General features: G+C 70.2%; 38 protein-coding genes and 2 pseudogenes. 20 read left to right on the forward strand and 20 right to left on the reverse strand.

All coding sequences use genetic code 11. From position 1 onward, the window contains the following. Positions 1-373 (reverse strand): maltotransferase domain-containing protein (locus tag ACGF5O_RS32680; RefSeq protein WP_393813504.1); only part of this gene is annotated, 373 nt, incomplete at its 3' end. A gap of 254 nt (positions 374-627) precedes the next feature. Beyond that, positions 628-1,914, reverse strand: coding sequence for a S8 family peptidase (locus ACGF5O_RS32685; protein WP_393813505.1), 1,287 nt, complete (start codon positions 1,912-1,914; stop codon positions 628-630). Between the two features lie 208 nt (positions 1,915-2,122). Here ACGF5O_RS32685 and glgP point away from each other — a divergent pair, with 208 nt between their 5' ends. After that, positions 2,123-4,747: an alpha-glucan family phosphorylase gene (glgP, locus tag ACGF5O_RS32690; RefSeq protein ID WP_393813806.1), complete on the forward strand. Its 2,625-nt coding sequence runs from the start codon at positions 2,123-2,125 to the stop codon at positions 4,745-4,747. 90 nt (positions 4,748-4,837) lie between these two features. On the opposite strand, the gene ACGF5O_RS32695 is transcribed toward glgP, so the two are convergent. From ACGF5O_RS32695 to ACGF5O_RS32725, 7 genes are all read right to left on the reverse strand, one after another. Further along, positions 4,838-5,353: a DUF1990 family protein gene (locus ACGF5O_RS32695; protein WP_393813506.1), complete on the reverse strand. Its 516-nt coding sequence runs from the start codon at positions 5,351-5,353 to the stop codon at positions 4,838-4,840. Between the two features lie 71 nt (positions 5,354-5,424). Then, complete coding sequence (locus ACGF5O_RS32700; protein WP_393813507.1) at positions 5,425-7,071, reverse strand: M4 family metallopeptidase; 1,647 nt, start codon at positions 7,069-7,071, stop codon at positions 5,425-5,427. A gap of 250 nt (positions 7,072-7,321) precedes the next feature. After that, the gene (locus ACGF5O_RS32705; RefSeq protein WP_393813508.1) at positions 7,322-9,367 is read right to left on the reverse strand and encodes a M4 family metallopeptidase; all 2,046 of its coding nucleotides are present in this window, start codon (positions 9,365-9,367) and stop codon (positions 7,322-7,324) included. A gap of 333 nt (positions 9,368-9,700) precedes the next feature. Next, positions 9,701-11,443 carry an ABC transporter ATP-binding protein gene (locus tag ACGF5O_RS32710; RefSeq protein WP_393813509.1) on the reverse strand — a complete coding sequence of 581 codons (1,743 nt, stop codon included), beginning with the start codon at positions 11,441-11,443 and terminating at the stop codon, positions 9,701-9,703. Further along, positions 11,440-13,296 carry an ABC transporter transmembrane domain-containing protein gene (locus ACGF5O_RS32715; protein ID WP_393813510.1) on the reverse strand — a complete coding sequence of 619 codons (1,857 nt, stop codon included), beginning with the start codon at positions 13,294-13,296 and terminating at the stop codon, positions 11,440-11,442. Before ACGF5O_RS32715 ends, ACGF5O_RS32710 begins: the two co-directional genes overlap by 4 nt. A 23-nt stretch (positions 13,297-13,319) precedes the next feature. Next, positions 13,320-15,188: an ABC transporter ATP-binding protein gene (locus ACGF5O_RS32720; protein WP_393813511.1), complete on the reverse strand. Its 1,869-nt coding sequence runs from the start codon at positions 15,186-15,188 to the stop codon at positions 13,320-13,322. Then, positions 15,185-17,077 (reverse strand): ABC transporter ATP-binding protein, encoded by a 1,893-nt coding sequence (locus ACGF5O_RS32725; RefSeq protein ID WP_393813512.1) that lies wholly within the window; start codon positions 17,075-17,077, stop codon positions 15,185-15,187. Before ACGF5O_RS32725 ends, ACGF5O_RS32720 begins: the two co-directional genes overlap by 4 nt. Before the next feature lie 192 nt (positions 17,078-17,269). Between ACGF5O_RS32725 and ACGF5O_RS32730 the strand changes: the two are divergent. Further along, positions 17,270-17,821, forward strand: a pseudogene (locus ACGF5O_RS32730) (ABC transporter ATP-binding protein); the annotation flags it as partial. Positions 17,822-17,880: 59 nt separating this feature from the next. Here the strand turns inward: ACGF5O_RS32730 and ACGF5O_RS32735 are convergent. The 3 genes from ACGF5O_RS32735 to ACGF5O_RS32745 form a co-directional block, all read right to left on the reverse strand. Beyond that, complete coding sequence (locus ACGF5O_RS32735; RefSeq protein WP_393813513.1) at positions 17,881-19,095, reverse strand: RNA-guided endonuclease InsQ/TnpB family protein; 1,215 nt, start codon at positions 19,093-19,095, stop codon at positions 17,881-17,883. A 134-nt stretch (positions 19,096-19,229) separates the two neighbouring features. Further along, entirely contained in the window at positions 19,230-19,883 is a 654-nt protein-coding gene (locus ACGF5O_RS32740) for a hypothetical protein (RefSeq protein WP_393813514.1), read from the reverse strand. A gap of 66 nt (positions 19,884-19,949) precedes the next feature. Next, positions 19,950-20,801: a methyltransferase domain-containing protein gene (locus ACGF5O_RS32745; RefSeq protein ID WP_393813515.1), complete on the reverse strand. Its 852-nt coding sequence runs from the start codon at positions 20,799-20,801 to the stop codon at positions 19,950-19,952. A 637-nt stretch (positions 20,802-21,438) separates the two neighbouring features. Here ACGF5O_RS32745 and ACGF5O_RS32750 point away from each other — a divergent pair. Together ACGF5O_RS32750 and ACGF5O_RS32755 are read left to right on the forward strand one after the other, a co-directional pair. Next, positions 21,439-22,298, forward strand: a pseudogene (locus ACGF5O_RS32750) (IS5 family transposase); the annotation flags it as partial. 279 nt (positions 22,299-22,577) lie between these two features. Further along, a complete protein-coding gene (locus tag ACGF5O_RS32755) occupies positions 22,578-23,831 on the forward strand; it encodes a helix-turn-helix domain-containing protein (protein WP_393813516.1) in 1,254 nt (417 codons plus the stop codon). A gap of 950 nt (positions 23,832-24,781) precedes the next feature. Here ACGF5O_RS32755 and ACGF5O_RS32760 read toward each other — a convergent pair. Both ACGF5O_RS32760 and fxsT read right to left on the reverse strand, forming a co-directional pair. After that, positions 24,782-25,219, reverse strand: coding sequence for a cytidine deaminase (locus ACGF5O_RS32760; protein WP_393813517.1), 438 nt, complete (start codon positions 25,217-25,219; stop codon positions 24,782-24,784). A gap of 79 nt (positions 25,220-25,298) precedes the next feature. Beyond that, on the reverse strand, positions 25,299-27,332 hold the full coding sequence (fxsT, locus tag ACGF5O_RS32765; protein WP_393813518.1) for an FxSxx-COOH system tetratricopeptide repeat protein: 2,034 nt from the start codon (positions 27,330-27,332) through the stop codon (positions 25,299-25,301). Between the two features lie 498 nt (positions 27,333-27,830). Here fxsT and ACGF5O_RS32770 point away from each other — a divergent pair, with 498 nt between their 5' ends. The 3 genes from ACGF5O_RS32770 to ACGF5O_RS32780 are packed head-to-tail and all read left to right on the forward strand — an operon-like array spanning position 27,831 to position 28,889. Further along, positions 27,831-28,223, forward strand: coding sequence for a hypothetical protein (locus ACGF5O_RS32770; RefSeq protein ID WP_393813519.1), 393 nt, complete (start codon positions 27,831-27,833; stop codon positions 28,221-28,223). 28 nt (positions 28,224-28,251) lie between these two features. After that, the gene (locus ACGF5O_RS32775) at positions 28,252-28,602 is read left to right on the forward strand and encodes a DUF6247 family protein (protein WP_393813520.1); all 351 of its coding nucleotides are present in this window, start codon (positions 28,252-28,254) and stop codon (positions 28,600-28,602) included. After that, on the forward strand, positions 28,599-28,889 hold the full coding sequence (locus tag ACGF5O_RS32780; RefSeq protein ID WP_393813521.1) for a hypothetical protein: 291 nt from the start codon (positions 28,599-28,601) through the stop codon (positions 28,887-28,889). The genes ACGF5O_RS32775 and ACGF5O_RS32780 overlap by 4 nt, the downstream gene beginning before the upstream one ends. 29 nt (positions 28,890-28,918) lie before the next feature. On the opposite strand, the gene glgX is transcribed toward ACGF5O_RS32780, so the two are convergent. Beyond that, positions 28,919-31,213 carry a glycogen debranching protein GlgX gene (glgX, locus tag ACGF5O_RS32785; RefSeq protein ID WP_393813522.1) on the reverse strand — a complete coding sequence of 765 codons (2,295 nt, stop codon included), beginning with the start codon at positions 31,211-31,213 and terminating at the stop codon, positions 28,919-28,921. A 244-nt stretch (positions 31,214-31,457) separates the two neighbouring features. Here glgX and ACGF5O_RS32790 point away from each other — a divergent pair, with 244 nt between their 5' ends. From ACGF5O_RS32790 to ACGF5O_RS32815, 6 genes are all read left to right on the forward strand, one after another. Further along, on the forward strand, positions 31,458-32,693 hold the full coding sequence (locus ACGF5O_RS32790) for an Ig-like domain-containing protein (protein WP_393813523.1): 1,236 nt from the start codon (positions 31,458-31,460) through the stop codon (positions 32,691-32,693). 212 nt (positions 32,694-32,905) lie between these two features. Then, positions 32,906-34,084 (forward strand): Ig-like domain-containing protein, encoded by a 1,179-nt coding sequence (locus ACGF5O_RS32795; RefSeq protein ID WP_393813524.1) that lies wholly within the window; start codon positions 32,906-32,908, stop codon positions 34,082-34,084. 89 nt (positions 34,085-34,173) lie between these two features. Beyond that, a complete protein-coding gene (locus ACGF5O_RS32800) occupies positions 34,174-34,941 on the forward strand; it encodes an enoyl-CoA hydratase/isomerase family protein (RefSeq protein WP_393813525.1) in 768 nt (255 codons plus the stop codon). 184 nt (positions 34,942-35,125) lie between these two features. Then, positions 35,126-35,734 carry an ATP-binding protein gene (locus ACGF5O_RS32805; protein WP_393813526.1) on the forward strand — a complete coding sequence of 203 codons (609 nt, stop codon included), beginning with the start codon at positions 35,126-35,128 and terminating at the stop codon, positions 35,732-35,734. A 149-nt stretch (positions 35,735-35,883) separates the two neighbouring features. Then, positions 35,884-36,642 carry a polysaccharide deacetylase family protein gene (locus tag ACGF5O_RS32810; RefSeq protein ID WP_393813527.1) on the forward strand — a complete coding sequence of 253 codons (759 nt, stop codon included), beginning with the start codon at positions 35,884-35,886 and terminating at the stop codon, positions 36,640-36,642. After that, on the forward strand, positions 36,642-37,835 hold the full coding sequence (locus ACGF5O_RS32815; RefSeq protein ID WP_393813528.1) for a beta-propeller fold lactonase family protein: 1,194 nt from the start codon (positions 36,642-36,644) through the stop codon (positions 37,833-37,835). Before ACGF5O_RS32810 ends, ACGF5O_RS32815 begins: the two co-directional genes overlap by 1 nt. A gap of 25 nt (positions 37,836-37,860) precedes the next feature. Here ACGF5O_RS32815 and ACGF5O_RS32820 read toward each other — a convergent pair whose 3' ends face one another. Then, positions 37,861-38,493 carry a GNAT family N-acetyltransferase gene (locus ACGF5O_RS32820; protein WP_393813529.1) on the reverse strand — a complete coding sequence of 211 codons (633 nt, stop codon included), beginning with the start codon at positions 38,491-38,493 and terminating at the stop codon, positions 37,861-37,863. 57 nt (positions 38,494-38,550) lie between these two features. Here ACGF5O_RS32820 and ACGF5O_RS32825 point away from each other — a divergent pair, with 57 nt between their 5' ends. The 3 genes from ACGF5O_RS32825 (at position 38,551) to ACGF5O_RS32835 (ending at position 40,554) form a co-directional block, all read left to right on the forward strand. After that, positions 38,551-39,465, forward strand: coding sequence for a MerR family transcriptional regulator (locus ACGF5O_RS32825; RefSeq protein ID WP_393813530.1), 915 nt, complete (start codon positions 38,551-38,553; stop codon positions 39,463-39,465). 47 nt (positions 39,466-39,512) lie between these two features. Next, positions 39,513-39,725, forward strand: coding sequence for an EF-hand domain-containing protein (locus tag ACGF5O_RS32830; RefSeq protein ID WP_393813531.1), 213 nt, complete (start codon positions 39,513-39,515; stop codon positions 39,723-39,725). 130 nt (positions 39,726-39,855) lie between these two features. Then, entirely contained in the window at positions 39,856-40,554 is a 699-nt protein-coding gene (locus tag ACGF5O_RS32835) for an NADPH-dependent F420 reductase (RefSeq protein WP_393813532.1), read from the forward strand. 140 nt (positions 40,555-40,694) lie between these two features. Here ACGF5O_RS32835 and ACGF5O_RS32840 read toward each other — a convergent pair whose 3' ends face one another. Both ACGF5O_RS32840 and ACGF5O_RS32845 read right to left on the reverse strand, forming a co-directional pair. Then, positions 40,695-41,255, reverse strand: a complete 561-nt coding sequence (locus ACGF5O_RS32840) for a glycoside hydrolase family 25 protein (RefSeq protein ID WP_393813533.1) — start codon at positions 41,253-41,255, stop codon at positions 40,695-40,697. Between the two features lie 99 nt (positions 41,256-41,354). Next, entirely contained in the window at positions 41,355-42,404 is a 1,050-nt protein-coding gene (locus ACGF5O_RS32845) for a phosphatidylinositol-specific phospholipase C domain-containing protein (RefSeq protein WP_393813534.1), read from the reverse strand. 172 nt (positions 42,405-42,576) lie between these two features. Here ACGF5O_RS32845 and ACGF5O_RS32850 point away from each other — a divergent pair, with 172 nt between their 5' ends. After that, a complete protein-coding gene (locus tag ACGF5O_RS32850; protein ID WP_393813807.1) occupies positions 42,577-43,482 on the forward strand; it encodes a PfkB family carbohydrate kinase in 906 nt (301 codons plus the stop codon). Between the two features lie 402 nt (positions 43,483-43,884). Next, positions 43,885-44,745, forward strand: coding sequence for a phosphotransferase (locus ACGF5O_RS32855; RefSeq protein ID WP_393813535.1), 861 nt, complete (start codon positions 43,885-43,887; stop codon positions 44,743-44,745). A gap of 61 nt (positions 44,746-44,806) precedes the next feature. Here ACGF5O_RS32855 and ACGF5O_RS32860 read toward each other — a convergent pair whose 3' ends face one another. Further along, on the reverse strand, positions 44,807-46,243 hold the full coding sequence (locus tag ACGF5O_RS32860; RefSeq protein ID WP_393813536.1) for a tyrosine-type recombinase/integrase: 1,437 nt from the start codon (positions 46,241-46,243) through the stop codon (positions 44,807-44,809). A gap of 112 nt (positions 46,244-46,355) precedes the next feature. Continuing rightward, the gene (locus tag ACGF5O_RS32865) at positions 46,356-46,622 is read right to left on the reverse strand and encodes a helix-turn-helix transcriptional regulator (protein WP_393813537.1); all 267 of its coding nucleotides are present in this window, start codon (positions 46,620-46,622) and stop codon (positions 46,356-46,358) included. A gap of 792 nt (positions 46,623-47,414) precedes the next feature. Between ACGF5O_RS32865 and ACGF5O_RS32870 the strand changes: the two genes are divergently transcribed. After that, complete coding sequence (locus ACGF5O_RS32870) at positions 47,415-50,903, forward strand: LamG domain-containing protein (protein WP_393813538.1); 3,489 nt, start codon at positions 47,415-47,417, stop codon at positions 50,901-50,903. Positions 50,904-52,008: 1,105 nt separating this feature from the next. Then, a complete protein-coding gene (locus ACGF5O_RS32875; protein WP_393813808.1) occupies positions 52,009-57,633 on the forward strand; it encodes an RHS repeat-associated core domain-containing protein in 5,625 nt (1,874 codons plus the stop codon). Positions 57,634-57,671 lie beyond the last annotated feature (38 nt).

Raw genomic sequence — 57,671 nt, forward strand, 5'->3', positions numbered from 1 at the left:
TGGCGACCGGATCTCCCCATGCCTCGACCTGGTAGGTCCAGCGGCCCGGTTTCCCGTCGACGGTGACGGTGGCGCCCCAGCGGTCGGTGCCGGGGGCCAGCTCCCGCATCGGGGTCCAGGGGCCCGGGCGGCCCTTGGGGTCCGTCAGGACGACGTTGGCGGCGACGGCGTCATGGCCCTCGCGGAAGACGGTGGCGGTGACCTCGAACGACTCCCCGGTGACCGCCTTGGCGGGCCGGCGCCCCTGCTGGATCAGCGGGCGGACGTCGAGGACGGGTATGCGGCCGACGGCGGTGGCCTCGTCCGCGGGGGGTGGCGCGGCGGATGACGTGCGCCGGGTCGGAGGTGCTGACGGCTGGTGCGTGGCGGGCATGACCGCTCCTGTCCGCGGCAACGAGGGTGTGGGCGGATGGATGGTGGGGAGGTGGGTCCTGCGGGGTGTACCTGGTGTTGTACCGCTGCCTGGTGTCAGTGCTGTGTCTGTGGGGTGTACCGGAGGAGCCTTCCCACCCTATTCGGGTGGGCAATCCGGCACTTTGTTAACTACTCAGCCGTATGTCTACGCACAAGACAGGCCCCGTTCACGGCGAACGGGGCCGGTGGCGTGATCGCATACCAGAAACCGCTTTACGACTCCGGCACCCGCAGGAGCCTGTTCGGCGACCCGCGCCCCGCATTCGACACCTTCCCGCTCGCCGCCCCCGCAATCAGGGCGCCGGCGACCCGGGCGGGGGTCGCCCCGGGGTGCCCGGCGAGGTAGAGGGCGGCGGCGCCCGCGACGTGCGGTGCCGCCATCGACGTACCCGAGTAGGTCGCCCTCGCGGTGTCGCTCGCGTTCGAGTCCGAGGTGATCGCCACGCCCGGGGCGAACAGGTCGACGGCGGAACCGTAGTCGGAGAAGCCCGGGCGGGTGTCGGTGCGGTCGGTGGCGCCGACGGTGAGGGCCTGCGACACGTCGGCCGGTGAGTAACGGGCCGCCGGGAGGCCGTCGTTGCCGGCGGCGACCGTGTAGGTCACGCCCGCCTTGATCGAGTTCCGTACGGCGGTGTCCAGTTGGGCGCTGTGGTAGCCGCCCAGGCTGAGGTTGGCGACCGTCGGCCTGCGGGCGTGCGCGGTGACCCAGTCGACACCGGCGATGACCTGGGCGGTGGTGCCCGACCCGGTGTCGTCCAGAACCCGCACGGAGACGATCCGGGCCTTCTTGGCGACGCCGTACCTGGTGCCGGCGATGATGCCGGCGACATGGGTGCCGTGCCCGTTGCCGTCGCCGGCGGACCTGTCGTTCCCCACGAAGTCCCAGCCGTAGCTCGCGCGTCCGCCGAAGTCTGCGTGGGTGATGCGGACACCGGTGTCGATCACGTACACCGTGACGCCCGCGCCCGCCGACCCCGGCGAGGTGTACGACCCGTTCAGCGGGAGCCCTGCCTGGTCGACGCGGTCCAGGCCCCAGGACGGCGGGTGCTTCTGGGTGCTGTTCCGGGTGTCGGCCCGGGTAATCGCCTGTGTGTTCGCCCGCGTGCTCGTCTGTGCGCTCGCCTGCGTACTCGTCTGTGTGCGGGCCAGCCGCACCCGGCTGTCCTGGACGACCGAGGCGACCCGTGAGTCCGCGGCGAGCCGTCCGGCCTGTGCAGCGCTTGCTTCGACGGCGTAGCCGTTCAGCACGGTGCCGTAAGTATGGCTGATTTTTGCCCCATACCGGGCGGCGACGTCCCTCCCGGCCGCCGACGCCCCCTCGATCCCCTCCTTGAGCGTCACCAGATAACTCCCGCCGACCGCACCGGCCCGGCCGGCGCCGACGACGGTTCCCTCCGGTACGGCGTGCGCGGGCAGGGTGGCCGTCGACAGCACCGCGGCCGTGACGACCGTGATCAAGCCCCCCACCGGACGCGGACGCCGGCTGTACCTCCGTGACATGGCTGCGAGTCCCCCTCCTCGGCTCAGGGAGGCAGGGTCTCGTACGGGGCGAAAACCGACAAGAAGGCACCCGAGGACGAGGCCGTTCGGGCCGGAGCGGAGGTCCGGGGGCGGCAGCCCCCGGCGGCACCCCGACACCGGTACTGTCTGAGGGACGCCGAGCCGCACACCGCCGTACGGCTCCCACCGCGAACGCGTGGAGTGGAATGTGAAGGCGATCCGCCGGTTCACCGTCCGTCCCGTCCTCCCCGAGCCCCTCCGCCCCCTCAGCGACCTGGCCCGCAACCTGCGCTGGTGCTGGCACGCCGAGACCCGTGACCTCTTCCAGGCCGTCGACCCCGAGCGCTGGGCCGCCTCCGAGGGCGACCCGGTGCGGCTGCTCGGCAGTGTGCCGCCGGCCCGCCTCGCCGAACTGGCCGGGGACCGCCGCTTCCTGCACCGGCTGACCGCGGTCGCCGACGACCTGGGCGACTACGTGACCGGCGACCGCTGGTACCAGACCCGGCCTCAGTCGGCCGATCTCCCGGCCGCCGTCGCCTACTTCTCACCTGAGTTCGGCATCACGGCCGCCCTGCCCCAGTACTCCGGCGGCCTCGGCATCCTGGCCGGCGACCACCTCAAGTCGGCCAGCGACCTCGGCGTGCCGCTGATCGGTGTCGGCCTGCTCTACCGGCACGGCTACTTCCGGCAGACCCTGTCCCGGGACGGCTGGCAGCAGGAGCACTATCCCGTCCTCGACCCCAACGAACTCCCCGTGGCCCTGCTGAAGGAGGCCGACGGCACCCCCGCGCACGTCTCCCTCGCGCTGCCGGGCGGCAGACTGCTGCGGGCCCGCATCTGGCTGGCCCAGGTCGGCCGGGTGCCGCTGCTGATGCTGGACTCGGACGTCGAGGAGAACGACGTCGGCGAACGCGGCGTCACCGACCGGCTCTACGGCGGCGGCAGCGAGCACCGGCTGCTCCAGGAGATGCTGCTCGGCATAGGGGGTGTCCGGGCCGTACGGACGTACTGCCGGCTCACCGGCCACCCCGAGCCCGAGGTGTTCCACACCAACGAGGGGCACGCCGGCTTCCTCGGCCTGGAGCGGATCGCCGAACTGGTCGCCGCCGGGCTGGACTTCGACGCGGCGCTGGAAGCGGTCCGGGCCGGAACCGTCTTCACCACCCACACGCCCGTGCCGGCCGGCATCGACCGCTTCGACCGCGAGCTGGTCGCCCACCACTTCGGTGCCGACGCCGAGCTCCCCGGGATCGGGGTCGAGCACATCCTGCGGCTCGGCATGGAGACCTACCCCGGCGGCGAGCCCAACCTGTTCAACATGGCCGTGATGGGGCTGCGGCTCGCCCAGCGCGCCAACGGGGTCTCGCTGCTGCACGGCAACGTCAGCCGGGAGATGTTCTCCGGGCTGTGGCCGGGGTTCGACCCCGACGAGGTGCCGATCACCTCGGTGACGAACGGGGTGCACGCCCCGACCTGGGTGGCCCCGGAGGTGGTCCGGCTGGGGGCCCGGCGGCTGGGCGACCGCCGTACCGAGGAGGCGCTGACCGTCGGCGGTCCGGAGCGCTGGGACGCGGTCGCCGACGTCGCCGACCAGGAGATCTGGGAGCTGCGCCGCAGCCTGCGCGAGCAGTTGGTGCTGGAGGTGCGGGAGCGGCTGCGGGCGTCCTGGCGGCAGCGCGGCGCGGGCACGGCGGAGCTGGGCTGGATCGACAACGCCCTCGACCCGGACGTCCTGACCATCGGGTTCGCCCGGCGCGTCCCGTCGTACAAACGTCTCACGCTCATGCTGCGCGACCGCGACCGGCTGCTGGACCTCCTGACCCACCCGGACCACCCGATCCAGATCGTGGTGGCCGGCAAGGCGCACCCGGCCGACGACGGGGGCAAGCGGCTGGTCCAGGAACTGGTCCGGTTCACCGACGACCCGCGGGTCCGGCACCGGATCGTCTTCCTGCCCGACTACGGCATGGCGATGGCGCAGAAGCTCCTGCCCGGCTGCGACATCTGGCTGAACAACCCCCTCCGTCCCCTGGAGGCGTGCGGGACGAGCGGGATGAAGGCGGCGCTCAACGGCGGCCTCAACCTCTCCGTCCTGGACGGCTGGTGGGACGAATGGTTCCAGCCGGACTTCGGCTGGGCGATCCCGACGGCGGACGGCGCCGGCACCGATCCCGACCGCCGGGACGACATCGAGGCCGCCGCGCTGTACGACCTCCTCGAACAGCGGGTCACCCCGCGGTTCTACGAGCGCGGCCGCAGCGGTCTGCCGGACCGCTGGATCGAGATGGTCCGCCAGACCCTCACCCTCCTCGGTCCCAAGGTGCTGGCCGGCCGCATGGTCCGGGAGTACGTGGAGCGCCTCTACACCCCGGCGGCCCACGCCCACCGGTCCATGACCCCGGACACGGCCCGTGAACTGTCCGCCTGGAAGAGCAGGGTGCGGGCGGCCTGGCACGGCGTCTCGGTGGACCACGTCGAGACGGCCACCGCCACGGCCACCGCCGAACTCGGCACCACCCTCGCCCTGCGCGTCCGCGTCCGCCTCGGCGACCTCGCCCCCGACGACGTGGAGGTCCAGGCCGTCTCCGGCCGCGTCGACCCGGAGGACCGCATCACGGACGCGACCACGGTGCCGCTGAAGCCGATCTCCGGCCCCGACCTGGAGGGCCACTGGACCTACGAGGGCCCCCTCTCCCTCGACCGCACGGGCCCCTACGGCTACACGGTCCGCATCCTCCCCACCCACCGCCTGCTGGCCTCCGGTGCCGAACTGGGCCTGGTGGTGGTGCCCGCGGAGGGGGCGGTGCCGGGGGCCGGGGTGCTGCTGCGCTGAGGTCCCGGGAGGCTTCGAGGGCGGGTGGTGGTCTCCGCTCGCCCTCACCTCCGGCCGTCGGCCGGTCGGGGTTCGCCCGGCGCGGACCCGTCAGAACTCCGGCGCCACGTCCGCGCACAGCCTCCGCAGCACCGCCCCGCACCTACGGGCATACGCCTGCTGCAAGCCCCGGGTCGCGGCGCCGCCCGCGCGGGCGTACCACTTGGTGGGTCTGCTGAAGGCGGCGACCGTGAGCCAGACCGTGCCGTCGCCGGTGCGGTCGACGACGAAGGCCTCCTCGCCGCTTTCGGGGTGGCCGGCGAGGGTGCCGTAGGCCCAGCCGGCGCGGCGGGACTCCTCGGCCGTCCAGACCACGCGGCAGGGGGCCTTGATGAGGCCGGCCAGGGTGACGGTGACGTCGACGCCGGGGGCCGCGCGGTCGGCCGAGGCGTCGATGCCCACGCCGAGGGCGCGGTGGAGTTCCCAGGTGAGGACCGCTTCGGCGGCCCGGTGGAAGACCTCCTGGCCCTCGCCTATGCGCGTGCGCACGTGCAGCGGGTGGAAGCCCGGGGGGCAGGCGGCGAGGTTCTCGCGGGTGGCGCCGACCGCCTCGTACGTGAAGGACATGGGAGAGAGCGTAGGACGGGCCCCCGGGACGGCTTCGTCCCGGGGGCCCGCCTGGGCGTTCCGCTAGCGCGTCACGCGGTCACGTTGACGGCGGTCCAGGCCGCCGCCACCGCGTTGTACTCGGTGGAGCCGGAGCCGTACAGCGCGGCCGCCGCGGAGAGCGTGCCGGTGCGGGCCGACTTGTAGTTGGTGGTCGACGTGAAGTACGTGGTCAGGGCCTTGTACCAGATCTGGAGGGCCTTGTCCCGGCCGATGCCGGTGAGGGTGGAGCTGTTGTACGTCGGCGAGTTGTAGCTGACGCCGTTGATGGTCTTCGAACCGCTGCCCTCCGAGAGGAGGTAGAAGAAGTGGTTCGCGACGCCGGACGAGTAGTGCACGTCCAGGTTCTTCACCGACGAGGACCAGTAGTTGGCGGAGGCGCCGTCCTTGCTGGGCTGGTCCATGTAGCGCAGCGGGGTGCCGTCGCCGTTGATGTTGATCTTCTCGCCGATGAGGTAGTCGCCGACGTCGGAGGAGTTGCCGGCGTAGAACTCCACGCCGGTGCCCATGATGTCGGAGGTGGCCTCGTTCAGGCCGCCGGACTCGCCGCTGTAGTTGAGGCCCGCGGTGTTGGAGGTGACACCGTGGCTCATCTCGTGGCCGGCCACGTCCAGCGAGGTCAGCGGGTGGGTGTTGCTGGAGCCGTCGCCGTAGGTCATGCAGAAGCAGCTGTCGTCCCAGAAGGCGTTGACGTAGCCGCTGCTGTAGTGGACGCGGGAGTAGGCGGCGACGCCGTTGTTCTTGATGCCGCTGCGGCCGAACGTGTTCTTGTAGAAGTCCCAGGTCTCCTGGGCGCCGTAGGCGGCGTCCACGGCGGCGGTCTGGTCGGTGGAGGAGCTGGAGGCCGCGCCGGTGCCCCAGGTGTTGTCGGCGTCGGTGAACAGCGTGCCGGTGCCGGAGGTGCCACGGGCCAGGTTGTACGTCTTGTGGCCGCCGCGGGAGGTGTCGTACAGCTGGTACGTCGAGCCCGACAGGTTGGTGGTGAGGCTGACGGTGCCGGAGTAGAGGCTCTTGCCGGTGCCCGTGGCGTTCTCGATGCCCTGGTACTCGAAGAGCTTCTTGCCGGTGGCGGCGTCGGTGACGACGTGCAGCTGGTTCGGGGTGCCGTCGTCCTGGAAGCCGCCGACGATGGTCTCGTAGGCGAGGACGGGGGTGCCTGAGCCGGCCCAGATCACCTTGCGGGCACCGTCCGCTGCCTGCTTGGTGGAGCCGAGGGTCTTGGCCGCGGTGAGCGCGGACTTCTCGGCCTTGGCGGCGGTGATCTGCGGCTTGAGCGAGGCGACCTTGATGGTGGCCTTGTTCGCCTTGGTCACACCCTCCGTCTTGCCGGCCTTGGAGGTGTGCACGACGAGGTCGCCGCCGAGGACGGGCAGGCCCGCGTAGGTGCGCTCGTAGCGCGTGTGGACCGTGCCGTCGACGTCCTTCACGACGTCCTTGACGACCAGCTTCTCCTTGGCGCCGAGGCCTATCTGCTGGGCCGTCTCGGCGACGTTCGCGTCCGCCTTCTGGATCAGGGCGGTGCGGGCGGAGTTGGAGAGCAGCGTGGGGGCGGCGGCCAGCGGCTTCTTGTCGACGGCCGAGGCGTTCGCGGTCAGACCCGTGGTGAGGAGGGCGCCGGCGGCGACAGCGGTGGCGATGGCGAGCGTGGTGCGCTTGTGACGCGCGTAGAGGGGGCTCACTCAAGCTCCTTCAGGATGTGGGGAGTCCGGGCGGAGTGGGGTTACCGGCCCGACTGTGGGGTTGTGAAGTTGCTGTGCTGTGCGACGGGTGAGGGAAGAGTGACATCAAGGTCGCGTACATGTCAGGACCCTGAAGTGATGTTGGCCGAAAAGCAGGTGTTGGGTGAACGTTGCGGCCATGTAAATCGGGCGCCGCCCGGGGGGAGGTCCCCCGCGGACGGCGCCCGGTGCGCGCGGCTGTCGCCAGCGGTTACGGGAAGGTCAGCTTCCACCCGTTGATGGTGCCGACGTCCTGCGCGGCCTGGTCCTGGACCTTCAGTTTCCAGGTGCCATTGGCCGATTCCGACGAGGCGTTCACCGTGTAGGTGTCCGTCACGTTGTCCGCCGAGTCGGAGGAGCTGAAGTTCTTCAGGCGGTACGACGTTCCGGACGGACCGACGAGGTCGACCACCAGATCGCCGCGCCACGTGTGGCTGATATTCGGCGTTACCTGCAAGTTGCTCGGCGCGTTGCCGGTCCGGCCGGAGACCGTGATCGACGAGGTGACCGCGGGCCCGTTGTCCGGAATCGACACGGCCGTGGTGCTCTCGTACGAGGTGCCCGTGCCGCCACCGCCGCCGGAGCGCGAGCCGACCGCCACGGCCGCCCAGGCGTCCTGCACCGCCTTGTACTCGGTGCTGGTGGTGCCGTACAGCTCACCCGCCGCCGCGAGGGTGCCGGTGCGGGCCGCCGCGTAGTTGGTGGTCGAGGTGAACTTGGTGGTGAGCGCGCGGTACCAGATCTGCAGCGCCTTGTCGCGGCCGATGCCGGTGACCGGAAGGCCGTCCTTGGTGGGCGAGTTGTAGCTGACGCCGTTGATGACCTTGGCGCCGCTGCCCTCGCTCAGCAGGTAGAAGAAGTGGTTCGCGACGCCGGACGAGTAGTGCACGTCCAGGCCGCCGACCGACGAGGACCAGTAGTCCGCCGAACCGCCGTCCTTGCTCGGCTTGTCCATGTAGCGCAGCGGGGTGCCGTCGCCGTTGATGTCGATCTTCTCGCCGATGAGGTAGTCGCCGACGTCGGAGGAGTTGGCCGCGTAGAACTCCACGCCGGTACCGAAGATGTCCGAGGTCGCCTCGTTCAACCCGCCGGACTCGCCGGAGTAGTTGAGACCGGCCGTGTTCGACGTGACGCCGTGGCTCATCTCGTGGCCGGCCACGTCGAGGGCGGTCAGCGGGTCCGCGTTGCCGGAGCCGTCGCCGTAGGTCATGCAGAAGCAGCCGTCGTCCCAGAACGCGTTCACGTACGAGTTGCCGTAGTGGACGCGGGAGTAGGCGCCGACGCCGTTGTTCTTGATGCCGCTGCGCCCGAACGTGTTCTTGTAGAAGTCCCAGGTCTCGGCGGCCCCGTAGTGCGCGTCGGCGCCCGCGGTGGCGGCGTTCGACGTGGTGCCGTTGCCCCAGGTGTTGCTCGACTGCGAGAACAGCGTGCCGGTGCCCGAGGTGCCGTGGTTCAGGTTGTACGTCTTGTGGCCGCCGCGGTCGCCGTCGGTCAGGTTGTACGTCGAGCCCGACTGGGTCGTCGACAGCGACACCGTCCCGCTGTACTGGGTGTTGCCGGTGCCGGTGACGTTCTCGATGCCCTGGTACTGGAAGAGCTTCTTGCCGGTGGCGGCGTCGGTGATGACGTGCAGCTGGTTCGGGGTGCCGTCGTCCTGGAAGCCGCCGACGATGGTCTCGTAGGCGAGGACGGGGGTGCCGGAGCCGGCCCAGATCACCTTGCGGGCGCCGTCCGCGGCCGACTTGGTCGAGCCCAGCGTCTTCGCGGCGGACAGGGCCGTCTTCTCGGCGCTGGCCGCACTCCGGGCCGGGGTCAGGTCGGTGACCTTCAGCGTGGCGTTGTTCGCCTTCACGACCCGTTCGGTGGCGCCCGACTTGGCGGTGTCGACGATCAGGTCGCCGCCGAGGACGGGCAGGCCCGCGTAGGTGCGCTCGTAGCGCGTGTGCAGGGTGCCGTCGGCGTCCTTGACGACGTCCTTGACGACCAGCTTCTCCTGGGTGCCGAGGCCTATCGCCTTGGCGGTGGCGGCCCGCTCACCACTCGCGTCGCGGAGCAGTTCGGCGCGCTGCGAGGGGGAGAGCTTGACCGCCGCGTGGGCCGGGTTGGCCCTGCCGAGCTGCGGGGCGGCCGGGGCGGCGCTGGCGGCGCCCGACTGGACGGCGGCGGCGATCAGGGCGCCGACACCGGCGAGGGCGACGGCCGCGGTGCGGCGGTACGTGCTGTGGGGGGTGCGTCTGCGAGAGGAACTGCTACTCAACACTGACTCCTTCTGCGTGGCCGCGGGTCGCACGGCCAGGGGAGATCCGGACGGCGGGTGGGCCGGCCGGGCAGAACTGGGCGTAACGCGGAACCATGTGCGCATGCAGAGCCGGACCCGGCAGCAGCGACGGAGTGAATCTGTGGGGTTGCTGTGAGTCGGCCGTGGGAAGAGTGGCAGCAGAAAACGCCACCTGTCAGGACCGCGTCAGAAACTTGGCCGGAAATCGTCCGTTGACCGGATGTTCATGTTCGGTATGCGGATTGTTGAGGGGTCGTCAAGGCCCCCAGGCCGTCCAGGGCATCAAGGAGACGGTGGCTGTGCGGCTGTGGCTCAGGGTGCCTTGTCGCCGTGCCAGGTCGCCCACAGCGCCGCGTACGCCCCGCCCGCCGCCACCAGTTCCTCGTGCGTGCCCAGTTCGGTGAGGAGGCCGCCCTCCATCACGGCCACCCGGTCGGCGTCGTGCGCGGTGTGCAGCCGGTGGGCGATGGCGATGACCGTGCGGCCTTCGAGCACGGCGGCCAGGGCGCGCTCGGTGTGCCGGGCGGTCGCCGGGTCCAGCAGCGCGGTCGCCTCGTCCAGGATCAGCGTGTGCGGGTCGGCCAGCACCACCCGGGCCAGCGCGAGTTGCTGGGCCCGGGAGCCGTCGGCGGCCGTGCCGCCCGCACCGAGCGGGGTGTCGAGGCCCTCGGGCAGACCGCGCACCCAGTCGTCGGCGCCGACGGCGGTCAGCGCCGCCCACAGGTCGGCGTCGGTCGCGGCCGGTTCGGCGATCAGCAGGTTGTCCCGGACCGTGCCGAGGAAGACGTGGTGCTCCTGGGTGACCAGGACGACCTGGCGCCGCAGCCGCTCCGGTTCCAGCCCGGCGATCGGCACCCCGCCCACGGTCACCGTGCCCGACCCGGGCGCGTCGACGCCCGCCAGCAGCCGGCTCAGCGTCGTCTTCCCGGCACCGGAAGGACCCACCACCGCGAGCCGCTCCCCGGGCCGCACCGTCAGGTCCACCCCGCGCAGCACCTCGCCGCCGCGCTCGTAGGCGTACCGCACCCCGCGCACGTCGATCCGGTCGTCCGCGGGAGCCGGCGCGGCGCCGTCCGCCACCGCCCGCGGGGCCCCTGCCAGCCCCTCCACCCGGGCGAACGAGGCACTGCTGGACTGGAGTTGCTCCATCCGGATCAGGATCTGGTCCAGCGGCTCGGTGAACTGCCGCAGATACAGCGCCGCGGACACCACCACGCCGACGCCCACGTGCAGCAGCCCGCCGACCAGCAGCACCCCGGCCACCGGCACCGTGTACGACACCTCGACCGCCGGGAAGAACACGGTCCGCAGCCACAGGGTGTAGAACCGGGCCTTCCGGTTGGTCTCCAGCGCGTCCCGGCTCGCGGTGATCCGCTGCTCCCGGAGCCGGAACGCCTCCACCGTACGGGCGCCGGTCACCGTGGCCGTGACGATCTCCGCGACCCCGGAGGTGGCAGCGCCCTCGGCGAGATAGCCGTCCCGGGCCCGGCGCAGGTACCAGCGCAGCGCGAACCACACCGGCGTCAGCCCGAGCACCCCGAACGCGGCCAGCGCCGGGTCGAGGACGAACACCGCGCCCATCACGAACACCGCCTGCACCGAGTTGACCAGCAGCTCGGGACCGGCGTCCCGCAGGGTGGTGCCGACGGTGCTCACGTCGCCCGTGCCGCGCGCGGTCAGGTCGCCGGTGCCGGCCCGCTCCACCACCGACGCGGGCAGCGCCAGCGCCCGGTCCACGAACTCCTCGCGGACGCGGGCCAGCGTCCGCTCGCCGAAGCGGTGGCCGAGGTAGCGGGCGGAGCGGGCCAGCAGCAGCTGGGCGAGGGAGCAGAGCAGGATCCACCGGGCGAGGTGGTCCACGGCGCCGACCCCGCGGCCGGCCCGTACCTCGTCCACGATCCGGCCCACCAGCCAGGGGCCGACGAGGCCGGCGCCGGCCGCCGCCGCGTTCAGCAGCAGCGCGCCGGCGAACGGCCCGCGCTCCGCCCGTACCAGGCGGAGGGTGGCCCGGCGCACCTCGGCGCGTGAGGCGACCGGGAGTTGACCCGTCGTCACCTTGCGAACTCCTCGTCCTCCGTGTCCCGGGCCACCAGGGCCCGGTAGCCGGGTGCGTGGTCCAGGAGGCCCTCGTGCGTGCCGGTCGCGGCGACCTTGCCGTCGACCAGGAAGACCACCTCGTCGGCGTGGGCCAGCAGCAGCGGGGAGGTGGTGGTGAGGAGGGTGGTGCGGCCGGCGCGGGCGGTGCGGAGGCGTTCCGCCACGAGGGACTCGGTGTGGGCGTCGAGGGCGGAGGTGGGTTCCACGGCGAGGAGGACCTCGGGGTCGGTCAGCAACGCCCGTACGAGCCGGATGCGTTGGCGTTGGCCGCCGGAGAGGTTGCGGGCCTGGGCGGTGAGTTCGGAGTCGAGGCCGGCGGGGAGGCCCTGGACGATGTCGTTCGCCGCGGCGGCGTGCAGGGCGTGGGCGGTTTTCGCGTCAGGGGGTGCCTCGCGATGTGCGGTGGCGGGTGCGGCGCCGTCGTGGCTGGCCGCGCCCACGCGGCGGCAGCCGCAGATCGGATACAGCCCCGCGCCCCTTTGGGGCGCGTTGTGACAGCCGCAAGCCGGAACCATCCCCGTGCCCCTGGAAGGGCGCGTTCCGCCTGCGCTTACGGCGTCGCGCAGAGTGCCCGCGAACAGGTCGGCATCGTTGTCGGCGACCAGGATGCGGGACCGCACCTCTGTCAGAGATACGGCGTCGAGACGTACGCCTCCCCAGGTCGCGTCCGAGGGGGTGTAGCGGCCCAGGCGGTCGATCACCGCGGTGGATTCCGTCGCGCTCACCAGGGCCGTCAGGCGGCCGGGGCAGACCCGTACGCCCGACTCCGGGTCGTGCAGGACGGCGGGGCCGGCCGGGGGCCGCTCGGTGCCCTCGTCCGGCTGCGGCTCGTGGCGCAGGAGGCGTACGACCCTGCGGGCGGCCACCACGCCCCGGCTCAGCTGGTAGCCCATGTCGAGGAAGAAGGCCACCGGGCCCACCAGGACCGCGACATAGCCGTACACCGACACCAGCTGGCCCACCGTGATGTCGCCGCGGGCGGCCATCCGGGCGGCGATCCAGGTCACCACCGCCAGGAACACCGTCGGCAGGCCCATGCCCAGCGCCTGGACCCAGCTGGCGACCGCGCCCACCCGGTAGCCCTGGGCGCGCAGGTGCCCGGAGTCGCGGCGGAAGGCGTCCGCGAACAGGCCCTTGCCACCGAGGCCGTTGAGGACGCGCAGGCCGCCCGCGAGGTCGCCGATCCGGGCCGTGAGGACGCGCTGGCGCTCCCGGTACTCGGTCTCCCTGGCCTGCAGCCGCCGGGCCAGCGGCCCCGCGAGCAGGGCCACCACCGGCACCCCGAGCAGCACCACGCCGGTCAGCAGGGGCGAGATCGTCAGCAGCAGACCGGCCACCACCCCGTACACGACGACCGCGCCCACCCCGGGCCCGACGACGGTCAGCGCCTGGGCGATGGTGTGCACGTCGCCCACGCCGATCGTGACGACCTCCCCGGCGTCGGACCGGCGCGACAGCTCGGCGCCGAGCCGTACCGTCTGCCCGACGAGCACCTTGACCGTGCGGAAGTAGGCGTCCATCCGCACCCGGGTCATCGTGCGGTGGCGCATGATGCTGATCCAGGAGTTGACCGCCCCGAGCACGAAGATCGCCGCCGTCCACCCGGCGAGCACCGCCATGCGGCCCGGCACCAGGCCGTCGTCCACGGCCCGGGACATCATGTACGGCGTCGCGGCCATCAGCGTCAGCCAGACACTGGCCAGCAGCGCCCCGGCGAGCGAGCGGCCCGGCTGGCAGGCCACCAGCCACCACAGGTAGGACCACCCGCCACGCCTGTCGGGCGTGCCCGGATCCTCGTACGCGTCGATCACCCTGCGCTCCCCCGATCCGTCCGTTACGCCAGACTGTCCCGCCACGCCCGGTGCAGATCCGCGAACCTGCCCGTGCCCGCGATGAGTTCGGCCGGGCGGCCGTCCTCGACGATGCGGCCGTGCTCCATCACCAGTACCCGGTCGGCGATCTCCACGGTGGACAGCCGGTGCGCGATCACCACCGCGGTACGGCCCTTGAGGACCGTCGACATCGCGCGCTGCACGGCCCGTTCCCCGGGGATGTCCAGCGAGCTGGTCGCCTCGTCGAGGATCAGCACCGCCGGGTCGGCGAGCAGGGCCCGGGCGAACGCGACCAGTTGGCGCTGCCCGGCCGAGATGCGCCCGCCGCGCTTGCGGACGTCCGTGTCGTACCCGTCGGGCAGCGCGGCGATGAACTCGTGGGCGCCGATCGCCTTGGCGGCCTGCTCGATCTCCTCCCGGGTGGCGTCCGGGCGGCCGATGGCGATGTTCTCGGCGACCGTGCCGGAGAACAGGAACGACTCCTGGGTGACCATCACCACCCCGCGGCGGAGTTCGCGCACGGTCAGCTCGCGCAGGTCCACGCCGTCCAGGAGGACCCGGCCGTCGGAGGGGTCGTAGAAGCGGGCCAGCAGCTTGGCGAGCGTCGACTTGCCGGCGCCGGTGGAGCCGACGACCGCGACCGTCTGCCCGGCCGGGAGGGTGAGGTCGAAGACCGGCAGCACCTCGCCGCCGGTGCGGTAGGCGAAACGGACACCGTCGAAGACGACCTCCCGGCCCGGCAGTTCCGCCGCCGAGGGGGGCAGCTCCTTCGGGACCGAGGGCTCCGGGACGGACGGGGTCTGGGCCAGCAGGCCCGCGATCTTCTCCAGCGAGGCCGCGGCCGACTGGTAGGAGTTGAGGAACATGCCGAGGCGGTCGATCGGGTCGTACAGCCGCCGCAGGTAGAGCACGGCCGCGGCCAGGACGCCCAGCTCCAGCGAGCCGGACGCCACCCGGGAGGCGCCCCACAGCACGATCACCGCGACCGAGGTGTTGGCGACCAGCCGGGAGCCGACCACGTACCGCGCCATCTCCAGCAGCGCGTCGCCGTTCGTCCGCTCGTGGCGGCGGTTCAGCACGGCGAACTCGGCGTCGTTGGCGGCCTCCCGGCGGAACGCGCGCACCGGGCGGATGCCGTTCATCGTCTCCACGAACTTCACGATCACCGACGCGATCGCCGTGGACCGCGCCTTGTACACCCGCACCGCGCGCCGCTGGTACAGCCGCACGAGCAGGTACAGCGGGACGAAGCTGACCACCGCGACCGCGCCGAGGCCCAGGTCCAGCCAGAGCAGCATCGCCGAGATGTAGAGGAAGGAGAGGATGACCGTGACCAGCTCCTGGAGGCCCTCGGCCAGCAGCTCGCGCAGCGACTCGACGTCCGTGGTGGAGCGGGAGATGAGCCGGCCCGACGTGTAGCGCTCGTGGAAGTCGACGCTCAGCGCCTGCGCGTGGCGGAAGATACGCCCGCGCAGGTCCAGCAGCACGTCCTGGTTCACGCGGGCGGAGGCCTTGACGAACGCGTACTGGAGGCCGCCGGAGACCACGGCGCTCAGGCCGTACCCGGCCGCGACCGCGAACAGCGGGCCGTGGTCGTGGCGGCGGAAGGCCGGTACGGCCGTGTCGATTGCGTACGCCACCAGCAGCGGGCCCGCCTGCACCGCCGCCTGCTGGAGCAGCAGGAGGAGCGTGGTGACGGCGACCCGCGCCTTCATGGGGGCGAGGAGCGAGCGCAGCAGGGTGGCCGTGGCGCCGGGCGGGGTGGGCAGGACGTCCCGGTCGAACGGGTCGCCGCCCGCGTCGCCGGTGGGCTCGGGCCTGGGGAGTTCGTCGTCCTCGTCGGGGGCGGGGAGGGAGGTGGCTGCGGTCATCGGCGGTGATCCTCCCCGGACATCAGGTGGGCGTACTCGGCGTTCGTGCGCAGCAGTTCGTGGTGGGTGCCGACGGCGGTGACCCGGCCGCCGGAGAGCAGCGCGACCCGGTCGGCGAGCAGCACGGTGGAGGGGCGGTGGGCGACGATCAGCGCGGTGGTGTCGGCGAGTACGTCGCGCAGCGCCGCCTCCACGGCGGCCTCCGTGTGCACGTCCAGCGCGGACAGCGGGTCGTCGAGCACGAGGAAGCGGGGCCGGCCGACGACCGCCCGCGCGAGCGCGAGGCGTTGCCGCTGGCCGCCGGAGAGGCTGAGGCCCTGCTCGCCGACCTGGGTCGCGGTGCCCTGCGGGAGGGCGTGCGCGAAGTCGGCCTGCGCGACGGCGAGGGCCCGGGTCAGCTCGGGTTCGCCGGCGCCGTCCTCGGCTCCCATGAGCACGTTCTCGCCGACGGAGGCGGAGAAGAGGGTGGGTTCCTCGAAGGCGACGGCGACGAGGGAGCGGAGTTCCTCGCGGGGCATGGCGGTGATGTCCCGGCCGTCGAGCGTGATCCGCCCGGAAGTGGTCTCGTGCAGGCGGGGCACGAGGGCGGTGAGGGTGGTCTTGCCGCTGCCGGTGGCGCCGACGAGGGCCATGGACTCGCCGGGGCGGATGTGCAGGTCGACGAAGTCGAGTGTCGGGGCGGAGTCGGGGGCGGCGTCGGGGTAGCGGAACTGCACGTTCTCGAAGCGGATGCCATCGGGTCCGGGGGCCGGTCCGCTGTCGGGCGTGGCGCCGTCGTGGCTTGTCGCGCAGTTCCCCGCGCCCCTTTGGGGCGCTGCGCTGAGGCGCCCTGTAAGGGGCGCGGGGAACTGCGCGCTCGGCCCCCACGCACCCGCACCCGACAACGGACCGGCGTCCTCCCGCAACGCGTCCCGCACCTCGAAGTACCGCTCCGTCGCCGTCGCCGCCTCCTGGCTCATCGCCAGGAGGAAGCCGATCGACTCCACCGGCCACCGCAGCGCCAGCGCCGTCGACAGGAACGCCACCAGCGTCCCCGCGCTCAGCTCGCCCTCCGCGACCTGGATCGAACCCCACAGCAGCGCCGCCCCGATCGCCACCTCCGGCAGCGTGACGATGACGCCCCAGATCATCGCCAGCAGCCGCGCCTTGCGCAGCTCCGTGCCCCGCAGGGTCCGCACCAGTTCACGGAACGCGTGCGCCTGACTGCGGTGGCGGCCGAAGCCCTTGATGATGCGGATGCCGAGCACGCTCTCCTCGACCACCGTCGTCAGGTCGCCCACCTGGTCCTGGGCGAGCCGCGCCACCTCCGCGTACCGGTTCTCGAAGATCACGCACGTCCAGATCACCGGGATCGTGGGCCCGAGGACGACCAGGCCCAGCGTCCAGTCCTGCGCCAGCATGATCAGCACGCCGACGAGGATCGTCACCCCGTTCACCAGCAGGAAGGTCAGCGGGAAGGCGAGGAACATGCGGAGCAGCATCAGGTCGGTGGTGGCCCGGGAGAGCAGCTGCCCCGAGGCCCAGCGGTCGTGGAAGGCGACCGGCAGGCGCTGAAGATGGCCGTACAGGTCCGCCCGCATCCCCGCCTCGACCCGCGAGAGGGGTCTGGCGACCAGCCAGCGGCGCAGCCCGAAGAGCAGCGCTTCCGCGATGCCGAGCAGCAGCAGGTACAGCGCGCCGAGCCACACCCCGGCCGGGTCGCGGTCGGCCACCGGGCCGTCCACCATCCACTTGAGGACGAGGGGGATCACGAGCCCCGTACAGGAGGCGACGACCGCGACGCACGCGGCGACGGACAGCCGCACCCGCACCGGCCGTACGTACGGCCACAGGCGCAGCAGGGCGCGGACGGCGGACCGGTCCTTGGTGGTTGCACGTGTCGGAGGCATCAGTGGCGAGCCTACGGATCGCCACTGACAACGCCCACCGAGTTTTGGCCGGACCGGAATCGGCCGCTGGTCCTACGACCTGGACGTTCGAGGGGCCGTACAGGTGGATCCGCGGCATCAGCCGATCGGTTGATGCCGGTTCCGGCGGGGTGGCCGATGTGGCGGACCCGGGGCGGACGGGACCCTCGGAACATGCCAACCGTCATCGAAGTGACAGACCTGCGGAAGTCCTACGGCGGCCGGACCGTCGTGGACGGGGTGAGTCTCGCCGTCGAGGAGGGCGAGATCTTCGGGATCCTCGGACCGAACGGGGCAGGCAAGACCACCACCGTGGACTGCGTGGAGGGGCTGCGGGTGCCCGACGCGGGACGGGTCTGGGTCACCGGCCTCGACCCCGTCGCCGACCACGAGCAGGTCGCCCGCGTCCTCGGCGCCCAGCTCCGAGAGAGCGAGCTCCAGCCGAAGCTCACCGTCCGCGAGGCCCTTGAGCTGTACGCCTCCTTCTATCCGAGCCCGCTCGACTGGGCCCCGCTCGCCGAGCGCCTCGGACTCACCGGCAAACTCGCCACCCGGTTCGGCAAGCTGTCGGGCGGGCAGAAGCAACGCCTCTTCATCGCACAGGCGTTGATCGGGAACCCGAGGATCGTCGTCCTCGACGAACTGACCACCGGGCTCGACCCGCGGGCCCGGCGGGACACCTGGGAGCTGATCGAGGACGTCTGGGACCGCGAGGTCACCGTCCTCCCGTCCTCCTCGTCACCCACTTCGTGACTCCTTCCCCGGCTGAAGCCGGGGGCTTCTCGCTATGCCGGGTTGGCGTTGCGACGGACCAGCCCGGCCCGTAATACGTTGGTGGCTCCGACTGTGTCAGCGTGCGCGGTGTGGCCGCAGGCGAGGCAGTGGAACTTTTCCTGTGTGGGCCGGTTCTCCTTCGCGGTGTGCGCGCATTCGGGGCAGGTGCGGGAGGTGTTGCGGGGGTCCACGGCGATCACTTCCCGTCCGGCGCTCTCAGCCTTGGCGTGCAGGATCGTCAGGAACACCCCCCATCCAGCATCGCTGATCGACTTGTTGAGCCCGGCCTTCGCGGCGGCCCCGTTGGGCAGGAACAAGCCTGCCTGACCGGGGTCGGGCCTGGGCGCGGGGGCCTTGCTCATGTTGCGGATCTTGAGGTCTTCGTGTGCGATGAATTCGTGCGCACGCACCAGGTCGAGGGCGGTCTCGTGCGCGTGGTCGAGCCGCTGACGCCGCACCTTGCCATGGAGCTGGGCGACCTTCTCCACCGCGCGCTGGTGGTTGGCGGTGCGGTCTTGGGCCTTGCGGCGCGGGAAGCGGGACAGGGCCTGCTGCGCCGCCTCCAGTTTCGCGGCCGCACGGCGGCCGTGGCGCGGGCTGGGCACGAAATCGCCGTTCGAGTCGGCGAGGAAGTTCGCGATGCCCAGATCGATGCCGACCACGGAGCCGGTCGCGGGCAGCGGTTCGGGCCGGTCCTGTTCGGCGGTCAGCACGACGAACCACTTTCGGCCCTCGCGCTTGACCGACACGGTCCTGACGTGGCCGGCCACCGGGCGGTGCTGGTTGACCCGGACGTGGCCGACGCCCTGGAAGCGGACGCGGGTTGCGGGGTCGTGCGGGGTGGAGTCCCAGCGGCAGCCGTCCCCGTCCTTGGGGAAGTCCACCGTGTCGAACCAGTTCACCCCGCGAAAGCGCGGGTAGCCCGGGGCATCTCCGGACTTGACCCGGCGGAAGAACGCGGCGAACGCCTTGTCGAGTCGGCGCAAGGTGGCCTGCTGCGAGCTGAAGGACCAGCGGCCCTGGCGTTCCGGGTCGAACGCCCGGATGTCCTTGAGCTGCGCGGACTGGCCGCCGTACCTGACGGTGGTCTTCGAGACGTGCCGCCAGGCGTCGCGGCGTTCCTGCAACGCCCCGTTGTAGAGGGAGCAGTGATCCCGCAGCATTCCGGTCAGCGCCTGCTCCTGGCGGACGGTGGGCCGCAGGAGGAACTTGTACGCACGGATCATCCAGCCCACCCCCTCCGGTCGAATTCCCCTGATCGTAGATGCGTGACGCACAATCCAGCACAGGGAATTAATTAGTGATATTGAATGACATGCGCCTTTCATCTTTAGCCTCAATGCTCACCCGGTACTTACCGTCAGGCATGGACGCGAAGCCCTTCAACGACGAGGTGCCGACGCGTCGCGAGGCCCTCAAGCAGGACGAATGCGAGAGCCTCGACGCGGAACGGCGCGAGTCCGACGGCGGAGGCGGTCACACCGCCATCCGCGTATGCACGACCCGCCGGAGGCCGCACCCCCCGTCGTCCGGTCTGACCGTAACCACGCAGACGCAGAGAGCTCCGGCGCTCCACGCCTCCGGGCCGAGGAGCACATTCCCGCCCGGCCTGAAGGCCGGGGATTCCCTGCGAAGAACAAGGGATGGAGGAGGCGCAGCGGCACTGCGACCGGATCGCGGTGATCGACAAGGGCCGGGTGGCCGCCCTGGACACCCCGGCCGGGCTGATCCGCCGCAGTGCCGGGGCCACCGTCATCAGCTTCACCCCGTCCGCCCCCTGGACGACCACGCCCTCGCCGCCCTCCCCGCCCTCGCCTCGGTCGGGCGCAAGGACGGCGACGGGCACGTACGCGTCGACCGGGCGCAGCCCGCTCAGGGACTTGTCGGCTCCCCGGAACGAGGGGATCGAGCCGAGGATCACGAGCAGCAGGGTCGGGAAGAGGAAGACCCAGAAGACGGCGCCTGGTTCGCGGCCGAACAGCCGGAACTCGGTGCGCAGGACGGCGGTGTTCATGCTGCGTCCGCCTCCTTCGTGAGGTCCAGGAACGCGTCGTCAGCAGGCGGATGCGCTTGCTCGTGGTCACCGAGCCTGGTAGGCGGTGGCCAGCACGGAGACGGTGACCCGGTCGGGCAGGAGATCGCCGGCAGTCAGGTCTGCACGGCTCACGTGGCGTGCGCTCGGAGTCATCCCTACCAGGTCAAGTGCGTTCTGCCGGGTCAGAGGCACGGTGTACTCGATCCGTTCGGTAACGGCGGCCCCGAAGAAGGGATCCAATGCCCGGTGCAGCCGCTGTTCCTTCGCCGGGTCGATGGTGACCATCGTCGGCACCCGGCCTCGCAGCTCGGTCAGGTGCCGTCCGGTGGGACGGGCCACGACCAGTCGGCCGGCCGGGCGCAGCACTCGGTGGAACTCGGCCGGGTTGCGCGGGGCGAATACGTTGAGCACGACATCGGCCGCTCCGTCGGCCAGCGGGAAGGGACGGAAGACGTCCCAGGCCGCTGCGGCGGCTCGTACGTGGGCACGGGCCGCCGAGCGCAGAGCGCGCACCGATGTGTCCAGCCCCAGACCACGGGCGCCGGGCAGTTGGTCGAGCATGCCGGCCAGGTAGTGGCCTGTGCCGCACCCGACGTCCACGACCGTGGCCTGTTCAGGTGCGGAGCCGGCCGCCAGGCGGGCCACGACGTCGCGGATGGGCGTGTACGTACCGGTGGACAGGAAACGGTCCCTGGCCTGGGCCATGGCGGCGTCATCACCGCTGGTGGCACGGGTGCCGGTCAGCAGGGCGGCGTAACCGTGACGGGCGATGTCGAAGGTGTGACCTGCTGGGCAGCGCAGCGCACTGCGGTCGGGGTGCAGCCGGTGTGTACGGCACGTCGGGCAGCGCAGCAGGTCGAGGAACCGTTCGAGGGCAGGGGGAAGCGACATGGGCATGAGGCACTCCTGGCAAGGGTGAAGGGAAGGGACCGTGCCCGCGCGCGCTCGGAACTCACTGCCTCGGAAAGAAACGGGCAGCGGCCAAGGCGTGGTTCACGTAGCAGGCACACCAAGCAGGGCGACGCTGGACAGCGTCGCCCTCAACGTCTTCCGATCACAGGAAGCAGCAGTGCGGGGTGCTCATGAATGCCACGTCATGAGTCTACGAGCTGGCGAAGTTCGTCGTGCCAGCCGGAGTTGGGAGACACGGCCAGGCCATGTGTGGCAATTGATCAGCTGTGTGGATCAGGCCCGGGGGCAATCGCCTTGCTGAGGGGAGGCAGGGCCAGTGATGCTGGGTCAGTGCCAGGACAGCGGAAGAGGAAGCGTCAGCAGCAGGACGCGAGTCGGCGGGCCACCGCTCGTGCCACTCCTGGCTCAGGCCGCTGGGAGGTGCTGTTCGAGACTCAGGACGAGCTGGAGTGGCGTGCCCACCTTCGCTGTCTGCGTTCTGCGGAGGAACCGATCGACTGGGCGCTGACTCGGATCGACACGCTCTGCGGACGGCTGATGCAGCCAACCACTTACCGGCTCAGCTTGTTCGTGCCCGACCTTGCGCGCGATACCTCCCGAGGCCACCTCCATCATTGATCGCGTGGTGGGACGAGGGGAGTTGACGGAGGCAGCGTGGGCGCGGGAAGCTCCGCTGCTGCCGCGTGTTGATGGTCGTGAGCGGCCGTGGCGGGATCACCGGCAGGTGGTCAACGGCGTGCTTTGGCGGTCGCGGACCGGCGCACCCTGGCGTGACCTGCCCGAGCGGTATGGCCCGTGGCAGACCGTCTGCGAACGCTTCGCCCGCTGGGAGACCGACGGGACCTGGGCGAGGCTCCTGGAACACGCCCAGGTCAAGGACGATGCGGTGGGCGCGCTGGAGTGGACGGTGTCGGTGGACTCCACCATCAACCGCGCTCACCAGCACGCCGCCGGAGTCCTCAAAAGGGGGCCTCGGCCGAGGACGAACTGGAACGTTCTCCACATCAGGCGCCTGGTCAGGCGCTCGGTCGCTCCCGTGGTGGGCTGACCACCAAGGTCCACCTCGCGGCGGACTGCCGTGGCCTGCCCCTGGCCCTCGTCTCACGCCGGGCAACGTCAACGATTCCACGTTGTCTGTAAGCACGTGAGCCGGCCCCACGGTACGGACTTGGCCCCACCCTCGAACCGGTGGACGACGGTTCACCCTCGCCCCTGACGGCCTCTTCTCGCTGGCTGCGCTTGTGCAACAGCCCTCCACCGGCCCGGCGGTCGAACGGCCGTCGGAGCCAAAACAACTCCGTGCACTGGAGCCCAAACAAGTGCTTACAAACAGCGTATTCCTCGCAGGCCATCCGGACCGGCTTACGACGGCGCGGCATCCGAGCGGTCATCCCTGAACGGGCCGACCAGATCACCAACCGACACCGCCGAGGATCAGCCGGCGGACGAGCGCCCGCCTTCGACTCCGAGCAGTACAGAGCCCTCTAAAGCGGTCCGGGTGTTCTTTCAGGACACGGCCGCATCCTCCGACCCGGAGTGCGCGATCACCAGGTCACCGTCGAGACCGACCGTGACCTGTCCACCGGAGTCCGGAGCGTGTTTGCCCGCCATCGAAAGCCATGGCACAGGTGTCGGATACGGGTCTGATCACGCCGCCGCTCTGATCACACAAGGCGAGAGGGCGTACAGCGGGATGCTCACACGAGAGCGCCCTTGCCCCATACCCTGACAGTGTCGAGCTGTGCAGAGAGGGGCGAGGCCGTGTCGTCTGAAGGACCCACCCCGGACCCATACGCCGATCCACTGGTCTTCGGCCAGCGCCTACAGATGCTGCGAACCCGCAAGGGCATCACCCGCGACCAGTTGGGCGGGTTGCTCGGCCAGTCCGGATCCTGGGTCAAGGGCATTGAGACCGGACGTCTGAAGACGCCCAAGCTGGATAAGATCCTGCACATTGCCGAGTTGCTGCGTGTCCGTGACCTGTCGGACCTCACCGGCAATCAGTCCGTACACGTCGACTTGTTCAGCGGCCCCGGTCACCCTCGGCTCTCTGCGGTCAAAGCCGCTGTGGATGCCTTCCCGCTCACGGCGCAGCAAGAGGCGCCCCCGTCTGCGCACCTCCAGGCGCGGCTCGCCCGAGCCTGGAAGGCCCGGCACGAGGCACCCAACCACCGCGAGGTGATCGGCGCGTTGCTGCCAAACCTGATCCGGGATGCTCAACTCGCCGTGCGGCAGTCCGAGACCGCCCCGGATCGCAGGGCGGCTCAGGCCGTGCTCGCCGAGGTCTACTCGCTGTCGCAGTTCTTCGTGGCCTATCAGCCGGACGCCGCCCTGTTGTGGCGTGTCGCCGAGCGAGGTCTGATCGCTGCTCAGGAGTCCGAGGATCCGCATGCCATCGGGGTGGCCGCGTGGCTGTCCGCGCAAGCGCACCGCGACGCGGGGCCCGCGCACTTCGACGCTGCCGACGCGATCAATCTGGCGACCCTGGCATATCTTGAACCGCTCCTGGCTGATGCCTCCGACGATGTTCTTGCCATCACCGGCGCTCTCACCTTCGAGGCTGGATACACCGCTGCCCGGAGGGCAGAGACCGGTACGGCATGGCGCTACTGGGACCAGGCGCGCGCCATGGCAGAGCGGCTCCCGGGCGACTACTACCACCCTGTGACGTCGTTCTCCCGAGCCATCATGGGCGCACACGCGGTCACCGTGGCTGTGGAACTACGCCAGGGCGGCGAGTCAGTACGGCAGGCGGCCGCCGCAGACGCGGTCACGATCAAGTCAAGGCCACGACGAGCCCGCCACCGTATCGAGGAGGCCCGTGGCTACCACCTCGACGGGCAGCCCGACGTCGCCCTTGCCACGCTGGAGAAGGCACACGAGTCGGCACCGGAAACGATCAAGTACAACGGATACGCGAAGCGCATCGTTCTGGAAGAGGCCGAGTCCAAAGATCCGGCCCGTCGCCGCCGCGCATCCGAACTCGCGCTAAAAATCGGCATGTTGGCTGCATGACGGCAGGGGCACAATCTGTGCCCCTGCCTCCTTCTCGCCGCTCTTACGGTTGAAGACCACAAAGACCCCGGCGACCGCTCACGACGGTCCCGGGGCGTGGCCGATCTGACAGGAGCAGACCGACAGTGCGATTCGTACCACAGACCCTCGTTCGAGTAAGAACGGCCCTGTTAGGGCGACTGACCCCCGGCAAGCACAGCAGTGCCTACACACCCCCCGAAGCGCCGCTGGCGCCCCGCGAGCACCCTACGGCGGACGTCCGGGGAGCATGGCTGGTCGTCGCCCACAGGCGCCGCGCGGAGTGGCGCGCAGGGACCCCGTATCGGCCTCAGCCGCAGGCGCGCGCCCAGTGGTTCCCGCCGCCGCGCCACTGGGAGGTGGAGGAGGTGTGGGAGTGTACGGGGCCTCTTGTCCGGCCCTATGTGGACGCGCAGTGGGCGCAGGTGTCCAGGCAGACCCCTGGGAGCGCGTTCAGTGATGACGATCGAGGTCTACAGGGTCAACCCGGTGACAGGCGTCCGTACGCAGGTGCGTAGCAAGCACACGGTGAAACCGTCGGACGTGCCGGAGTTCTCCAACGGATATCCGCCGTGCGCGTGCCCGCACTGCACTGCGCCCGGCAGTCGCAGCAGGATGCATGCCCTAGTGGACGAAGCCAACCGGCGCAGCAGGGGGGAACCGTGATGCGCGCCGTCACCACTGCCGCTGAACGGACCCTCGGGGCCGAGACTGCCGAGGGTGCCCCGTCGGGCGTCTGCCCGCCCGAGTGCCTCACCTGCGGGGCGCAAGCGCAGCCAACCGACAATGAGAGCTTGTCAGTGACTCCATCGCCCAGGGCTGACGCGAGTTGGGCGTCAGTGACCGTGCGATGGCGGTCGCGAAGGGCATCAGCGGCGGATCCTTGGTCAGTGCCGTAGCAGGCCACGTGTGCCCTGGATCGGCCTGGGGCCTCAGTTCGTGCTGCGTGGTGCGCTCGTATCAGCGTGGAGCTGGTGGTCCGCCCAGATGTAGCTTTCGGGAAGCAGGTCAGTGACAGACACCATCCTGAGGCCGTCGTTCGTCCCGACGATGACCTTGAGCGCTGGAAAGTAGTCGAGAAGGACCTGGCGGCAGCGGCCACATGGGGGCACCACGCCTCGGTCGCGGTCCCCCACGGCGACGATGGTGTCCAGTTCATAGGCACCCTGGGCGGCAGCGGTGCCGATCAGTACCAGCTCCGCGCAGGGGCCTCCGGTGAAGTGATAGGCGTTCACCGCGGTGACGATCCGGCCGTCTCGGGCGCGGGCCGCTGCCGCCATGGTGTGGTTGTCGCCCCGGCAGCGTGTGGCTGCGACGTGTGCCGCTGCCCGGATCAGCTCGTGGTCGACAAGGTAGGTCTGTGTGGTCAACTTCTCTGCCTCTTTTGTGCGGTCAGGTGACGTTGGCCCTGTCGACGACGGGGCGTAGCCACCGGTCGTCGCCACGGCACTAGCTTGTGCCGCCTTGCAGGCTGTCGACCAGAGCGAACGCGTCCTCGGTCTTGGGGTGGGTCCTGCCCAGTCGAGTGTGCAGGATCTGTGCGCCCCGGCGCGCCAGGTCCGCGGCGGCCGAGTCGTGCAACTCGTGCAGGACCCGGGCCTGGAACAGCAGGACGTACCCGATGTACAGGTGGTCCGGCGCGTACTTCGCCTCGCGGATTTGCAACGCGCGCGCGATGAGCGGCGCGGCACTCGCGTGATCGCCGAGGTCGACGTGGACGTTCGCCAGCGCGATCAGGTCGAAGCTCACGTACGGGTCGTCCGGCCCGTACGCCGCCTCGTCGATCCGCAGCGCCCGCTCGGCCAGCGGCCGCGCCGCCTCGTGCTCGCCGAGGATGCACAGTGTCCGCGCGAGTGTGGCCAGGTCCGTGGCAATGGCGGGACTGTCCGCCGGCAGACAGGACTCGTGCACGCTCAGCGCGCGCTCCGCCAGTTGGCGTGACCGCTCCGGCGCGCCGAGGTCCCGGTGGATCTGCGACAGGGCGATCAGATCGAAGCCGGACTCGGCGCTCCGGCCTTCGAGCGACTCGTCGATCGCGAGAGCACGTTCGCACAGAGGCAGCGCCACCGAGTAGTCCCCGATCTGGACGAGGAACTCCGACGCCAGCCGCAGCAGCACCGCCGTCTCCGCGGCGCACTCGGCCGGTGGATCGTCCTTGGCCACCGCGATGACGTGCGGAAGCAACTGTTGCCACCGAGGCCGGGCGTCCGGGGCACTGTGGAGGTCGTCCGGTACGGCCGCCAGCAGCGCACGGCACAGCCGGACCTGGGCGTCGACGTGCGCCTCGGCCGGCATCCGGGCCCTGATGGCGGCCTGAACCAGCCGGTGCACCACCAGGGACGCGTCACCGCGCCTCGCCAGACCCAGACCGGCCAGGGCGCCGACTGTCGCGTCCCATGCCAACGGATCGGCAGGGACTCCGTCCAGTGTTTCCGGGCTGCCGGTGAACAGGTCCAGCGGGACCGGCTCCGGCGCCAGCAAGGCGCAGAGCTCCAACAGGCGTACTGCCTGGGACTGTTCAGTCTCCAGTCTTTCCACACTGAGCTGCCACAGGGTCGCGACGACGACCGAGGGCCGATCGCTCGGCTCACCCCGCCCGATCATGTCCTCCAGGTGCGACGCCAGCAGGTCCCGGTACCCTTCGGGTGTCGTCTGGTTGTAGCCCATATATCCGGCCGCCTGCTCCAACGCCAGTGGCAGGTCGCCCAGTTGATCGGCGATCCGGTCCGCCACGGCCTCGGTCATGTCCGGCACACGTTGTGCCAGCAGCTTTATCGACTCCTGCCTGGTGAACACCTCCAGGTCGACGACACCGGCGCTGCTCGACCAGCCGCTCACTCTGGTTGTGACGATGACATGGCCGTTGCCCGCCAGGCCACCCGACGGCAGCGCGTGTGTGAGCGTGCCCGGTTTCTCCGCGTTGTCGAAGATGATCAACCAGGGCCTGCGGTCCACGAGATTGCCGTACACCCGTGGGATCGCCTGGTCGGAGCTGACCTCCGGCAGCCCCAGCTCCCCGGCCAGTGACACGAACTGCGGCGCGACCAGGTCAGGGGCCTCGGCTCCCAAGAACGCGACGAACCGGTATTTCTCCAGGTATCGGTAGGCGTACTCCACCGCGAGCTGGGTCTTGCCGACGCCGCCCAGCCCGTGCACGACCAGCGTCGCCACGTCGCTCGCTGAGGTGAGGCGCTGCCGCACCTCCAGCAGCGTGGCGTCACGGCCGGTGAAGTTGGTGTTGCGCGGCGGCAGCCGGTACGCCGTAGGCGGGAGCGGCCCCTGCCTGCGGTCGGTGCGCGGCGACTGCTGCCCCAGCCCGATCAGCGCCAAGGGGATCAGGAGGAGCAGCACCACCCACGGGTGGACCCGAACGAAGTCCAGCGGTCCCGGCCAACGGCTCTGCCCGGACGCCGCGTTGAAGGCAAGACTGCCGACGAACAGCACGAGCAGAGCGGCCACCGCACCCGCCAGCCTTCGCCACATGGCTCCCTCTTCGGTACGGCGGCGACCGCGACGGTCAACAGTCGGCTCGACCTCGTCCCCAAAGCCTAGCCCGGGTAGCGGAGAAGCCCTGCGGCGATTTTCTGGTTCTGGCCCATCAAAGGGGAACGGGCGTCTACCGCACTCACGAGGTCCCTCGGGTAAGGGCGATACTGGCTGCCCTCAGGGCACTCGGCCCTCAATCCTTCGCTCCTCGACCCTGAGTGCCTCGTGATCCTGATTCTGTTGCTTCGAGTTCCTCGACCGGGCACCCGGGACTTCCGGTGTTATCCCAGTCAGACTGTGTCCTGGTCCGGGGATCCCGCTCCACACCCCGAAGCGGTCAGCGGCGTACGAGCAACCCCTTTACCGGGCAAGACAACTGATTGAGAAGGCCGGGTGCACCCCACTTCGCCACGGTCGGCGCGTCCGCACCGCGGCGGGAGTCCGTAGTACCGTTTCGATTGGTAGAATCGCGATGTCACGAGAACGGAGCTTGGTATGCCGGCGGCAGGAGAGACCGAGCGCGCCCCCAACGTCGGGAAGAACGTGTGGGAGAGCGCGGGCGAACGCGCCAAGAGCGAGGGACTACCGCTCATCTGGGTCATGAGCCGAGCCCTCGCCGACTACGCCGCCGGAAACCTCCCCCTGTCCCGTACCACCGTCGGATCGGAGGCCGGGCCCCGCCGCGGCCGGACCGTCTTCGCAACCGACGCCGTATGGACCGGCGCCGACAAGCGTCGCGCAAAGGACCAGGTCCGCTCGATGTCCGCGCTCTGCGAGATCCTTCTGGACGCCTACGTCCGAGGTGAGATCCACCCGTACGCCCGCATGGTCACCACTGCCCAGCGTGACGAACTCGGACAGACCCTACCCACCCCCGTAGCCGCCTGATAAACGCCGCCGCAAAGGAACGCTGCTCATGACCACCCTCTCCGACACCCCAGCGGGGCCCCTCATCCCCATGCCGGACAGGAACCCCGCCGCCCTCCGTGTCGCAGTCGCCCGCCTCAGCCCGGAAGTGCTGCCGAAGTTCGATACGCACTGGGCCGAAGCGATGAACCAGGCCCGCGACGAGTTCAGCCTTCTGCCCGGCCGTCACTTCGTCGATCACTGGTGGGCATGGGTCGCCGTCCAGCGGTGGCCCGAACGAGCCGCCCGCTTCCGCGAATGCGAACGCGTCGTCGCCACCAGCGACGACAAAGACGCCCGCCGCACTGCCTCCGCCGAACTCGGTCGTATCCTCGCCGACGCGGAGGCCGACGCCGCGTGAGTGACTGGACCTGGGAGTACAACCCTGACCCCGAACACGTCGTCGGCGACCTCCCCGAGCTTTACAGGCAGGACGTCGAAGACCTCGCCCGCCGCATCGCCGAAGCCGTTGGTGTCCGCCGTATCGGCCACCCCTTCGACATCCAGGAATCCGCCTCCGGCGTCAAGACCCACGCGGAAGGGCCCGTCATGATCTGGTACCAGGAGGACTACCGCGACGACGTCGTACTGATCCTCCGCGTACAGCACTACCTCGCATTCGCTGCCGATCCGAACGGCGAGCACTGACGGGCACGTCGCGCAGTCGAAACGTCGCCTCAGCCCACCACTCTCAGGAGCAGCACCGCCCGCCCCGGGACCGTGATCGCCGTCCCTCCCTCGTGCACCACCCCCGGCTCCGCGCCCTGTTCCTCCAGCGAGGTGTCCACCAGCACCTCGTAGCGCTCCGCCCACGGCGGGCCCGGCAGGACGAACTCCGTCGGGCGGGCGCCGGCGTGCAGGATCGTCAGGAAGCTGTCGTCGAGGACCGGGGCGCCGCGTTCGTCGCGGCCGGGTATGTCCCGGCCGGAGAGGTACATGCCGAGGGTGGCGGCGGGCGCGTACCAGTCGCCCGCGGTCATCTCCTCCCCGTGCGCGGTGAACCAGGCCAGGTCGCGCAGGCCGTCCGCCGAGTGCGCGCGGCCGGAGAAGAAGGCTCGGCGGCGCAGCACCGGGTGCCGGTGGCGGAGCCGGACGAGGCGGGCGGTGAGGTCGAAGAGGGGCCGCCAGGCGGGGTCGTCGAGCAGGCTCCAGTCCAGCCAGCTGATGTCGTTGTCCTGGCAGTAGGCGTTGTTGTTGCCGCGCTGCGTGCGGCCCAGTTCGTCGCCGGCGACCAGCATCGGGACGCCCGTCGAGAGGAGCAGGGTGGTGAGGAGGTTCCGCAACTGGCGCCGGCGCAGGGCCCGTACGCCCTCGTCGTCCGTCTCGCCCTCCGCGCCGCAGTTCCAGGACCGGTTGTCGCCGGAGCCGTCCCGGTTCTCCTCGCCGTTGGCCTCGTTGTGCTTGCGCTCGTACGACACCAGGTCGCGCAGGGTGTAACCGTCGTGCGCGGTCACGAAGTTGACCGAGGCGTACGGGCGGCGGCCGCCCCAGGCGTACAGGTCGCTGGAGCCGGAGAGGCGGTAGCCGAGATCGCGGACGTCCGGGAGGGCGCCGCGCCAGAAGTCGCGGACGGCGTCGCGGTAGCGGTCGTTCCATTCGGTCCACAGGGGTGGGAAGGCGCCCACCTGGTAGCCGCCCGAGCCGACGTCCCAGGGCTCGGCGATCAGCTTCACCCGGCGCAGCACCGGGTCCTGGGCGATCACCGCGAGGAAGGGGGAGAGCATGTCGACGTCGTGCATCGAGCGGGCCAGCGCGGCGGCGAGGTCGAAGCGGAAGCCGTCCACGCCCATCTCCGTGACCCAGTAGCGGAGCGAGTCGGTGATCAGCCGCAGCACGTGCGGGCGGACCACGTGCAGGGTGTTGCCGCAGCCGGTGTAGTCGGCGAAGCGCCGGGCGTCGTGGTCCTGGAGCCGGTAGTAGCCCCGGTTGTCGATGCCCTTCAGGGAGAGCGTCGGGCCCAGCTCGCCGGCCTCCGCGGTGTGGTTGTAGACGACGTCGAGGATGACCTCGATCCCGGCCGCGTGCAGCGCCCGCACCATCCGCTTGAACTCGCCGACCTGCTGTCCGGTCGTACCGGAGGCGGCGTACGCGGCGTGCGGGGCGAAGTAGCCGATGGAGTTGTAGCCCCAGTAGTTCTTCAGGCCGCGCCTGAGCAGGTGGTCCTCGTGGGCGAACTGGTGGACGGGCAGCAGCTCCACGGCCGTCACGCCCAGGTTCACGAGGTGCTCGACGGCGGCCGGGTGGGCCAGGCCCGCGTAGGTGCCGCGGAGTTCCTCGGGTATCCCGGGGTGCAGTCTGGTGAAGCCGCGCACGTGCAGCTCGTAGATGACGGAGTCCGCCCACGGCGTCTTCGGGCGGTGGTCGTCGGACCAGTCGTCGTCATCGTGGACGACGACGCCCTTGGGGACGTACGGCGCCGAGTCGCGGTCGTCCCGGACGGTGTCGGCGACCTGCTGGTCCGGCCAGTCCCGGACGTGCCCGTACACCTCGGGCGGCAGCGCGAACTCGCCGTCCACCGCCCGCGCGTACGGGTCCAGGAGCAGCTTCGCCGGGTTCCAGCGGGCGCCGGTCCACGGGTCCCAGCGGCCGTCGACCCGGTAGCCGTACCGCTGTCCGGGCAGCACGCCGGGGACGAACCCGTGCCAGATCTCGTGCGTGAGTTCGGTCAGCGGGATGCGGGTCTCCCGCCTCTGCTCGTCGAAGAGGCAGAGCCGGACCGCCTCCGCCCCGGCCGCCCACAGTGCGAAGTTGGTGCCCGCCACCCCGTCGGGACCGACCCGGAACCGGGCGCCGAGCGGCGTCGACGCCCCCGGCCACGCGGACGGGACGGGGAGGGGCGTCCCGTTCACCGCGGGGGCGTGCGCCGTGGCGCCGGCCACCGCGCGGCCTTCCACCGCCGCGCCGTTCACCCCGGCGCCGTCCCCCCTCGGGGCCCGCGCCGGTGCCCCCTGCTGCTCGGCTGCGCTCGTCACCTGTCGGCCCCTTTATGTGTCCCGCGACTCGCCGACCACCGGGCGCACCGGCACCCGCGTCCGAGCAGCCGACGGGGCCCGGACTCCCGGTCCCGGGCACGGTCGGCGGCTCGCTACGGACGTGCCCGCGACGGCTCTCGCACGGGCACGGCGGCTCCCCAGCTCGTCGTCCTTCCCTCTGTTCTGCCCAGTGCCGGCGTCGCACTCACGTTTCCCCGGGGCATGCCCGCTCGTTGAGCCGCACGTGAGGCATCCACAAGGGCGCGCACGGCGCGCGGGGGCCGCGTTGGCCGCGGCACTGACATGGGCGGGGCTGCTGGCGGGAGCCGCCGGCTGTACCTCGAACGGCACGGACGGGCTCGGCATCGACCGCGTCCTCGGCGGCAAACCCCCGGCCCCCGAGGACGTCATCCGCGTCTCCCCGGACGACGGCACCAGGGCCGTGCGGCCCGACGGACCGCTGACGGTTCGGGTGCCGGACGGCCGCCTGGAGTCCGTCAGGGTCGTCAGGTCCCAGGACGCCCAGGACTCCCCGGTCCCCGGGCACATCGCCGCGGGCGGCACGATCTGGCGGCCGGACGACCCGAGACTCGCGCTCGCCGCCAAGTACACCGTCGACGCGGTCGCCGTGGACGGCGACGGCCACCGCTCGGCCCGCCACACCACCTTCACCACGCTCGTCCCCGCCGAACGCTTCATCGGGTACGTCACCCCGGAGAACCGGGCCACCGTAGGCACCGGCATGATCGTCTCCCTCGCCTTCAGCCGCGGCATCGAGGACCGAGCCGCCGTCGAACGCGCGATCCAGGTCACCGCCAAGCCCGCGGTCGAGATCCGTCCGCACTGGTTCGGCGACAACCGCCTCGACTTCCGCCCGGAGCACTACTGGCAGCCCGGCACGGTCGTCACCGTCGGCCTGGACCTCCGCGACGTCGAGGGCGCCCGCGGCGTCTACGGCCTCCAGTCCAAGACGTTCACCTTCACCGTCGGCCGCAGCCAGGTCTCCCTCGTCGACGCGGCTGCCCACACCATGCAGGTCCGCCGGGACGGCGAACTGCTCGCCACCGTGCCGATCACCGCGGGAGCGCCCGAGCACACCACCTACAACGGGAAGATGGTGGTGATGGAGATGCACGACGTGACCCGCATGAACAGCCGCACGGTCGGCTTCGGTGGCGAGTACGACATCCCCGACGTCCCGCACGCCCTCAAGCTCACCGACTCAGGCACCTTCCTGCACGGCAACTACTGGGCCCCGGAGGCCCCCGGCCACGTCAACGTCAGCCACGGCTGCGTCGGGCTGCGCGACGTGAAGGGCGGCAGTTCGGACACGCCCGCGGGCTGGTTCTACGACCGCAGCCTCGTCGGAGATGTCATCGAGGTCGTCAACAGTCAGGACAAAACGGTCTCTCCCGACAACGGCCTCGGCGGGTGGAACATGGGGTGGAAGGAGTGGAAGGCGGGCAGCGCGGTCAAGTGACCAGGTGGGGGCGGGCCGGTGGGGGGCGAGAAGTTGCGACGCAACGGTGACATTCGCCCAACACCAACCTCAAAACCCTGCGGTTAATATGCGCCAGAGCGCGCGCCTGACGCGCCGGGGTGGGCCTGACCAGGCCCTGGGAGGGGAGAACGACTTTGAACGAGTGGCCGATATCGGGGGCGTCGGTTCGGGGGACGCGGCGGAGGCAGGGGATGGCGGTCGTCGCCGGCGTCCTGCTCATGGCCGTCACCGCCTGCGGCGGGGGCGGCTCCTCCGACAAGGGGGCGGACCAGGGCAAGACCAAGGACTCCACCACCCAGGCGAGCAAGCAGTCCGTGGCCACCGTCAGCATCAGCCCCAAGTCCGGTGCGACCGGCGTGGACACCAGCGGCGCGCTCAAGGTCAGCGCCGCCAGGGGCAAGCTGACCGACGTCGAGGTCAAGGACGCCAAGGGCAAGGAGATAGCCGGGGCGATCGCGGCGGACGGCGCCAGCTGGACGCCCTCGACGCACCTCGCCAACTCCACGAAGTACACCGTCCACGCGATCGCCAAGGACGCCGCCGGGCGGGAGTCCGCGGAGGACTCCAACTTCACGACCCTCACCCCTAAGAACACGTTCATCGGCTACTTCACGCCGGAGGACGGTTCCACGGTCGGCGTCGGCATGCCGTTCTCCGTCCACTTCACCCGGGGCATCACCGACCCGGCCGCGGTGGAGAAGGCGATCACCATCAAGACCGAGCCGGCCGTCGACGTCCAGGGCCACTGGTTCGGCAACGACCGCCTCGACTTCCGGCCCGAGAACTACTGGAAGTCCGGCACGAAGGTCTCCGTCTCCCTCAACCTCGACGGCGTCGAGGGCCGGGACGGGGTCTACGGCGAGCAGGCCAAGACCGTGAAGTTCACGATCGGCCGCAACCAGGTGTCCGTCGTCGACGCCAAGAAGCACACGATGAAGATCATGCAGGACGGCAAGGTCGTGAAGACCCTCGCGGTCACGACCGGCAAGCCGGGCTACGACACGTGGAACGGCCAGATGGTCATCAGCGAGAAGCTGCGCGTCACGCGCATGAACGGCGAGACGGTCGGCTACGGCGGCGAGTACGACATCAAGGACGTGCCGGACGCGATGCGGCTGACCACGTCGGGGACGTTCATCCACGGCAACTACTGGGGTGGGGACGCGTTCGGCAACTACAACGCGAGCCACGGGTGCGTGGGGCTGCGCGACATCCGGGGTGGGGGTGACCGGTCGGTGCCGGCCGCCTGGTTCTTCGACCACTCGATCATCGGGGACGTGGTGACGGTGAAGCACTCGAACGACCGGACGGTGTCGCCGGACAACGGGCTCAACGGGTGGAACATGTCGTGGAAGGAATGGACTGCGTGAGTCGAGCGCCCCGAAAGGGGCGCGGGGAACTGCGCGACCAGCCCCCACCGGCCCGCAGGAATGAGTGAACGCCCGCTAACCTGCGAGGCATGACTGTAACCCTCGAAGTCGCTGAAGGCGTCGGTACGATTCGCCTCGACCGCCCACCTATGAACGCGCTCGACGTCGCCACGCAGGACCGGATCAGGGAGCTGGCGGGCGAGGCCGCCCGGCGCGAAGACGTGCGTGCCGTCGTCATCTACGGCGGCGAGAAGGTCTTCGCGGCGGGGGCCGACATCAAGGAAATGCAGAACATGGACCATGCCGCCATGGTTCTGCGCTCCCGCGACCTCCAGGACTCCTTCAGCGCCGTCGCCCGGATCCCCAAGCCGGTCGTCGCCGCCGTCACCGGGTACGCGCTCGGCGGCGGTTGCGAGCTCGCCCTCTGCGCGGACTTCCGTATCGCCGCCGACAACGCCAAGCTCGGGCAGCCCGAGATCCTGCTCGGGCTCGTCCCGGGGGCCGGCGGCACCCAGCGGCTGCCGCGGCTGATCGGCCCGTCGAAGGCCAAGGACCTGATCTTCACGGGCCGGATGGTCAAGGCCGACGAGGCGCTCGCCATCGGCCTCGTCGACCGGGTGGTGCCCGCCGCCGACGTCTACACCGAGGCGCACGCCTGGGCGGCGAAGCTGGCGCAGGGGCCGGCGATCGCGCTGCGGGCCGCCAAGGAGGCGATCGACACCGGCCTGGAGACCGACCTGGAGACCGGACTCGCCGTCGAACGGAACTGGTTCGCCGGGCTGTTCGCCACCGAGGACCGAGAGCGCGGGATGCGGAGCTTCGTCGAGGAGGGGCCTGGCAAGGCCAAGTTCCTGTGATCTTCGCCCTGCTGTGAATGTCCCGAACCACTTGCAATTGACGCGATGTCTGATTCCGGGTCCCCCGATGGGGCGGATTATGGGAGCCTTAAGGCAACCCTAAGCCCGCCTTGTCGAGGGGGTCTGGCGATTGCCCGGAGATGGTACGTCTTCGCAGGTCGGAGCGGCTGACGATGGTTCCGCAATGCCGACGGCATATGCCGATCGCCCGGTAACGGACGGAAGGTTTGCGGGGGCGTATTCCCGCGGAACGGCCACGGAGGGCGCTCTCGGCGGCCATGATGGGGGCATGGCGGGGCTGGAGGGCATCGAACAGCCGCGGGGACACAGCCGTGCGGCCGCGGCGCGGTGGTCGCCTGCGGTCGAGGACGAGCGGGCGCTCAAGGCGATCGAGCTGTTCGGCAACCCGACGGACGCGGAGGTTCCGCTCCCGTCCCGCCCCGAGTCCGCGGCGACCGCCCGCCGGCTCGCCCAGGTCGTCGTCCTCCGCCAGTGGCGGCTCAGCCCCAAGATGACGGAGGACGCGGTCTTACTCGTCTCGGAACTCGTGGGCAACGCCGTACGGCACACCGGCGCCCGGGTGTTCGGCCTCCGGATGCGCCGCCGCCCCGGCTGGATCCGGGTGGAGGTGCGCGATCCGTCCCGCGGGCTCCCCTGTCTGATGCCGGTTCAGGAGACGGACATCAGCGGCCGAGGCCTGTTCCTGGTGGACAAGCTGGCGGACCGCTGGGGCGTGGACCTGCTTCCGCGAGGCAAGACGACGTGGTTCGAGATGCGGGTCGCCGATCGGTAGGGGGCAGTGAAACGCGCCCCTTAAGAGCGCGGGGCTGTATTCGATGTGCGGCTCCGCCGCGTGGGCGCGATCAACCCCCACCGGCCCGCACCAAGCAAATCAACCCGTTATCGGGTCAATAGCCCATTTTCTTACCTGCCGCCCCTTAAATGGTGCAGGTGACCCCCACCCACCGACGCGACCTCCTCCGCGCAGGCGCCGCCCTCACCGCCACAGGCGCGCTCACCACCGGTTGCGGCACCACCGGTACGGCCACCGCAGCACCCCCCACCGTCACCCCCACCTCACCGTCGGCCTCCCCCCGTCGGCTCCCCTTCCAGGTCACCCACGGCCCCCGCACCACCGCCGCCGTCGCGCTCACCTTCCACGGCCAGGGCGACCCCGCCCTCGCCGAGCAACTCCTCGGCAGCGCCGAGCAGCACGGCGCCCACCTCACCGTGCTGGCCGTCGGCAGCTGGCTCGACCAGTACCCCGCCATGGCCCGCCGCGTCCTCGACGGCGGTCACGACCTGGGCAACCACACCCAGCGGCACGTCTCCGTCAACGCCATGGCGGAGGCCGACGCCCGCAAGGAGATCACCGACTGCGCGGAGCGGCTCAGGCGGCTCACCGGATCGATCGGGAGCTGGTTCCGCCCCTCCAGGGCGCCGACCGCCTCCCCGCTCGTCGCCCGGCTCGCGGCCGAGGCCGGCTACCCGCACGTGCTGTCGTACGACGTCGACTCGCTCGACTACACCCGGCCCGGCGCGCCGGCCATCACCCGGAAGGTGCTCGCGGAGGTCACGGGCGGCTCGGTGGTGAGCATGCACTTCGGGTATCCGGACACGGTCGCCGCCCTTCCCGCCGTCCTCCAAGAACTCCACCGCCGTGGACTGCGCGCGGTCACCACCACGGAGCTGCTCAGCTGATGCGAACCACGAACGCCGCCCGTCTGCTGTCCGCCGGTGCCGTCCTCGCCGCCCTGGCGCTGCTGCCCGCGTGCAGCGGTGACTCCGACAGCCCCGCGGCACCGGCCACCGGCACCGCCGCGGCCGTGCAGCCGCCGGCGAAGAAGGCGGAGCAGGCCGTCGACGGACTGCCGGGGATGCCCCCGGTCCTCGACCCGAAGGACGTGTACGCCGCCGACCGCCCCGGCAACCTCTCACCCGTGGTCAAGGACTTCCCGTCCCTGGTCTACGTCCCGAACACCAACTCCGACACCGTCTCGGTCATCGACCCGAAGACGTACCGGGTGACCGGGACCATCCGGGTCGGCCGGCAGCCGCAGCACGTCGTGCCGTCCTGGGACCTGAAGACGCTGTGGGTCAACAACGACCTGGGCAACAGCCTCACCCCCATCGACCCGAGGACCGGCCGGGCCGGCAAGCCGGTCGCCGTGCACGACCCGTACAACCTGTACTTCACGCCCAACGGCAGGTACGCGATCGTGATGGCCTCCAACGACCGCCAGCTGGTCTTCCGGGACGCGCACACCATGCAGACCGTCAAGGCCCTGCCGGTCAGCTGCTACGGCGTCAACCACGCCGACTTCTCCATGGACGGCCGGTACTTCATCGTGTCCTGCGAGTTCAGCGGCGAGGTGCTCAAGGTCGACACGGAGCAGATGAAGGTGCTCCGGCAGGAGAAGCTGCCGTTCCACGGCGCCATGCCGCAGGACGTCAAGGTCTCGCCGGACGGCAAGCGGTTCTACATCGCCGACATGATGGCCGACGGGGTGTGGATCCTGGACGGCGACGCCTTCACCAAGCCGACCTTCCTGCCCACCGGCAAGGGCGCGCACGGGCTGTACGTCAGCCGGGACTCCCGCGTGATGTACATCTCCAACCGGGGCGAGGGCACGATCTCCCTCTTCGACTTCGCCCAGAACCGGCTGACCGGGAAGTGGCGGCTGCCGGGCGGCGGCAGCCCCGACATGGGCGGGGTCTCGGCGGACGGCAAGGTGCTGTGGCTGTCCGGCCGGTACAACTCCGAGGTGTACGCCATCGACACCCGCACCGGCACCGAACTGGCCCGCATCCACGTCGGCAGCGGTCCGCACGGCCTCGCCGTCTACCCGCAGCCGGGCCGCTACTCGCTCGGCCACACCGGCATCTTCCGCTGAGGCCGGGCCGCCGGGCCGCCGGGCCTCAGACCCTGAGCAGCAGCGCCTCGGCGCCCACCGGTACGTAGCCGGCGGCCTGGAACGCCCGCCAGCTGCGGGCGTTCCCCGGGGCGACCTGCGCCCACAGGGGTTCTTCGGAGAGGTGCCGGGCGGCGGCCACCAGGGCCCGGCCCAGCCCCCGCTGCCGTACCCCCTCGTCCACCTCCACGGAGACCTCCAGGCGTCCCGCGACGCCCCGGCCGAGCACCACCACCCCGCCGTCCGCCGCCCAGGCGCGCACCTCGTCGCGGCGGCCCCGGGCGTATGCGGCCCGGGAGTGGTCGGGGCCGGTGAGTTCCGTCAGCGGCAGGTCCGGGCGGCCGGGCAGCGGGCCGGCCACCAGCAGCCCGTCGATCGTCTCCTGCTCCCGGCCCGTACGGTCCATCAGAGCGGTGAGGAAGCGCGCGTTCATCGTCGCGGCCAGGGCATCGGTGGGCGTCGCGCGCAGGGTGTCGTACACCCAGTCCGGGTCCTCGTCGACGAAGACGACCGAGTGGGCGGTGAAGGAGAGGACTCCCGCGTCCCGCGGGGAGGGCTGCGGTACGACCGTCGTACGGCCGTCCGGCGGCGGGAAGACGCCACGGGCCGCGGCGTCCAGAATGTCCCGCAAGGTCTCCACGGCCGTACTCCTCGACTCCTTGAGTCTCCACCCACTGGAAGGCCCACACTCGCAGACATGATCGACGACGGCACCGGACTTTTCACCATCGGCGAGCTGGCGAAGGCCACCGGACTGACCGTGCGCACCATCCGCTACTGGTCCGACGAGGGCGTGCTCACCCCGGTGACCCGCTCCGCCGGCGGCTACCGGCTCTACGACGCCGAGTCGTTCGCCCGCCTGGAGCTGATCCGCACCCTGCGCGAGCTGGGGCTCGGGCTCGGGCATGTGCGTGAGGTGCTCTCCGGCGAGCGGACCGTGGCGGAGGTCGCGGCGGCGCACGTGGCGGCGCTGGACGCGCAGATCCGCTCCCTGAAAGTGACCCGGGCGGTGCTGTCGACCGTGGCGCAACGCGGTTCGACCGCAGAGGAGATGACGCTCATGAACAAGCTGGCGCGGCTGTCGGCAGCCGAACGGAAGCGGATCATGGAGGAGTTCGTGGCCGAGCTGTTCCACGGGCTCGACACCGTGGACCCGGCCATCGAGGACCGGATGCGCTCCATCGCCGCGGACCTGCCGGAGGACCCCACCCCCGAGCAGGTGGACGCCTGGGTCGAGCTGGCCGAGATGGTCCAGGACCCCGGGTTCCGGGCGGAGATGCGGCGGGTGGTCGAGTTCAATGCGGCGGACCAGGGGCGCTCCGCCGCCCCCGGGCGGGCCACGTGGTTCCCCATGCGGCTGGTGCAGCTCGGCGCGGAGGCCCGCGCGCGGGGAATCGCCCCCGAGTCGCCCGAGGCGGAGGCGATCGTACGGGAGGTGCTGGGCGGCGGGGACCTCACCGCCGTACTCGAACGGATGGAGTCGGCGTCCAACGACCGGCTCGCCCGGTACCGGGAGTTGCTGACCACGATGAAGGGTGCGGGGCCCGCCGCCGCGTACCGTGCGGAGTTCGCCTGGGTGGTCGCCGCACTCCGAGCCAGCGCGGCCGGTTAATCTGACCTCCGTCAACAAGCAGTAAAGCGTACGAAGGGGCGGATCCGGTGGCGGACATCGAGGAAGCACGCAAGCAGTTCGAGCGGATCGATACGGACGGTGACGGCGTCATCACCGCGGCCGAGTTCAAGACCGCCCTGGCCCAGGGGGGCGACTGGAACGTGACCGACACGGTCGCCGAGGCCATCATCAGGACCCGCGACCTCAACGGTGACAAGGTCCTGTCGTTCGACGAGTTCTGGGCCTACCTGAGCAAGTGACCCGACGGGAGGGGCGCCCGGCACTCTGCGTGCGGGCGCCCCTTTCCCATGCCCGGCGCCGGACCTCACTCCTCCGGCCCAGCCGCGGAATAGGGCACGCCCGCCCGGGGTTGTCGCCGCACGGCAGCGTATGCATGCAAGTGCATGGACTCTCGAAAGGCGTGTCATGAAGATCGGCATCATCGGCGCGGGCAACATCGGCGGCAACCTCACCCGGCGGCTGGCCGCCCTCGGCCACGACGTGTCCGTGGCGAACTCGCGGGGCCCCGAGACACTCGCCGCTCTGGCCGAGGAGACGGGAGCGACGGCGGTACGGGCCGGAGAGGCGGCGCGGGGCGCGGAGGTCGTGGTGGTCACGGTCCCGGTGAAGGCGGTCCCGGACCTGCCGTCCGGCCTCCTGGACGGCGCCGCGGCGAACGCCGCGGTGATCGACACGAACAACTACTACCCGCGGGAACGCGACGGCCGGATCGCCGGCATCGAGGACGAGGGCATCACGGAGAGCCGCTGGACCGAACGGCAGATCGGCCACCCCGTGGTCAAGGCCTTCAACGGCACCTTCGCCCAGGACATCCTGGACCGCCACCGTCCCGCCGGCGAGCCCGGCCGCCAGGCCCTCCCGGTCTCCGGCGACGATGAGGCCGCCAAGCGGGTCGTCCGCGCCCTGATCGACGAACTCGGCTTCGACACCGTCGACACCGGCGGCATCGACGACTCCTGGCGCCAGCAGCCGGGCACCCCGGTGTACGGCCTGCGGGCGGACGCCGAGGGCGTACGCAAGGCCCTCGCCGAGGCGTCCCCGGAGCGCCCGGAGAACTTCCGCGGCTGACGGCTCCGCCGGGTCCCGGGGGGCGGCCGGCGACGGGCGGCGGTCGGCGGCTGGCGGCGGCTGGCTGGCGGGCGGTGGGACCGCGCCGGGGAGCCCGGTCCCGCCGCCCCGGATCGCCGTCCCGGACCGGCGCCCGTCGCTCAGTCCTCCTTCGCCGCCCAGGCCTTGAGGCCGGCCTTGCTCGCGAAGTCCGCCACGTCCTTGTCGTGCGGGTCGCTGGTGTACTGGTGGAAACGCCAGTCGGCCTCGATCCGGGGGTGGCCGGCGCTGACGTAGTCGGCGATCCAGAGGCCGTCGCCGGCGTACGAGGTCGTGTCGATCGTGAGCCAGTAGTTGCGATTCGTGTAGAGGATCACCCGGTTGTTCGGCCGGAGTGCCTTCACCCTGCGGATGAAGGAGTCCTTCTCGGCGTTGCTCGCGTGGGTGCCGTCGCCGGTGGTCTCCCAGTCGACGGCGAGGATCTCGCCCGCCTTCTCCGGGGCGTGCTGGACGAAGTACTCGGCCTGGGCGGTGAGGTTGCCGGGCCAGAGGAAGTGGTAGTAGCCGACGACCAGTCCGGCGTCGCGGCCGGTCTTGGTCTGGGCGGCGAGTTTGGGGTTGACGTACGAACGCCCCTCCGTCGCCTTGATGAAGACGAAGGAGAGGCCGTCCGTGTCGTAGCTCGACGACTGGTACGCGCTCACGTCGATTCCGTACAGCATGGGGGAACTCCCTTGGTGCCAGTGGGGTGACACAAGTTGCAACTGCGTATGTCGTATTCCCCGCCGCGCCGGGAGGGATCCGCGTGGGCGCGTGAATTGTCAGCTTCGCGCCGCCACCTCACCGAGCACGGTCGCCGACTTCGTCGACCAGTCGGAGGTGATGATGCTGGCGTGGTCGGCGGCGAGCAGCGCCAGCCGGGCGGCGACCTCGGCGTCCGTCGGAGCGGTGGAGGAGATCGCCGGTGAGACGTTGTAGGCGTCCGTCATGATCAGGATGTAGTGGTTCGTGGCGTAGAACGACGTGTCGTAGCCGTTGTTCACGTACGTCGCCGCGTCGCCGTCGAAGAACACGAACCAGGGCTGGATCGAGGCGTCGTACCTGCTGGTCCGGGGATCCCCGTTCGCGGCGCCCAGCACGGCGGGGAAGGCCTGGGCCTGGGAGATGTTCCCGGCCGCGTACAGGTCCCGCAGGTGGTCGCCGTACTCCTGGTCCGTCCAGTAGTGGTCGAACGGGTTGGCCTGCTCCACCGTGCCCGGGATCAGCTCGAAGACGAACTTGCCCTTGAGCTGGTCGCGGGTGGGCCAGGCGTTGGCCTTCGCGGCGGCGTCGAGCGTCGGGTACGACGAGCCGAGCAGGTCGGCCGGCTTGTACACGCTGCTGCCCAGCTTCTGGGAGACGAGCGTGTCGAACGCGGTGGGTCCGAGGCCGATGGTCTGGTTGAACCCGACCTTCATCTCGACCTTGACGACGACCGGCGCGTGGTCCGGGTGCAGTTGCTCCCAGGCCGCCATGTTGTCGAGGCAGCTGCCGAGGTCCTGGCTGGTGGCCTGGCCGTACAACTGGCCGGGGGTGTTGGCGTATTCGCAGTTGTTGTTGTCGCCCCACGGGTTGCTGTGGCTGACCCGCCACCGCTTGCTGATGCTGTCGACGTACACGTCCAGCTCCAGCAGCGAGGCCCCGGAGTCCATGGCCTGCGCCCAGTAGGTGTACTTGTCCTTCTCGTACGCGTTGTGCGTGCCGATGGACGTGGTCTCGGAGAACTTCGCCGCGTTCAGGCCCGTGCCCGTGTCCGCGTGTGCCGCCGAGCCCGCCATCACGAACAGGGCCCCGGCACCCACGAGCGCCGCCAGCCGTCTCAGTACACGCATGACCCAACTCCCTTGGGTTGGTGGTGAGTTGGCGGCAGCGTAGAAGCATGCGGTTACCCGGCGGTAGCCCCTGGGGGAACATCGGCCTCCGGAACTCCCGCGGGACGCGGGAGGCCGCACGTACGCTGGCCGCAGGCCGAGGCCCGAGGAGGCGCTGGTGGGAGCGGGTCCGATGGCGGGGCGGCGGCCTGCGGGCCTCTTCGTGGGACTGTGCACCCTGGACGTCATCCAGTTGGTGGACCATGTGCCCGGGCCGGACGAGAAGCTGACGGCCCGTGACCAGGTGGTGGCCGCGGGCGGTCCGGCCACGGGCGCGGCGGTGGCCTTCGCGCGGCTGGGCGGCCTGCCCCGGCTGCTCACGGGCCTCGGCACCCATCCGCTGGCCCTCGGCGTCCGGGCGGACCTCGACGCGCTCGGCGTGCGCGTCACGGACCTCGCCGCCGACCGCGTGGAGCCGCCCGCGGTGTCCTCGGTCCTGGTGACCGCGTCGACCGGGCAGCGCGCGGTCGCCTCGACCAACGCGACCGGACACCGGCTGCGGGCCCCGGCCGACTCGGCCGAGCTGCGGGAACTGGAGGAGCTGGTGGTGTCGTGCGACATCGCCGAGTTCGACGGGCACCACATGGACCTGGCCGTCGACGTGGCACGCGCCGCCCGCTCGGCCGGCCGCCGCACCGTCCTCGACGGGGGCAGCTGGAAGGACGGCACGGAGCGGCTGCTGTCCTCCACCGACGTCGCCGTGTGCTCGGCGGACTTCCACCCGCCCGGTACCGGCACGCCCGCCGAGACCCTGGAGTTCCTCCACGACCACGGGGTGACCTGGGCGGCGGTCACCGCGGGCGGGGCGCCGATCACGTGGTCGGGCCCCGGCGGCGGTGGCCTGGTCGGCGTTCCCGAGACCCGCGTGGTGGACACGCTGGGCGCGGGCGACGTCCTGCACGGCGCCCTCGCCCACCACCTGAGCGGCCCCGCCCCCATCGACGGCCCGGCCTTCGCCGAAGCCCTGGCACGGGCCGCGACGGTGGCCTCCCACGCCTGCGCCTCCTTCGGCACCCGCGCGTGGCTGACGGCGGGCTGACCGCCGACCCCGAGTGAAGGCGTAACGCCTCTCCTTCCTCACCGGCCCCAGGGGCCGCTTGCGTGTCCACGCGCGGCGATTCGGCCAAGTTCCGGGGCCCGGGAAGCGCGGCGACCGGCGGCCGGTGAGACGTGACCCCCGGAATCACGCGGCTGGGGATCCGACTCAAACACGCGTGTTCGAGTGAGGCCCTCGGGTCGTTGTCCCGGTCATCATCAGTCGTCCCCAACGCGGCGCGCCTGCGGCGCTGTTGGCGGCACCCGCCGTCACTCGACCGACCCCCGGAGGAACCATGAATCCCGTCCCCGTCCCCGTCCCTGTCCCCAACCGCGCGCTGACCGCGGCCGGCAGCGCCCCGGTATACGCCCCGGATACGTCAGGCCTGACACCGAGGTGGGGGGCATGACCGCACAGCAGTCACCACCCGCACCCGTCATGGCCTGGGCCGAACGGACCCTGGGCCCGCTCGCTGTGCTGCGCGGTGCCGCGGCCGAACCGCCGCTCGGCCGCGCATGGGACGTCGTACGCACCGGTGACGGGGCCCGTCTCCAGGTCAAGGTCGCCCTGGACCCGGACGCCTTCACCCGGGAGACCTTCGCCCACCGGCATGCCGTGCCCGCCCTCGGCCCCGGTGCGGCCCCGCGTCTGCTGGCCACCTCCGCCGCGCATCTGGCCCTGATCGTGACGACCTTGCCCGGCACGCCCCTCACCCGGCTGCGGCTGAAGGAGGCCACGCTCAGGACGGTCCACTGGCGGGCCGGTTTCCTCCTGGCCCAACTCCACCAGGCCGCACGGCGTACCGGCACCGCGCACCACGACGCGCCGACCGACCTGCCCCGCCTGGCCGACGAGGCGGCCCGTCACCTGGGCACGGCCGGCGACCGCCTGTCGGTGGACGAACAGAAGCGGGTCATGGGCCTCGCCGACCGGCTGCGCTTCGTCGGCCGGCTGCCTCTCGGCTACATCCACGGCGGCCCCCTGGGTTCCAGTCTCCTCTGGTCCGCCGACGCGCAACTGGCCCTGCGCGACTTCGAGTCGGCACGGTTCGCCCCCGCGGTCCTCGACTTCGTCGACCTCGCCTGCGGACCCTGGGCGCCCCAGCCCGGCCTGCGCACCGCGTTCTTCACCGGCTACGGCCGCACCCTCGGCCACGACGAGGAGCTCGCCCTGCACTGCCTGACGGCCCTCACCGCCGCACACCGACTGGCCGAGGCACGCGCCGCCGAGGACAAGGCGCCCCGCACGGCGAGTCGCGGGGAGTAGCGCCCAGGGGTCGGCTGGACGTGCGAAGGGGGCCAGTCCGCGCTGCGCAGGCCCCGTCCCCTCAGCACTCGATGATGTTCACCGCCAGCCCGCCCCGGGCCGTCTCCTTGTACTTGACGGACAAGCGGGCGTCGGACGCTACGAGCCCGCTGGCCTGCTGGTTCTCCGGGATTTTCTTGATCCACTCGGCCGCTGGGGACTTCTCGGGGACTTTCGGCCGGTGGCGGTCCTCCAGCCACGCGTCCATGGCAACGAGACCGCGCTGACCTGCGCCGGGCATGAAGTGAGCGTAGTGGTCGAGGGTGACCTTCGGCGTCCAGTGCCCCAGCCACTTCGACAGGCTGACGAGCGACTCGCCGGCCTCCAACTGCACGCTCGCGTAGGTGTGCCGGAGCACGTGGAACATGTCCTCGCGCGGGGCGGCGTAGAGGGGGACGCGACGAACGCGGCCTCCGTCACGCCGCACCTTCTCCCCGACAGGCTTGATGATGCCGACGGCGGCGAGGGCCGGCTTCCAACGGCGGTCGTTCCAGGTGCGGTAGTAGATCCGGTTGCCGTGCGAAGTGGTGAGAACCAGGTTCACCGTGATCGGCTTCCGCTGGCGTTCCTCCAGGGCGGTGGTCGGAGGCTCGGGGTTGCGCCACGGGAGAGTGCAGGGGGTGGAGGGAAAGCGGCGGAAGTGCTCGCGTGCCCGTATGACGAGGTTGGGCGGCAGGGGCACGTCGCGGGTTTTGCGTCCCTTGGGAAGTGAGAAGTAGGGGCGTCCCTTGATGTCCCACCTGAGCTGCCGTCGCACGTGGACGACGCCCGCCTCGAAGTCGAGGTCCTCTTCGGCCAGGCCGAAGGCCTCGCCTTGGCGGAGCCCCAGCCCGATACCCAGGTCGACAGCGAGCCGGTAGCGCTCCTGGAGTCCCGCTCGAACGGCGTCGACGACCTCACGGGCCCAGGCCTTGGCCTTCCTCTCCGTGGGACGCGGGGGCTTGACGCTGTTCTTGGCCTTCATGGGGTTCCGCAACAGGCGTTGATCGTCCACCGCGCTGCCGAGGATCGTCGACAGATGTCCCCAGATCACCTCCGCCGTCGTTTCCTCGACCCGAGAGAGGGGGGAGGCCTTGAAGGAGCGTAGGGCCGCTGCGTCGATCTCGCGGAGGGAGAGGTCGCCGACCAGCGGGATTACGTGGTTCCAGATACTGCTGGCCAGGGGACCCGCGGTCGAGGGCTCGTCGGACCGTGCGGGCCACCAGTGGTCGACGATGTAGTCGGTGAGCGAAATCTCGCCCCTGCGCGGGTCGACGAAGTCACCGCGACTGGAGTCGGTCTGGGCGGTGGCGAGCCACTGCTTGGCGTCCTCGTTCGTGTCGAAGGCACGGTCCTGGACTCCGGGGATCCCCTTGACCCGGTACCGCATACCGCTGCCGTACCGGGCGGTGCGTTCACGTTTGCCGGTCTCCTTTTTCGGCCGCTTCTTCAACCAGCGGTCCTCTATGTAACCGGCCATTCAGTGATCCTCCGTGCGTGCATGCGTCGCGTGTTGGTCGGTGGCAACGCACTTCGCGGCCGGTGATTATCCCGGCTGCGGATGCTCTTTTCCTGGTCTTTTCGAGAGGGGGCTACTTGTGGGATTTGGTGCGGCGCTGCGCCTTCTGCGTAAGGGGGTTGAGAGCAGGGTTGGAGCGGGAGTCGGCCTGCTCCTGGGCCTGCACCCGTACGTCGAGAGCGGTGATGCGGTACATCACGCGACGCCCCATCCGGAAGCTCGGCGGCCCTTGGCGGCGATGGCGCCAGACGTAGAGGGTGTTTGGGGAGACACTCAGATACTCGGCGGCCGTCGGGAGATTCAGGAAGGCGATCCCGGATATGTGATTTGGCTGAGGCATCGTAGTGCTCCTGTCGTGGCTAAGACGGCGACAGGATGAGAATCCGGGGAAAGGGCGACTTGGTTGGGCCGGAAGATATCTGGTATCGAATGGAGCCAGGCAAGGCGGATTGCCCGCGTGGGGACGTGCGGGCAGATCCGGGCCACACGCGCACGGCCGGCGTTGCGTTCGGCGTCGATAACAACGCCCAACACAGCGAACCGAGTTGTCGGTATGTGATCAGGCAGTGGGCGAGATTGGCGCGCCACCCGGTTCGTCTACCCCGGCGCCCTCGTCAGCCAGCGCCCGGCCGAGGTCGCCGACCGCCAGGTCGCGGGGCATGGGGAGGCCGACCTCATGTCGGCCAGGGCGACAGGTCGGCCATCGGCACGCTCGTCGACCGCACCACCCGCTACGTCAAGCTCTTGCACCTGGCCGATCACGAGTCAGGGTGATGGCTCTTACCCCATAGCGAGACAAGGGCAACGTGACGGATGACACTGTTGACCCCCACCCAAGATCCACACATGATTCCCACAGCTTTTGGTAAGGGAAAGTTAAGAGAATGGTGGGGGCGCGTTCGTGCGAGAACGGTGGCGAGGCTGGCATCACGCGATACGAGTGGGGACCGTAGTCGTCACTCTCCTGGGATGCACGGTTCCGGTACTCGGAGCCGAGGCGGCTCCGTCGCTCGCTGGTGAAGGTGTCTCCTCAGCAGCGGCTGACAGGACCACCGAGTCGCAGGCGAGCGCTCTCGCTGCGAAGACCGGTGAGCGGGTCGAGGTGGACATTAGGACCACCGAGTCATCCCAGGTGTTCGCCAATCCGGACGGCACGTTCACCCAGGAGATGAACGCGGCTCCGGTGCGTGCCCGCAAGGACGACGGCACTTGGGCCTCCATCGACACCACCCTCGTGCGTGACACCGACGGTTCTATCAGGGCGAGGAACACGACGGCCGCTCTCACCTTCTCGGGCGGCGGCAGCGGTGCCGGACTGATCACTCTGGAGGACGAGGGACATGAGTTGCGGTTCGGCTGGCCGACCGCGATTCCCGAGCCCCACCTCGACGGCAGCACTGTCACCTACGCCGGGGTTCTCCCGGACGTCGACCTGAAACTGACGGCTCTGAACTCCGGTTACACGTCGGTGCTCGTGGTGAAGACCGCGGAGGCGGCGAAGAACCCGGCGCTGGCCACGATCAGGATGTCCGTCTCCGCCAGCGGCCTGGACATCGCGCCGACGGCCGACGGGGGTTTCGTAGCCCGTGACAGCGACGGCTCGCCGGTCTTCGAGAGTCCTGCGGGGCGGATGTGGGACTCGGCGGGTGATGCTGCGGACAGCGCACCGGCCGGTGTCACCACTCAACTCACCCGCACCGCTGCGGCGACAGAGCCGAAGGCGACGGACACGGTCCCACTTGCCGAGGCCGGCGGTGAACCGGCGCCTTCGGAAGGCCCTGGCAGTGGTGACGCAAAGGCTGAGCTGCCGCTGAAGGTCACCGGGACGACCCTGGAGATCACGCCGGATCCGGTGCTGCTGCATGGCGAGGACACTGTCTTCCCGCTCTACATCGATCCTCCGACCAAGGGCGTCGTGCTGGGTGACTGGACGGCGCTGGCCTCCAACGGCACCAAGTACTGGAAGTTCGACGGGGACAAAGGCGTGGGGCGCTGCTCCAACTACGCCGGCTACCTCTGTTCGAACACCCCGTACACCCAGCGCATGTACTTCGAGTACCCGCTGTCGTCGATCCACGGCAAGAAGGTCCTGGACGCGACGCTGGAGGTGTACCAGGTCTGGACGTTCACCTGTGATCCGCACTGGTACGACCTGAGTCATGTCACCAAGGGCATCTCCTCCAGCACCACCTGGTCGGGCCGCCCGGCAGCGGACGACCTGATGGGCGACCGGAACGTGGCCTACGGGCGTGGCTCGTTGTGCAGCCCGTCGCAGCCGGCGGACTGGGTACGCTTCAGCGACAACGTGGGCGAGGAGACGAACGAGAACCTGACTCCCACCCTCGCCTCGGCCGCCGCGGACAAGGATCCGCAGATCACGTTCTCGCTGACCGCGCACGACGAGTCCGACGCGGCCTCCTGGGCGCGGTTCCGCAACGACGCGAAGCTGTCGGTGACCTACGTGTCCTACCCGGACAAGCCGACCTCGTACGGCGTGCAGCAGGGCAACATCGGGCAGGTCTGCAACGCCTCCAACTCGGCCTTCGTCACCAGCGCCACCAAGCCGAAGATGCTGGCCACGGTGCAGTCGGCGGACGGCTCCAACGCGCAGTTGCGGGCCCTGTTCGAGGTGTGGAAGGCCGACGGCTCCTCCCGCGCCTGGTACGCGGCCTCGCCGGACGCCGCCTGGGTGGCCGACAACGCGACGCGCGACGCGACCACCAGCGCGCTGACGCCGCAGGCGGACTACCGGATGCGGGTCAAGACGCAGGCCTACTACAAGACGGACCGGGGCGACACGGGCGTCCTGGACTCGTCCTGGTCGTCCTGGTGCTACTTCCGGGTCGACACCGACTCACCGCCGCCTCCGGTGGTGACAAGCACCGACTACAAGCCGGCCGAGACCGACCCCGCCGCGGGCGGCGTGGGCACGCCCGGCAAGTTCACCTTCGCCCCCGGGGACAGCGACCCGGTCGCGGCCGGGGTCCAGTCGGACGTCGTCAGCTACCAGTGGAAGCTGAACAGCGGCAAACTCTCCGATCCGATCCCCGTGACCAAGGGCGGCTCCACCACCCAGTCGATCCCGCCGAACCAGGCCGGCGAGAACACCCTTCAGGTCTTCGCCTACGACGCGGCGAAACACAGTTCCCAGACCGGCTACTACAGCTTCCTGGTGAAGGGCGCCGAAAAGCCCGCCGGGATCTGGCACCTGGACAACGCCCTCACCGATTCCACGGAAGCCACTCAGCATCCGCTGACCGGGTCGGGCGTCACGTGGGACACCCTGGCGCGCAGCGGCTCCGGAGCGGCGAAGTTCAACGGCACGAGCGCCTACCTGGCCACCTCCGGCGCAGTGCTGGACACCACCAAGTCCTTCACCGTCTCGGCCTGGGCGCGCCTGACGAAGAAGGACGTCAACTACACCGTCCTGTCGCAGGCCGGCACGAACGCCTCCGGCTTCCAGCTGTACTACTCGACCGCCTACAACGCCTGGATCTTCAACCGCCACCAGACGGACGTCACCGAACCGGCGATCACCCGCTCGATCGGCACCAGGCCGCCGGTCCTCAACACCTGGACGCACCTGACGGGCGTCTACGACGCGGCGGCGAACACCATCCAGCTCTACGTCAACGGCGTCCCGCAGACCACGCCGGTGTCGTTCCCGGTCACCCCGTGGAAGGCGTCAGGCGCCCTCCAGGTCGGGCGGCTGTGGCATGCCGCAACCGGCAAGGAGTACTTCTCCGGAACGATCGACGAGGTGAAGGTCTGGTCCCGCGCGCTCGCGGACACCGAGGTCGCCCACGATGCCTGGCTGGAGGACGAGGACCTCAGCGACGGCACCGCCGGCGACCCGGTCCCGGCGCTCGTCGCCAAGTGGGACGCCACGGACATGGCGAACGCGACCGGCACCACGGTCAAGGACACCAGCGGCTTCGGCCGTAACCTCACCCTCAACGGTGCCGCACTCACCCAGACCACCACCGGCGACCCGGACATCGGCGAAGTGGTCACCACCACGCAGGCGATGACCCTGAACGGCACCACCGCGTACGCCACCGCCACCGGTCCGGTCGTCGACGACTCCGGTTCGTTCACCGCGATCGCCTGGGTGACGCTGGACCCTGCCAAACTCACCGACACCAGCAAGTCGTACGCCGTGCAGGTGTTCGGCCAGTCAGGCACGAGCCAGTCCTCCTGGGGTGTCTGGTACGAGCAGCCCGCCGGCAGCACCGACGGCCGGTGGACGTTCGGCCGTCCCGACAAGGACGGCACCGGGGCGGACTGGACGACGAGCGGGTCCACCGCGGTCAAAAGGACCCAACTGGGCGTCCCCGTCATGCTGACAGTCGTCTATGACGCCCAGGCGGCGGCAAACCCCAACGACACCTCCGAGCTCGGCGGACTCAAGCTCTACGTCGACAGCGCGCTGATGGGCGACGAGGACGGCATCCCGTTCTCGACCCCCTGGCAGGGCTCCGGGGCGTTCGAGATCGGCCGAGCGAAGATCGACGGCGCCGCCGCGCGCTACTTCCCCGGATCGATCGACAGCGTCCGTGTGTGGGCCGGCGCCACCTCCACCGACACCATCGCCAACCGGCGCAACACCGAGCAGCGGTAACGACCAGGGGTCAAGGGCGGGTCTCCGCGGCCGCCCTTGACCCACCATGCGCTGATCTGCTCACGCCCCTGCGCACTTTCACCGACGCGCTGTCGAGACCCGGCGTCCTCGGGTGACCAGTTGTCCCCCGAGCGACTCTGCCTCTACCCAGGAAACGGGGAAGTCATTGTCCTCATCACCCTTCCGCCCACCCTTGCCAGGAGCTGTCGTACGCCGCTGGCTCGGCCGCGGCGCGTTGGTTCTTTCCCTCGCCGTCCTGCCACAGGTCGCCGTCCCCTCGGGCTACGACTTCGCTGCGCAGGCCCAGCCTTCGACGGCCCGCAAGCCGTTGGAGGACCCGCCCGACGCGAAGACCGACAAGGTGGGCGTGCTCAGACCCGGCGTGTCCAAGGCACCGAAGGACAAGGCTGCCCCTGCCTCCCGCAAGACGCGTGAACGGCTGAAGAGGGCCGCGTGGCCGAAGGGCGGAAGAGCCACCGCCGACGTCCCGGCGACGAGCAGAATCTCGGTCGCCGTCGGTGGACTCAAGGTAAAGCTGGCCCAGACGCCTGTTGCGAAAGCAGGGACGAAAACCAGATCCGGTGTGAAGGCCACCGGCCCGGCCGAGAAGGTGGCGCTCCGCGTACACACCCGGTCGGCGGCGAAGAAGGCCGGTGTCAACGGCGTCCTGCTCACCGTCGACCCGGCGGGCACCGCGTCCGGAAAGTCCGCCGGCGACACCGACAGGCTCCGTGTCTCCGTCGACTACTCCTCCTTCTCCGACGTGTACGGAGGGAACTTCGGGCCCCGGCTGCGCCTGGTGACGCTCCCGGCGTGTGCGCTGACCACCCCGGAGAAGAAGTCTTGCCGCACCCAGACCCCGGTCAAGGGCGCGGACAACGACGCACAAGCTCAGACCCTGACGGGTACCGTCTCCGCCGGCACCTTGAAGGCCGGCACCCCGATGCTGCTCGCGGCTGCGGCCGACAGTTCGGGCGGCGGGGGCGACTACGGTGCCACCTCCCTGTCCCCGAGCGCGACCTGGGAGGCCGGCGGCAGCACGGGGGACTTCACCTGGAACTACCCGCTGCGGGTTCCCCCGGCCACGGCCGGTCCGTCCCCGAACCTGTCCATCTCCTACAACTCCGGTTCGGTGGACGGCCGTACGGCCGGTGAGAACAACCAGACCTCGGTGATCGGTGAGGGCTTCTCCCTCACCGAGTCCTACATCGAGCGCAAGTACGCCTCGTGCAAGGACGATGGGGAGACCGGCAAGGGCGACCAGTGCTGGAAGTACGCCAACGCCACCCTCGTCCTCAACGGCAAGGCCGTCGAACTGGTCAACACCTGTGCCGACAAGGCGGCCTGTGACACCGCCGCCCTCTCCCAGGCATCCGGCGGCAGTTGGAAGACGAAGAACGAGGACGGCACCCGCGTCGAGCACCTGACCGGCGCCACCGGCAACGGCGACGACAACACCGAGTACTGGAAGGTCACGGACGCCTCCGGCATCCAGTACTTCTTCGGCAAGCACCGCCTGCCCGGCTGGAGCGACAAGGGAACCACCGACACCGCCGACGACGACCCCGTCACCAACTCCGTATGGACCGTTCCGGTCTTCGGCAACAACCCGGGCGAGCCCTGCTACAAGTCCACCGGTTTCGCCGACTCCTCCTGCAACCAGGCCTGGCGGTGGAACCTCGACTACGTCGTCGACCCCCACGGCAACGCCTCCTCGTACTGGTACACCAAGGAGACGAACTACTACTCCAAGAACGCCGACACCACGGTCAACGGCACCGCCTACACCCGCGGCGGCTACCTCAACCGCATCGACTACGGCCTGCGCAGCGACCTGCTCTACAGCAAGCCCGCCGCCCAGCAGGTCCGCTTCACCTACGCCGAGCGCTGCCTGACCTCGTGTTCCAGCCTGACCGCGGACACCAAGGCCAACTGGCCCGACGTGCCCTTCGACATGATCTGCGCGGCGAGCACCAAGTGCACCACCCAGATCGGCCCGGCTTTCTTCACCCGCAAGCGCCTCACCGACATCACCACCTCGGTCTGGACCGGCAGCGGCACCACCCAGCGGGACGTGGACGCCTGGCACCTGGACCAGGACTTCCCCGACACCGGTGACGCCTCCTCGGCGAGCCTGTGGCTGAAGTCCATCCAGAACACCGGCAAGGCCAATACGACCACGGCCGCCATGCCGCCGGTCGTCTTCGGCGGCGTCCAGTTGTCCAACCACGTCGAGGGCAGCGGCCCGGACACCCTGCGCTACATCAAGTGGCGGGTGCGCACCATCAAGTCCGAGACCGGCTCGACGATCACCGTCAACTACTCCGACCCGGACTGCATCTGGGGCTCCAGCATGCCGGCGGACGTCGACAAGAACAGCCGCCGCTGCTACCCGGTCAAGTGGTCCCAGTCCGGCGCGACCCCCGTCACCGACTGGTTCCACAAGTACGTCGTCACCTCCGTCTTCCAGGACGACCCCTACGGCCACGGCGACACTGGCGAGAAGTACTACGACTACCAGGGCGGCGCCGGCTGGGGGTACGCCGACGACGAGGGCCTGACCAAGGCCGCCAACCGCACCTGGTCGCAGTGGCGCGGCTACGGCAAGGTCGTCGAGACCTCCGGCGACTCCGAAGGCCCGCGGTCCAAGAAGTCCACGCTCTACATGCGCGGCCTGAACGGCGAGAAGGAACTCGACGGCACAGCCCGCGTGGAGAAGGTCACCGACTCCACCGGCACCGCGATCGACGACTCCCGCCAGTACGCCGGCTTCGTCCGCGAGACAGTCGTCTACAACGGCACCGACGAACTCAGCGGCACCATCAACACCCCCTGGTCCCACAAGACCGGCAGCCACACCTACACCTGGGGCACCACCGACTCCTGGATCGTCCAGGCGGGTGAGACCGCCACCCGCACCAAGACCTCCACCGGCACCCGCACGGTCACCCAGAAGACCACGTACGACCCCACGTACGGCATGCCGATGACCGTCGAGGACAGCGGCGACGCCGGCAAGAGCGGCGACGAGACGTGCGTGAAGACCAGCTACGCCCGCAACACAACGGCCTGGCTGGTGAACACGGTCTCCCGGACCGAGACCTACTCGGTTCCGTGTGCGACCACACCGACGGTCCCCGACGACGTCATCTCCGACGTCACCACGGCCTACGACGGCCAGGCCGTCGGGGCGGCGCCCACCAAGGGCGAGATCACCGCCTCGTACCGGGTCGCGAGCTACGACCCGCTGACCAAGGCACCTGTTTACCAGCAGGTCTCCGCCTCCACCTATGACAAGCTGGGCCGCCCGCTCACCGCGACCAACGCCCTCAACCGGACGGTCACGACCACCTACGTCCCCGACGACACCGGTTACGGCCCGCTGACCTCCAAGACCACCCAGGACCCCAAGCTCTACACCTCGACCACCGAGGTGGACCCGGCCTGGGGTTCGGCCACCAAGACCACGGACGCCAACGGCAACGTCACCGAGTGGTCCTTCGACGCGCTCGGCCGTCTCAAGTCGGTCTGGAAGCCGGACCGTTCGCGCACGCTCGGCGACGCCGCGAGCATCGTCTACGCGTACAGCATCAACAACGACAAGGAGACCTGGGTCCGCACCGACGCCCTCAAGGCCGACGGCAAGACCTACAACAGCTCCTACGAGATCTTCGACGGCCTGCTGCGCTCCCGACAGAAGCAGGTCCCCGCACCGGACGGCGGCCGGGTGATCTCCGAGACCCTCTACGACGACCGCGGCCTGGCCTACATCTCCAACGCTCAGGTCCACGACAACAACGCCCCGTCGGGCACCCTGGCGAACACTTTCCAAGGCTCCGTCCCGGCTTCCACCGAGACGGTCTTCGACGGCGCCGGTCGCGCCACCGAATCGATCTTCCGGGTCTACGACCAGGAGAAGTGGCGCACCAAGACCGACGACCAGGGCGACCGCACCGCCGTCACCGCCGCCGCAGGGGGCACCGGCACCCTGACGATCACCGACGCCCGCGGCCGGGTCACCGAGCGCCGCGAGTACGGCAGCCCCGCCCCCACGGGCAGCGACTACACGCGCACGCTGTACGAGTACACGCCCGGCGGCCAGCTCAAGAAGCTGACGGGCCCGGACGGGGCGGTGTGGACGTACGGCTACGACCTGCGCGGCCGCAAGACCACCTCGACCGACCCGGACACGGGCACCGTCACCACCGCCTACAACAACGCCGACCAGCCACTGACGGTCACCTCCACTCTCAAGGGCGTCTCCCGGACCCTGATCACCGACTACGACGAACTCGGCCGCAAGACCGGCACCTGGGACGGCGTACAGGACAGCGGCCACCAGCTGACGAAGTTCACCTACGACTCGCTGGCCAAGGGACAGCCGACCGCCGCGATCCGCTACGTCGGCGGCACCGCCGGCAAGATCTACTCCCAGGTCGTCACCGGTTACGACGCGCTCGGCCGCTCCAAGGGCACCAAGACCGTCATCGCCGCCACCGACCCTCTGGTCGTCGCCGGCGCGCCGCAGACGTTCACCACCTCCACCGCCTACAACATCGACGGCACCGTCCAGTCGACCTCGATGCCCGCGGTGGCCGGTCTTGCTGCCGAGACCGTCACCAACAGCTACAACGGCCTCGGCATGCTCACCGGCACTGACGGCATGACGGACTACGTCCAGAACATCGGCTACTCCCCGTACGGCGAGATCGAGGAGACACGTCTGGGCACCTCCACCGGCGCCAAGCAACTCCAGATCCTCAACCGCTACGAGGACGGCACCCGCCGTCTGGCCAACACCCACACCGTCGACCAGACCAACACCGGCTACACCAGCGACGTCGACTACGTGTACGACACCACCGGCAACGTCAAGTCGGTCACCGACAAGGCGAACGGCAAGGACACCCAGTGCTTCGCCTACGACGGCTACCGCCGTCTCACCGAAGCGTGGACCCCGTCGTCCAACGACTGTGCCACCGCCCGATCGGCGTCCGCGCTCGGCGGCCCGGCCCCGTACTGGACCAGCTGGACCTACAAGCCCGGCGGCCTGCGCGACACCCAGATCGAGCACAAGGCCGCCGGTAACACCACCACGGCCTATGGCTACCCCACCGTCAACGCCTCCGGGGCCGGCCAGCCCCACACGATGACCTCCGTCACGGTCGGCACCGCAGCGGCCAAGTCGTACGAGTACGACGAGCAGGGCAACACCACCAAGCGGTACGGTCCGACCGGCACGGCGCAGAGCCTGGACTGGGACATAGAAGGGGAGCTGACCCGCCTCACCGAAGGCACCAAGACCACCGACTACCTGTACGACGCCAACGGCGACCTGCTGATCCGCCGCGGCCCGGCGAAGACCGTCCTCTACCTGGCCGGTCAGGAACTCCACTACGACACGGTCGCGAAGAAGTTCACGGCCCAGCGCTACTACCCGGCCGGAGACGCGACCGCGGTCCGTACCGAGGCCGGCCTGTCCTGGATGGTCGACGACCACCACGGCACCGCGTCGATGACGGTGGACGCGGTCACCCAGACGATCACACGCCGCTACACCAAGCCCTTCGGCGAGGCTCGCGGCACGGCACCGTCAGCCTGGCCTGATGACAAGGGCTTCCTCGGCAAACCCGCCGACGCCGACACGGGCCTGACCCACGTCGCCGCCCGCGAATACGACCCGACCAGCGGTCGCTTCCTCTCCGTCGACCCGGTCCTGGCCCGGGACGACCACGAGTCGTTGAACGGCTACGCCTACGCCAACAACACCCCCGTCACCAAGTCCGACCCCACTGGCCTCCGACCGATCACCGGTTGCGAACAGGGATGCAGCGACGGCAAGGGCGGCACCTACCGCGACCACATGACCATGGGCCCCAACGGGACCTGGGTCTACCACTCCACCAAGACCTACACCCAGACGTTCCAGTACCAGAAGGCAGGCGGCGGCACCGGAAGCGGCACCATGACCGTCACGGTCCGCACGGACGCAGGCCACAAGTCGGCCCAGATCGTCTTCAAGAAGGGACCCGACCCGAAGCCACAGGAGAAGGAGGGATGGACGTGCAAATCCTGCTGGGCCATGGGCACCAATCCCAACTACGACCCGAATGCCGACGACCTTCCTGACACAGGGAAGCTCGCAACCTGGCAGAAGGTAGTACTGGGCGCCGTCTCGGCCGTGTCGGTGGCCGTGGCCGCCGCTCCGGTGATCGCGGTCATGGCCCCAGGGTGCCTGGCCACGGCCCCGGTGTGTGCTGCGGAGATCGCGGAGATAGCGACCGGCGGGGCATCCGGCGGCAGCATAACGATCGCTGGGGCCTCAGTGGGTGGGTCCCTCAAGTCCGTCAACGCGGCAGAACACGGTGCACCCAGGACTTGGAACAACTGCGGGGCATGTGCCATTGCAACCGACAGTACGCTCGCGGGTAAGCCCATGAAAGCATGGGACAGCGGCATATTGGCCCCGGAGGTGTTGGAGGAGTACTTCGGAAGTACATTCAAGTATCAGGAGGACGGTGCGGCGGGGGTCGCTAACGAACTGCTCAAGGCGGGCGACGGAGCACGAGGAGTAATCTTCGCCTGGCATGAGGGTGCGGACGTAGGTCACTTCTTCAACGCGGTGAACCATGGAGGGAACGTGAAGTTCCTTGACGGGCAAGCAGGCGGATACGCTGACATGGACTGGGATCACTGGGAGTTCATGCACACGGGGGGTGGTAAAAAATGATCACTCTGGAGGCGGCCAGGCTGGCTGCGCAGGAATTC

It is taken from the genome of Streptomyces sp. NPDC048291 (genome assembly GCF_043201715.1).
GTDB lineage: Bacteria > Actinomycetota > Actinomycetes > Streptomycetales > Streptomycetaceae > Streptomyces.

What these genes read in the sequence shown, in the direction of transcription:
- ACGF5O_RS32685 (WP_393813505.1), bottom strand. Translation starts at nt 1,914, where the DNA reads ATGTCACGGAGGTACAGCCGGCGTCCGCGTCCGGTGGGGGGCTTGATC.
- ACGF5O_RS32695 (WP_393813506.1), bottom strand. Translation starts at nt 5,353, where the DNA reads ATGTCCTTCACGTACGAGGCGGTCGGCGCCACCCGCGAGAACCTCGCC.
- ACGF5O_RS32720 (WP_393813511.1), bottom strand. Translation starts at nt 15,188, where the DNA reads ATGACCGCAGCCACCTCCCTCCCCGCCCCCGACGAGGACGACGAACTC.
- ACGF5O_RS32725 (WP_393813512.1), bottom strand. Translation starts at nt 17,077, where the DNA reads ATGCCTCCGACACGTGCAACCACCAAGGACCGGTCCGCCGTCCGCGCC.
- ACGF5O_RS32735 (WP_393813513.1), bottom strand. Translation starts at nt 19,095, where the DNA reads ATGATCCGTGCGTACAAGTTCCTCCTGCGGCCCACCGTCCGCCAGGAG.
- ACGF5O_RS32740 (WP_393813514.1), bottom strand. Translation starts at nt 19,883, where the DNA reads ATGAACACCGCCGTCCTGCGCACCGAGTTCCGGCTGTTCGGCCGCGAA.
- ACGF5O_RS32745 (WP_393813515.1), bottom strand. Translation starts at nt 20,801, where the DNA reads ATGCCCATGTCGCTTCCCCCTGCCCTCGAACGGTTCCTCGACCTGCTG.
- fxsT (WP_393813518.1), bottom strand. Translation starts at nt 27,332, where the DNA reads ATGTGGCGAAGGCTGGCGGGTGCGGTGGCCGCTCTGCTCGTGCTGTTC.
- ACGF5O_RS32770 (WP_393813519.1), top strand. Translation starts at nt 27,831, where the DNA reads ATGCCGGCGGCAGGAGAGACCGAGCGCGCCCCCAACGTCGGGAAGAAC.
- ACGF5O_RS32775 (WP_393813520.1), top strand. Translation starts at nt 28,252, where the DNA reads ATGACCACCCTCTCCGACACCCCAGCGGGGCCCCTCATCCCCATGCCG.
- ACGF5O_RS32795 (WP_393813524.1), top strand. Translation starts at nt 32,906, where the DNA reads ATGGCGGTCGTCGCCGGCGTCCTGCTCATGGCCGTCACCGCCTGCGGC.
- ACGF5O_RS32800 (WP_393813525.1), top strand. Translation starts at nt 34,174, where the DNA reads ATGACTGTAACCCTCGAAGTCGCTGAAGGCGTCGGTACGATTCGCCTC.
- ACGF5O_RS32805 (WP_393813526.1), top strand. Translation starts at nt 35,126, where the DNA reads ATGCCGACGGCATATGCCGATCGCCCGGTAACGGACGGAAGGTTTGCG.
- ACGF5O_RS32810 (WP_393813527.1), top strand. Translation starts at nt 35,884, where the DNA reads ATGGTGCAGGTGACCCCCACCCACCGACGCGACCTCCTCCGCGCAGGC.
- ACGF5O_RS32815 (WP_393813528.1), top strand. Translation starts at nt 36,642, where the DNA reads ATGCGAACCACGAACGCCGCCCGTCTGCTGTCCGCCGGTGCCGTCCTC.
- ACGF5O_RS32825 (WP_393813530.1), top strand. Translation starts at nt 38,551, where the DNA reads ATGATCGACGACGGCACCGGACTTTTCACCATCGGCGAGCTGGCGAAG.
- ACGF5O_RS32835 (WP_393813532.1), top strand. Translation starts at nt 39,856, where the DNA reads ATGCATGCAAGTGCATGGACTCTCGAAAGGCGTGTCATGAAGATCGGC.
- ACGF5O_RS32840 (WP_393813533.1), bottom strand. Translation starts at nt 41,255, where the DNA reads ATGCTGTACGGAATCGACGTGAGCGCGTACCAGTCGTCGAGCTACGAC.
- ACGF5O_RS32845 (WP_393813534.1), bottom strand. Translation starts at nt 42,404, where the DNA reads ATGCGTGTACTGAGACGGCTGGCGGCGCTCGTGGGTGCCGGGGCCCTG.
- ACGF5O_RS32850 (WP_393813807.1), top strand. Translation starts at nt 42,577, where the DNA reads ATGGCGGGGCGGCGGCCTGCGGGCCTCTTCGTGGGACTGTGCACCCTG.
- ACGF5O_RS32855 (WP_393813535.1), top strand. Translation starts at nt 43,885, where the DNA reads ATGACCGCACAGCAGTCACCACCCGCACCCGTCATGGCCTGGGCCGAA.
- ACGF5O_RS32860 (WP_393813536.1), bottom strand. Translation starts at nt 46,243, where the DNA reads ATGGCCGGTTACATAGAGGACCGCTGGTTGAAGAAGCGGCCGAAAAAG.
- ACGF5O_RS32865 (WP_393813537.1), bottom strand. Translation starts at nt 46,622, where the DNA reads ATGCCTCAGCCAAATCACATATCCGGGATCGCCTTCCTGAATCTCCCG.